54 protein-coding genes and 1 pseudogene (2 of these 55 running past the window's edge) are annotated in these 57,338 nt (G+C 59.4%); 17 read left to right on the forward strand and 38 right to left on the reverse strand.

Annotated features, from left to right (window positions below):
* Together oadA and L6D80_RS20550 are read right to left on the reverse strand one after the other, a co-directional pair.
* Nucleotides 1–351, reverse strand: partial view of a sodium-extruding oxaloacetate decarboxylase subunit alpha gene (oadA, locus tag L6D80_RS20545; protein WP_054901266.1) — the 5' portion only. 1,458 nt of this gene lie to the left of the window's left edge; only the first 351 of its 1,809 coding nucleotides appear in the window; the start codon lies at nt 349–351; the stop codon falls past the left edge of the window.
* 11 nt (nt 352–362) lie between these two features.
* Nucleotides 363–1,778 carry an acetyl-CoA carboxylase biotin carboxylase subunit gene (locus L6D80_RS20550; RefSeq protein WP_054901265.1) on the reverse strand — a complete coding sequence of 472 codons (1,416 nt, stop codon included), beginning with the start codon at nt 1,776–1,778 and terminating at the stop codon, nt 363–365.
* A gap of 188 nt (nt 1,779–1,966) precedes the next feature.
* Between L6D80_RS20550 and L6D80_RS20555 the strand changes: the two genes are divergently transcribed.
* Nucleotides 1,967–2,929 carry a LysR family transcriptional regulator gene (locus L6D80_RS20555; protein ID WP_054901264.1) on the forward strand — a complete coding sequence of 321 codons (963 nt, stop codon included), beginning with the start codon at nt 1,967–1,969 and terminating at the stop codon, nt 2,927–2,929.
* Here L6D80_RS20555 and L6D80_RS20560 read toward each other — a convergent pair.
* Nucleotides 2,871–3,089 (reverse strand): PA3496 family putative envelope integrity protein, encoded by a 219-nt coding sequence (locus L6D80_RS20560; protein WP_054901263.1) that lies wholly within the window; start codon nt 3,087–3,089, stop codon nt 2,871–2,873. The genes L6D80_RS20555 and L6D80_RS20560 overlap by 59 nt on opposite strands.
* 111 nt (nt 3,090–3,200) lie before the next feature.
* Nucleotides 3,201–4,067: a transcriptional regulator HexR gene (hexR, locus tag L6D80_RS20565; RefSeq protein WP_023383081.1), complete on the reverse strand. Its 867-nt coding sequence runs from the start codon at nt 4,065–4,067 to the stop codon at nt 3,201–3,203.
* A gap of 103 nt (nt 4,068–4,170) precedes the next feature.
* Between hexR and zwf the strand changes: the two genes are divergently transcribed.
* The 5 genes from zwf to L6D80_RS20590 all read left to right on the forward strand — a co-directional run bounded on the left by zwf (nt 4,171) and on the right by L6D80_RS20590 (nt 9,828).
* Complete coding sequence (gene zwf, locus L6D80_RS20570) at nt 4,171–5,613, forward strand: glucose-6-phosphate dehydrogenase (RefSeq protein WP_054901262.1); 1,443 nt, start codon at nt 4,171–4,173, stop codon at nt 5,611–5,613.
* Between the two features lie 87 nt (nt 5,614–5,700).
* Nucleotides 5,701–6,018 carry a hypothetical protein gene (locus L6D80_RS20575; protein ID WP_054901261.1) on the forward strand — a complete coding sequence of 106 codons (318 nt, stop codon included), beginning with the start codon at nt 5,701–5,703 and terminating at the stop codon, nt 6,016–6,018.
* A 136-nt stretch (nt 6,019–6,154) separates the two neighbouring features.
* Complete coding sequence (gene uvrD / locus L6D80_RS20580; RefSeq protein ID WP_054901260.1) at nt 6,155–8,344, forward strand: DNA helicase II; 2,190 nt, start codon at nt 6,155–6,157, stop codon at nt 8,342–8,344.
* 107 nt (nt 8,345–8,451) lie between these two features.
* The gene (locus L6D80_RS20585) at nt 8,452–9,306 is read left to right on the forward strand and encodes a Tim44 domain-containing protein (protein WP_054901259.1); all 855 of its coding nucleotides are present in this window, start codon (nt 8,452–8,454) and stop codon (nt 9,304–9,306) included.
* A 114-nt stretch (nt 9,307–9,420) separates the two neighbouring features.
* Entirely contained in the window at nt 9,421–9,828 is a 408-nt protein-coding gene (locus tag L6D80_RS20590; protein ID WP_054901258.1) for an SMI1/KNR4 family protein, read from the forward strand.
* A 135-nt stretch (nt 9,829–9,963) separates the two neighbouring features.
* Here L6D80_RS20590 and L6D80_RS20595 read toward each other — a convergent pair whose 3' ends face one another.
* On the reverse strand, nt 9,964–11,724 hold the full coding sequence (locus L6D80_RS20595; protein WP_176515815.1) for a cation:proton antiporter: 1,761 nt from the start codon (nt 11,722–11,724) through the stop codon (nt 9,964–9,966).
* Between the two features lie 329 nt (nt 11,725–12,053).
* Here L6D80_RS20595 and L6D80_RS20600 point away from each other — a divergent pair, with 329 nt between their 5' ends.
* Nucleotides 12,054–12,539, forward strand: coding sequence for an acyl-CoA thioesterase (locus L6D80_RS20600; protein WP_054901256.1), 486 nt, complete (start codon nt 12,054–12,056; stop codon nt 12,537–12,539).
* Here L6D80_RS20600 and pdxY read toward each other — a convergent pair.
* The gene (gene pdxY / locus L6D80_RS20605) at nt 12,536–13,408 is read right to left on the reverse strand and encodes a pyridoxal kinase PdxY (RefSeq protein WP_054901255.1); all 873 of its coding nucleotides are present in this window, start codon (nt 13,406–13,408) and stop codon (nt 12,536–12,538) included. The genes L6D80_RS20600 and pdxY overlap by 4 nt on opposite strands.
* Before the next feature lie 120 nt (nt 13,409–13,528).
* Here pdxY and L6D80_RS20610 point away from each other — a divergent pair, with 120 nt between their 5' ends.
* A complete protein-coding gene (locus L6D80_RS20610; protein WP_054901254.1) occupies nt 13,529–13,921 on the forward strand; it encodes a DUF3301 domain-containing protein in 393 nt (130 codons plus the stop codon).
* A 42-nt stretch (nt 13,922–13,963) separates the two neighbouring features.
* Here L6D80_RS20610 and L6D80_RS20615 read toward each other — a convergent pair whose 3' ends face one another.
* The 3 genes from L6D80_RS20615 to zigA are packed head-to-tail and all read right to left on the reverse strand — an operon-like array spanning nt 13,964 to nt 16,810.
* Nucleotides 13,964–14,938, reverse strand: a complete 975-nt coding sequence (locus L6D80_RS20615) for a CobW family GTP-binding protein (RefSeq protein WP_176515813.1) — start codon at nt 14,936–14,938, stop codon at nt 13,964–13,966.
* Between the two features lie 40 nt (nt 14,939–14,978).
* On the reverse strand, nt 14,979–15,605 hold the full coding sequence (locus L6D80_RS20620) for a DUF1826 domain-containing protein (protein WP_176515811.1): 627 nt from the start codon (nt 15,603–15,605) through the stop codon (nt 14,979–14,981).
* A complete protein-coding gene (gene zigA, locus L6D80_RS20625; RefSeq protein WP_176515809.1) occupies nt 15,602–16,810 on the reverse strand; it encodes a zinc metallochaperone GTPase ZigA in 1,209 nt (402 codons plus the stop codon). Before zigA ends, L6D80_RS20620 begins: the two co-directional genes overlap by 4 nt.
* 111 nt (nt 16,811–16,921) lie before the next feature.
* Between zigA and L6D80_RS20630 the strand changes: the two genes are divergently transcribed.
* A complete protein-coding gene (locus tag L6D80_RS20630; RefSeq protein ID WP_054901348.1) occupies nt 16,922–17,302 on the forward strand; it encodes a hypothetical protein in 381 nt (126 codons plus the stop codon).
* 21 nt (nt 17,303–17,323) lie between these two features.
* The gene (gene folE2 / locus L6D80_RS20635; protein ID WP_176515807.1) at nt 17,324–18,211 is read left to right on the forward strand and encodes a GTP cyclohydrolase FolE2; all 888 of its coding nucleotides are present in this window, start codon (nt 17,324–17,326) and stop codon (nt 18,209–18,211) included.
* A 3-nt stretch (nt 18,212–18,214) separates the two neighbouring features.
* Here folE2 and L6D80_RS20640 read toward each other — a convergent pair whose 3' ends face one another.
* Complete coding sequence (locus tag L6D80_RS20640; protein WP_176515805.1) at nt 18,215–18,742, reverse strand: DUF3617 domain-containing protein; 528 nt, start codon at nt 18,740–18,742, stop codon at nt 18,215–18,217.
* A 130-nt stretch (nt 18,743–18,872) separates the two neighbouring features.
* Here L6D80_RS20640 and cls point away from each other — a divergent pair, with 130 nt between their 5' ends.
* On the forward strand, nt 18,873–20,312 hold the full coding sequence (cls, locus tag L6D80_RS20645) for a cardiolipin synthase (protein ID WP_054901248.1): 1,440 nt from the start codon (nt 18,873–18,875) through the stop codon (nt 20,310–20,312).
* A gap of 36 nt (nt 20,313–20,348) precedes the next feature.
* On the opposite strand, the gene cfaB is transcribed toward cls, so the two are convergent.
* A complete protein-coding gene (cfaB, locus tag L6D80_RS20650) occupies nt 20,349–21,533 on the reverse strand; it encodes a C17 cyclopropane fatty acid synthase CfaB (RefSeq protein ID WP_176515803.1) in 1,185 nt (394 codons plus the stop codon).
* Nucleotides 21,534–21,738: 205 nt separating this feature from the next.
* Between cfaB and lpdA the strand changes: the two genes are divergently transcribed.
* Nucleotides 21,739–23,139 (forward strand): dihydrolipoyl dehydrogenase, encoded by a 1,401-nt coding sequence (lpdA, locus tag L6D80_RS20655; protein WP_176515801.1) that lies wholly within the window; start codon nt 21,739–21,741, stop codon nt 23,137–23,139.
* Between the two features lie 128 nt (nt 23,140–23,267).
* The gene (locus tag L6D80_RS20660) at nt 23,268–23,660 is read left to right on the forward strand and encodes a RidA family protein (protein WP_176515799.1); all 393 of its coding nucleotides are present in this window, start codon (nt 23,268–23,270) and stop codon (nt 23,658–23,660) included.
* A 34-nt stretch (nt 23,661–23,694) separates the two neighbouring features.
* Here the strand turns inward: L6D80_RS20660 and L6D80_RS20665 are convergent, their stop codons facing one another.
* The 14 genes from L6D80_RS20665 to L6D80_RS20730 form a co-directional block, all read right to left on the reverse strand.
* On the reverse strand, nt 23,695–24,591 hold the full coding sequence (locus tag L6D80_RS20665) for a LysR substrate-binding domain-containing protein (protein ID WP_054901244.1): 897 nt from the start codon (nt 24,589–24,591) through the stop codon (nt 23,695–23,697).
* Between the two features lie 229 nt (nt 24,592–24,820).
* Nucleotides 24,821–26,068 carry an OprD family outer membrane porin gene (locus L6D80_RS20670; RefSeq protein ID WP_176515797.1) on the reverse strand — a complete coding sequence of 416 codons (1,248 nt, stop codon included), beginning with the start codon at nt 26,066–26,068 and terminating at the stop codon, nt 24,821–24,823.
* A gap of 73 nt (nt 26,069–26,141) precedes the next feature.
* The gene (gene hydA / locus L6D80_RS20675) at nt 26,142–27,590 is read right to left on the reverse strand and encodes a dihydropyrimidinase (protein ID WP_176515795.1); all 1,449 of its coding nucleotides are present in this window, start codon (nt 27,588–27,590) and stop codon (nt 26,142–26,144) included.
* Between the two features lie 15 nt (nt 27,591–27,605).
* Nucleotides 27,606–28,385 (reverse strand): SDR family oxidoreductase, encoded by a 780-nt coding sequence (locus tag L6D80_RS20680; RefSeq protein WP_176515793.1) that lies wholly within the window; start codon nt 28,383–28,385, stop codon nt 27,606–27,608.
* A gap of 11 nt (nt 28,386–28,396) precedes the next feature.
* On the reverse strand, nt 28,397–29,308 hold the full coding sequence (locus L6D80_RS20685) for a dihydrodipicolinate synthase family protein (protein ID WP_054901240.1): 912 nt from the start codon (nt 29,306–29,308) through the stop codon (nt 28,397–28,399).
* Nucleotides 29,309–29,416: 108 nt separating this feature from the next.
* Nucleotides 29,417–30,073 carry an aspartate/glutamate racemase family protein gene (locus L6D80_RS20690; protein WP_176515791.1) on the reverse strand — a complete coding sequence of 219 codons (657 nt, stop codon included), beginning with the start codon at nt 30,071–30,073 and terminating at the stop codon, nt 29,417–29,419.
* Between the two features lie 19 nt (nt 30,074–30,092).
* Nucleotides 30,093–31,502 (reverse strand): amidase, encoded by a 1,410-nt coding sequence (locus L6D80_RS20695; RefSeq protein ID WP_082422784.1) that lies wholly within the window; start codon nt 31,500–31,502, stop codon nt 30,093–30,095.
* Between the two features lie 23 nt (nt 31,503–31,525).
* Nucleotides 31,526–32,398, reverse strand: coding sequence for an ABC transporter permease (locus L6D80_RS20700; RefSeq protein WP_054901237.1), 873 nt, complete (start codon nt 32,396–32,398; stop codon nt 31,526–31,528).
* Between the two features lies 1 nt (nt 32,399).
* Nucleotides 32,400–33,317 carry an ABC transporter permease gene (locus tag L6D80_RS20705; protein ID WP_054901236.1) on the reverse strand — a complete coding sequence of 306 codons (918 nt, stop codon included), beginning with the start codon at nt 33,315–33,317 and terminating at the stop codon, nt 32,400–32,402.
* A 9-nt stretch (nt 33,318–33,326) separates the two neighbouring features.
* The gene (locus L6D80_RS20710; protein WP_176515789.1) at nt 33,327–34,847 is read right to left on the reverse strand and encodes an ABC transporter substrate-binding protein; all 1,521 of its coding nucleotides are present in this window, start codon (nt 34,845–34,847) and stop codon (nt 33,327–33,329) included.
* Between the two features lie 17 nt (nt 34,848–34,864).
* Complete coding sequence (locus L6D80_RS20715; protein ID WP_082422782.1) at nt 34,865–35,797, reverse strand: ABC transporter ATP-binding protein; 933 nt, start codon at nt 35,795–35,797, stop codon at nt 34,865–34,867.
* 9 nt (nt 35,798–35,806) lie between these two features.
* Complete coding sequence (locus L6D80_RS20720; protein WP_054901233.1) at nt 35,807–36,784, reverse strand: ABC transporter ATP-binding protein; 978 nt, start codon at nt 36,782–36,784, stop codon at nt 35,807–35,809.
* Between the two features lies 1 nt (nt 36,785).
* Nucleotides 36,786–37,574 (reverse strand): FAD-binding oxidoreductase, encoded by a 789-nt coding sequence (locus L6D80_RS20725; protein ID WP_176515787.1) that lies wholly within the window; start codon nt 37,572–37,574, stop codon nt 36,786–36,788.
* 459 nt (nt 37,575–38,033) lie between these two features.
* The gene (locus tag L6D80_RS20730; protein WP_176515785.1) at nt 38,034–40,241 is read right to left on the reverse strand and encodes a TonB-dependent receptor; all 2,208 of its coding nucleotides are present in this window, start codon (nt 40,239–40,241) and stop codon (nt 38,034–38,036) included.
* 440 nt (nt 40,242–40,681) lie between these two features.
* Between L6D80_RS20730 and L6D80_RS20735 the strand changes: the two genes are divergently transcribed.
* The 4 genes and pseudogenes from L6D80_RS20735 to L6D80_RS20750 all read left to right on the forward strand — a co-directional run.
* Nucleotides 40,682–41,197: a sigma-70 family RNA polymerase sigma factor gene (locus L6D80_RS20735; protein WP_176515782.1), complete on the forward strand. Its 516-nt coding sequence runs from the start codon at nt 40,682–40,684 to the stop codon at nt 41,195–41,197.
* Nucleotides 41,198–42,169 (forward strand): FecR domain-containing protein, encoded by a 972-nt coding sequence (locus L6D80_RS20740; protein ID WP_176515780.1) that lies wholly within the window; start codon nt 41,198–41,200, stop codon nt 42,167–42,169.
* Nucleotides 42,170–42,284: 115 nt separating this feature from the next.
* Nucleotides 42,285–44,705: a TonB-dependent receptor gene (locus L6D80_RS20745; RefSeq protein ID WP_176515778.1), complete on the forward strand. Its 2,421-nt coding sequence runs from the start codon at nt 42,285–42,287 to the stop codon at nt 44,703–44,705.
* A 50-nt stretch (nt 44,706–44,755) separates the two neighbouring features.
* Nucleotides 44,756–45,149, forward strand: a pseudogene (locus tag L6D80_RS20750) (ABC transporter substrate-binding protein); the annotation flags it as partial.
* A 66-nt stretch (nt 45,150–45,215) separates the two neighbouring features.
* Here the strand turns inward: L6D80_RS20750 and glmS are convergent.
* The 13 genes from glmS to L6D80_RS20815 all read right to left on the reverse strand — a co-directional run.
* Nucleotides 45,216–47,051: a glutamine--fructose-6-phosphate transaminase (isomerizing) gene (gene glmS, locus L6D80_RS20755; RefSeq protein WP_176515776.1), complete on the reverse strand. Its 1,836-nt coding sequence runs from the start codon at nt 47,049–47,051 to the stop codon at nt 45,216–45,218.
* Between the two features lie 2 nt (nt 47,052–47,053).
* A complete protein-coding gene (locus tag L6D80_RS20760) occupies nt 47,054–47,830 on the reverse strand; it encodes a DeoR/GlpR family DNA-binding transcription regulator (RefSeq protein ID WP_054901230.1) in 777 nt (258 codons plus the stop codon).
* A 178-nt stretch (nt 47,831–48,008) separates the two neighbouring features.
* Nucleotides 48,009–49,376 (reverse strand): bifunctional UDP-N-acetylglucosamine diphosphorylase/glucosamine-1-phosphate N-acetyltransferase GlmU, encoded by a 1,368-nt coding sequence (gene glmU, locus L6D80_RS20765; protein ID WP_176515774.1) that lies wholly within the window; start codon nt 49,374–49,376, stop codon nt 48,009–48,011.
* Between the two features lie 117 nt (nt 49,377–49,493).
* A complete protein-coding gene (locus L6D80_RS20770; protein ID WP_054901228.1) occupies nt 49,494–49,913 on the reverse strand; it encodes a F0F1 ATP synthase subunit epsilon in 420 nt (139 codons plus the stop codon).
* Nucleotides 49,914–49,957: 44 nt separating this feature from the next.
* The gene (atpD, locus tag L6D80_RS20775) at nt 49,958–51,334 is read right to left on the reverse strand and encodes a F0F1 ATP synthase subunit beta (RefSeq protein ID WP_054901227.1); all 1,377 of its coding nucleotides are present in this window, start codon (nt 51,332–51,334) and stop codon (nt 49,958–49,960) included.
* Between the two features lie 27 nt (nt 51,335–51,361).
* On the reverse strand, nt 51,362–52,222 hold the full coding sequence (gene atpG / locus L6D80_RS20780; protein WP_012316947.1) for a F0F1 ATP synthase subunit gamma: 861 nt from the start codon (nt 52,220–52,222) through the stop codon (nt 51,362–51,364).
* 48 nt (nt 52,223–52,270) lie between these two features.
* Complete coding sequence (gene atpA / locus L6D80_RS20785; protein WP_012316948.1) at nt 52,271–53,815, reverse strand: F0F1 ATP synthase subunit alpha; 1,545 nt, start codon at nt 53,813–53,815, stop codon at nt 52,271–52,273.
* Nucleotides 53,816–53,836: 21 nt separating this feature from the next.
* A complete protein-coding gene (locus L6D80_RS20790; protein WP_054901225.1) occupies nt 53,837–54,373 on the reverse strand; it encodes a F0F1 ATP synthase subunit delta in 537 nt (178 codons plus the stop codon).
* Nucleotides 54,374–54,385: 12 nt separating this feature from the next.
* A complete protein-coding gene (locus tag L6D80_RS20795) occupies nt 54,386–54,856 on the reverse strand; it encodes a F0F1 ATP synthase subunit B (RefSeq protein ID WP_054901224.1) in 471 nt (156 codons plus the stop codon).
* A 57-nt stretch (nt 54,857–54,913) separates the two neighbouring features.
* A complete protein-coding gene (gene atpE, locus L6D80_RS20800; protein ID WP_003097235.1) occupies nt 54,914–55,171 on the reverse strand; it encodes a F0F1 ATP synthase subunit C in 258 nt (85 codons plus the stop codon).
* 143 nt (nt 55,172–55,314) lie between these two features.
* The gene (atpB, locus tag L6D80_RS20805; protein ID WP_054901223.1) at nt 55,315–56,184 is read right to left on the reverse strand and encodes a F0F1 ATP synthase subunit A; all 870 of its coding nucleotides are present in this window, start codon (nt 56,182–56,184) and stop codon (nt 55,315–55,317) included.
* Between the two features lie 16 nt (nt 56,185–56,200).
* Complete coding sequence (locus tag L6D80_RS20810; protein ID WP_012316950.1) at nt 56,201–56,608, reverse strand: F0F1 ATP synthase subunit I; 408 nt, start codon at nt 56,606–56,608, stop codon at nt 56,201–56,203.
* A 149-nt stretch (nt 56,609–56,757) separates the two neighbouring features.
* Nucleotides 56,758–57,338, reverse strand: partial view of a ParB/RepB/Spo0J family partition protein gene (locus L6D80_RS20815; protein ID WP_054901222.1) — the 3' portion only. The gene runs 292 nt beyond the window's last position; 581 of the gene's 873 nt are visible here — the last part of the coding sequence; its start codon lies off the right edge, out of view — the gene reads right to left on this strand; its stop codon occupies nt 56,758–56,760.

Raw genomic sequence — 57,338 nt, forward strand, 5'->3', positions numbered from 1 at the left:
GAAGATGCGGAACACGTCGATGCCGTTGACTGCGGCCTTGGCAACGAAGGCCTTGACCACGTCGTCGCTGTAGTGGCGGTAGCCCAGCAGGTTCTGCCCACGCAGGAGCATCTGCAGGCGGGTGTTGGGCAATGCGTTGCGCAGTTTGCGCAGGCGTTCCCACGGGTCTTCCTTGAGGAAGCGCACGCAGGCATCGAAGGTGGCGCCACCCCAGACTTCCAGCGACCAGTAGCCGACCTTGTCGAGCTTGTCACAGATCGGCAGCATGTCTTCGGTACGCATGCGAGTGGCCAGCAGGGACTGGTGGGCGTCGCGCAGGATCGTGTCGGTTACGTGAATTTTCTTGGACATTATAGGGTTCCTCACAGGCCTGCGTGGGCGGCGATGGCAGCGGCGATGGCCAGGGCCAGCTCTTCGGGTTTGCGCTTGATCGAGTAGTTGGTCAGTTCAGGATGGCTTTCGACGAAGCTGGTATTGAACTGGCCGCTACGGAATTCGGGATTGCGCAAGATTTCCTGGTAATACGCGGCGGTGGTCTTGACCCCTTGCACACGCATGTCGTCCAGGGCACGCAGGCCGCGGTCCATGGCTTCTTCCCAGGTCAACGCCCACACCACCAGCTTCAGGCACATCGAGTCGTAGAACGGCGGAATGGTGTAGCCGGTGTAGATCGCCGTGTCGGTGCGCACACCTGGGCCGCCGGGGGCGTAGTAACGGGTGATCTTGCCGAAGCTTGGCAGGAAGTTGTTCTTCGGGTCTTCGGCGTTGATGCGAAACTGCAACGCGTAACCACGGTGCTGGATGTCTTCCTGCTTGACCGACAGCGGCAGACCCGAGGCAATGCGAATCTGCTCACGAACGATGTCGATACCGGTGATTTCTTCGGTGATGGTGTGTTCCACCTGCACGCGGGTGTTCATCTCCATGAAGTACACCTCGCCATCGGCGAGCAGAAACTCCACGGTACCGGCGTTCTCGTAGTCCACGGCCTTGGCGGCACGCACGGCCAGGTCGCCGATGTAGGCACGCTGTTCGGGGGTGAGCTGCGGGCTTGGGGCAATTTCGATCAATTTCTGGTTGCGACGCTGGATCGAGCAATCGCGCTCGAACAGGTGGACCACGTTGCCGAAGCTGTCACCCAGAATCTGCGCTTCGATGTGCTTGGGATTGACGATGCACTTTTCCAGAAACACTTCCGCCGAACCGAAGGCCTTAGTGGCCTCGGAGATCACCCGGGGGAAGTTCTGCTCCAGCTCTTCGCGACTATTGCAACGGCGAATCCCGCGCCCACCGCCGCCAGAGGTGGCCTTGAGCATTACCGGGTAACCGATGCGGTCACCTTCGCTGAGGGCTTCGTGGATATCGGCAACGTTGCCTTCGGTGCCGGGGGTGACAGGTACCCCTGCCTTGATCATGGTGCGGCGCGCTTCAGTCTTGTCGCCCATGCGGCGAATCACATCGGCGGCCGGGCCGATGAACTTGATCCCGCGCTCGGCGCAGATCTCTGCCAGTTCAGCGTTTTCCGACAGGAAACCGTAGCCCGGGTGCAGGGCATCACAGCCGGTCTCCACAGCAAGGTTGACCAGCTTGCGCGGGTTCAGGTAACCGGCCAGCGGTTCGGCACCAATGCTGTAGGCCTCGTCGGCGCGCTTGACGTGCAAGGCGTGACGGTCGGCGTCGGAATAGATCGCGACAGAGCGAATGCCCATCTCGGCGCAGGCACGCACGATCCGAACTGCGATTTCACCCCGGTTGGCGATCAGGATTTTTTTTATCACTGGAGTCTTCCCAAAGCCGTAGGAACATACGAGCCGGTTCTACCGTCGGCGCGTGACCAGACGTCGCTGGCCAGTCGCATATTCACCCTAGCGCTGAAGGTTGATAAACAAAAATCAATATTTGTTAGGGGCTCTATTAGCAAAAGCTTATAGTTCAGTAACAAGGTTTTGCCGGAGCCTGGGGAAAAATGCGTAAGTCCTTGATGCGTATGACGTTGCGTCAACTGCAAATCTTCAATGAGGTGTGTGATTTACGCTCCTACAGCCGTGCTGCGGAGGAAATGGCGCTAACGCAACCCGCCGTTAGTCTACAGATTCGTCAACTGGAGGAATTGGTGGGCCAACCGTTGTTCGAGTATGTGGGCAAGAAGCTATACCTGACCGAAGCAGCCGAGGCGCTGCAACGCGCCAGCCGGGATATCTTCGGCCGCCTGGAAAGCCTCGACATGCAACTGTCCGACATGCAGGGCTCACTGCAGGGGCAGTTGAAACTGGCGATCGAGTCCAGCGCCAAGTACTTCGTGCCACACCTGTTCGCTGCCTTCAAGCAACGTCACCCGGAGGTCAACCTGACGCTCACGGTAGTCAACCGGGCCCAGGCGATCAGGCGCCTTTCCGACAATCGCGACGACTTGATCATCATGTCCATGGTCCCGCAGGACATGGGCCTGGAGTTTCTGCCGTTTCTCAACAACCCGATCGTCGCCGTGGCGCCGCCGGATCACCCCCTGTGCAAGCTCGAGCAACTGCGCTTGCAAGACCTGGAACCTCATACCCTGCTAGTCCGGGAACAGGGCTCGGGCACGCGCAAGGCCTGCGAAGAGTACTTCAAGGACAAGCGCGTGCATTTCACCCAGACCCTGGAAGTCGCCTCAGCCGATGCACAGCGCGAATGCGTGATCGCGGGCCTGGGTATCGCCCTGCTGACCCGCCATGCATTGAACATGGAACTGGCCACTGGCGTGCTCAAGGAGCTGCCGGTCGAAGAACTGCCCCTGTACCGCAGTTGGTGCGTGGTGCAGTCCAAGGCCAAGCGACAATCGCCAGTGGCGTTGGCGTTCCTGACGTTCATTCGCAGCGAACGCGCGCTGATCAGCGCGATTGTTGAGCGCTTTTCGGGGAAGTTGCCGCCGAAGCCTGCCACACCGTAAGCGCTTGCAGCTCCGGGTAGTCCGCCAGGTCGCGCAGCAGTTGCCGCTGGTCGCAATAGCTTTCGATCGCACGGCGGTATTCCATGCGGCGCTGATCCTTTTCTTGCTGTTTGCGAGCCTTGGCGGTGGGTTGGTAAGAGCCATCGAAGTCACGAGCCATTGCCTGTCTCCCTGATCGAGTGCGGGAGCTTCAGACTGGCTTCAGTGGTTTACCGTTTTGCTGAGGTAAGGTGACAAATCGGTGAAATTTGCAGGCGAAGGCGAGCCGCTATCAGTCATCCATCGCTTTGATCGACTTGGGCGACAGGCGCAGGCTGCGCAAACTGCGCTTCACGCTCTTGAGGTGATTGACCAGGCTCGGCCCACGCGCCATGGCCACACCCATGGCCAGCACGTCGATGACGACCAGGTGGGCAATACGCGAGGTCAACGGCGTGTAGATTTCAGTGTCTTCGTGCACATCGATTGCCAGGTTGACGGTCGAAAGCTCTGCCAATGGCGTCTGGCTCGGGCACAAGGTAATCAGATTGGCACCGCTTTCACGCACCAGGTTGGCGGTGATCAGCAAGTCCTTGGAACGCCCCGACTGCGAAATGCACACCGCCACATCGCCCGGCTTCAACGTCACCGCCGACATCGCCTGCATGTGCGGGTCGGAATACGCCGCTGCGCTGAGCAGCAAACGGAAGAATTTATGCTGGGCATCGGCGGCCACCGCGCCCGAGGCCCCAAACCCATAGAACTCAACACGCTGGGCCTGGGCCATGGCGCTCACCGCCTGCTGCAGCGCCTGCGGGTCGAGGTGCTCACGCACCTCCATCAAGGTGTGCAAGGTGGTGTCGAAGATTTTCAGGCTGTAGTCGGCAACCGAGTCGTCCTCGTGGATGGCGAACTGCCCGAAGCTGGCGCCTGCGGCCAGGCTCTGCGCCAGCTTCAGCTTGAGGTCCTGGAAGCCCGAGCAACCGATCGCCCGGCAGAAGCGCACAATGGTCGGCTCGCTGATGCCTACGCTGTGCGCCAGGTCGGCCATCGAACTGTGCATGACCGCAGCCGGGTCGAGCAGCACATGGTCGGCCACTTTGAGTTCCGATTTGCGCAGCAGGTGGCGCGATTGGGCGATATGTTGCAACAGATTCACGGGCTGGACTCGGTTATGATCGGCTGGCCGGGATGTAGCTTTCTTGTAGTTATACTACATGGACGCCAACCCGCCCAGTTAAACGAACGTGGAGAGTGGTGGTTTGACTATTCCTTGCGACATCATGGTATTCGGCGGCACTGGCGACCTGGCGCTGCACAAGCTCCTGCCGGCGCTCTATCACCTGTATCGCGAGGGGCGTCTGAACATTGCCGTGCGCATCATTGCTTTGGCGCGGCGCAACATATCTCGTAACGACTACGTCAAGCTCGCCGAACGCCATTGCCGGGCGCAAATCGCCCGCAACGACTTCGATGAAGAAGTCTGGCGACGGTTTTCCGCGCGCCTGGACTACTTCCCCATGGATGCCTCGCAAAGCGCCGACTTTGGCCGCCTGGCACGCTACCTGGGCGAATCTGGAGGGCTGACCCGCATCTACTACCTTGCCACCGCCCCCAACCTGTTCGTGCCCATTGCCAACCACTTGCGCGTGGCGGGGCTGGCCGATCACGAAGCGCGTATCGTGCTGGAAAAACCAATCGGCCATTCGCTGGAGTCGGCCACCGCCATCAATGAAGCGATCGGTACGGTGTTCGACGAATCCCAAGTGTTTCGCATCGATCACTACCTGGGCAAGGAAACCGTGCAAAACCTCATGGCCCTGCGCTTTGCCAACGCGCTGCTCGAGCCCGTGTGGCGCAATGGGCAGGTTGACCACGTGCAGATCAGTGTCTGCGAAACCCTCGGTGTCGAGAACCGCGGGGGTTACTACGAGCGCGCCGGCGCAACCCGTGACATGCTGCAGAACCACTTGCTGCAGCTGTTGTGTCTGGTGGCCATGGAGCCGCCTGCACAATTCGAGGCCGAGGCGGTGCGTGACGAAAAGGTGAAGATCTTGCGCGCCCTGAAGCCGATCACTGGCCAGGACGTGCAGGACAAGACCGTGCGCGGCCAGTATGGCGCTGGCCACATTGGCGGCCAGGAAGTGCCTGCCTATTACTTCGAGAAGGACGTGGACAACGACAGCGATACCGAAACCTTCGTCGCCGTCCAGGCCCACATCGACAACTGGCGCTGGGCCGGGGTGCCTTTCTACCTGCGCACCGGCAAACGCATGGCACGGCGCTCGTCGCAGATCGTCATCCAGTTCAAACCCGTACCCCATGAGCTGTTCAGCGGTGGCCAGACCAACCAGCTGTTGATCCAGTTGCAGCCCGACGAGCGCATCAGCCTGCGCATGATGACCAAAAGCCCTGGCAAGGGCATGCGCCTGGAGCCGGTGGACCTCGACCTCAACCTGGCGCAGGTGTTTGGCCAGACCCGCCGCTGGGAGGCCTACGAACGCCTGCTGCTGGACGTGCTGGAGGGTGATTCGACCCTGTTCATGCGACGCGACGAAGTGGAAGCCGCCTGGGCATGGATCGACCCGATCATCAACGGGTGGGAAGAGCATTTCCAGGCCCCGCGCCACTACGCAGCCGGCAGCAATGGCCCGGAGCAGGCCAATAGCCTGCTGGCAAGGCATGGCAGGCATTGGCATAGCTGAAAGCCTGCCCGGTCCCATTGCCCGCTTGCAGCGATGAAAGTAGCACTGCGTCCTTTGGCGCAACGCTCAACTGCAAAGGAATTGGACATGAACACCATCAAGAACGTTTATGCATATAACGACGAAGTACCCGGCGAGCCGACCTGCTTCGAAGTTCAGGGCACTGTGACCGTTGCCCACCCCGGCATCGAACCTGTTCTGGTAGAACCCAAGGTCCGCCACCGCGCAGGCTGGGAAGTGCTCGAGCTGAAACTGCAAGACAACGGTGCCATAGCGCCGCAGGTGGTCACCGAGAAGCCGGTGCTGTTCCGCCGCGAGGGCGCCTGTACGTGGAAACAGCTGGAAATCATTCAGCCTGGGGGTTCGCAGATGGTTGATATCGGGCACCGCGTAGCAGAGGACTGACGCTGCCCCTGCCAGATCGCCACACGGCGATCTGGCTGTGCCCGACGCGTTAAACCCGATCGGTAACAGCACTTGAAGGTGAATATTCATACAGTATGCGTTTGCCCCTTAACCGGCCTGCCCCTAGAATGGCCGGATGCACACAGATGACCTCTCCCTCCTGCTGAATTCCCTCAACGATGCCCAACGCCAGGCCGTCGCGGCCACGCTCGGGCGTCAGCTGGTGCTTGCTGGCGCCGGCTCCGGTAAAACCCGCGTACTGGTACACCGCATCGCCTGGCTGATCCAGGTCGAGCAGGCCTCGCCGCACTCAATCCTGTCGGTGACCTTCACCAACAAGGCGGCGGCCGAGATGCGCCAGCGCATCGAGCAGTTGCTGGGCATCAACCCGGCGGGCATGTGGGTCGGGACCTTCCACGGTCTGGCGCACCGCCTGCTGCGGGCGCACTGGCAGGAAGCGCGTCTGGTACAGAACTTCCAGATTCTCGACAGCGACGACCAGCAGCGACTGGTCAAGCGGGTGATCCGCGAGCTTGGCCTGGACGAGCAACGCTGGCCAGCGCGCCAAGCCCAGTGGTTCATCAACGGGCAAAAGGACGAAGGCCTGCGGCCGCAGCATATCCAGGCCAGTGGCGACCTGTTCCTGGGCACCATGCGCAGCATCTACGAAGCCTACGAACAGGCCTGCGAACGCGCCGGGGTCATCGACTTCTCTGAACTGCTGCTGCGCGCCCTCGACCTGTGGCGCGACCACCCAGGCCTGCTCGAACACTACCAGCGGCGTTTCCGCCACCTGCTGGTGGACGAGTTCCAGGACACCAACGCCGTGCAGTACGCCTGGTTGCGCCTGTTGGCCGGCAAAGGCGGTGGCAGCCTGATGGCAGTGGGCGACGACGACCAGTCGATCTACGGCTGGCGCGGTGCCAAGATCGAAAACATTCACCAGTACACCGCCGACTTCCCCGATGCCGAGATGATCCGCCTGGAGCAGAACTACCGCTCCACCGGCGGCATCCTCAAGGCTGCCAACGCCTTGATCGCCAACAACAGCGGGCGCCTGGGCAAAGAGCTGTGGACCGACCTGGGTGAAGGCGAACCGCTCACGCTGTACGCCGCCTACAACGAGCACGACGAAGCGCGCTATGTGGTCGAAACCATCGAGAGCCTGATCAAGCAAGGCAACTCGCGCAGCGACATCGCCATCCTGTATCGCTCCAACGCCCAGTCCCGGGTACTGGAAGAGGCTTTGCTGCGCGAGCGCATTCCCTACCGTATCTACGGCGGCCAGCGCTTCTTCGAACGTGCCGAAATCAAGAACGCCATGGCTTACCTGCGCCTGCTAGAAGGGCGCGGTAACGACGCGGCCCTCGAGCGAGTGATCAACGTGCCGCCGCGCGGCATCGGTGAAAAGACCGTCGAGGCCATCCGCGAGCATGCCCGTCACAGTCAGCTGTCGATGTGGGGCGCGATGTGCCAGCTGCTGGCCGCCAAGGCCCTTAAAGGCCGTGCTGCCAGCGCCCTGGGTGCCTTCATCGAGCTGATCGAGAACCTGTCGGGCAAAGTCGCCGACATGCCGCTGCACCTGATGACGCAAACCGTTATCGAGCAGTCCGGCCTGATCATCTATCACCAGGAAGAAAAAGGTGAGAAGGGCCAGGCACGGGTAGAAAACCTTGAAGAACTGGTCAGCGCAGCGCGCAACTTCGAGACCAGTGACGATGACGGCGATCTCTCGCCGTTGTCGGCCTTCCTCGGCCACGCCTCGCTGGAAGCCGGCGAAGCGCAGGCCGACGAGCACGAAGACAGCATCCAGCTGATGACGCTGCACAGCGCCAAGGGCCTGGAGTTCCCCTACGTGTTCCTGGTTGGCATGGAAGAAGGCCTGTTCCCGCATAAGATGAGCCTGGAAGAGCCCGGGCGCCTGGAAGAAGAGCGCCGCCTGGCCTACGTGGGCATCACCCGTGCCATGCGCCAGCTGTTCATGACCTATGCCGAAACGCGCCGCCTGTATGGCAGCGAAACCTACAACAAGGTATCCCGTTTCGTACGGGAGATTCCGGCAGGCCTGGTCCAGGAAGTGCGTCTTTCCAACAGCGTCAGCCGCCCGTTCGGCGGTGCGCAGACCACCAGCGCCAGCAGCCTGTTCGCCAATGCCAACATTCCGCAGACCGCCTTCAACCTGGGCCAGCGGGTTCAGCATTCGGTGTTTGGCGAAGGCGTGATCCTCAATTTCGAGGGGTCCGGAGCCCAGGCGCGGGTGCAGGTGAACTTTGCCGAAGGTAGCAAGTGGCTGATGCTGGGGTATGCCAAGCTCGAAGCACTCTGAAACCTGTTACATCAGGCAAAAGCTAGAAACATTATGTCGCTGGTCATGTGCACAGGAACCTGTGCACCATGACGCGCGTGCAATCCACAACAGGGGAAATCCCATTTATGCAACGTTTTCTTAGCATCGCACTGGCGCTCTGCGTCGGCCTGACGCTGAGCCTGGACGCCAACGCCAAGCGTTTCGGCGGCGGCAAGAGCTCGGGCTCCGCGCCTATCCACCAGACCCGCCAGGCCACGCCAACCACGCCTGCCGCCGCGCCGACCGCTCCAGGCAAGGCTCCGGCCGCCGCCAGCGGTGCTTCGCGCTGGCTGGGCCCACTGGCCGGTCTGGCCGCCGGTGGCCTGCTGGCCTCCATGTTCATGGGTGATGGCTTCCAGGGCCTGCAAATCATGGACTTCCTGATCGTCGGCCTGATCGCCTTCCTGGTGTTCCGCTTCATTGCCGCGCGCCGCCGTCAGCAGCAGCCGCAGGTGGCAGCCCCAGGCCATGCGCCGTTCCAGCGTGAAGCGCACGCCCAGCCTGCCCAGCCGTCGATCTTCGGTGGTTCGGCTGCGCCTGGTGCAACCGCCGCACCGGTGATCAACGCCCCGGCCTGGTTCAACGAGCAGAGCTTCCTGGCCGCCGCCCGTAGCCATTTCCAGTCGCTGCAACAGCACTGGGATGCCAACGAGATGGACAAAATCGCCGAGTTCGTCACCCCGCAGATGCTCGAGTTCCTCAAGCGCGAGCGTGCCGACCTGGGTGATGGCTTCCAGTCGACCTACATCGATGACCTGGACGTGCAACTGGACGGTGTCGATGATCGTGCCGACCGTACCGACGCCACCCTGACCTTCCGTGGCGTGTCGAAGACCTCGCGCTTCGACCAGGGCGAAGCGTTCAGCGAAAGCTGGCACATGGTTCGCGCCCAGGGCGAGAACCAGCCTTGGCTGGTCGCCGGTATCCGTCAAAACGGTTAACCGCCGCACGTTGCACAAAAAACCCCGGGCCTGTCCCGGGGTTTTTGCTTTTGCCAGAGCAGGCTACTAGGGTATAACGCGCAACGTTGTCATCAAGGTCAGAGGAAGTGAACCGTGGAAGAAGTGATCGAACAACTCCGTGAAGCCAATGAGCCGGTACCGGTGCCCCTGGAGCTCCCTGACGAAGACCAACTGGTCGAGATCGAGGAACAACTGTTCATCAACATTCCGTTTGTGTTCAAAGAGTTCCTGCTGACCGTCAGCGATGTGGTGTACGGGTCGCTGGAGCCGGTCACTGCTACCGACCCACAGTCCCATACCTACCTGCCCGATGTTGCGGCCAATGCCTGGGACGCGGGCGTACCACGTGATCTGATTCCGCTGTGCCAGGATGGCGATAACTACTATTGCGTCGAGGAAGACGGCACCGTAGTGCTGTGGGATGGCAGCGAAGAAGTCGTGGGCGAAGACAGCTGGGAATCGGTCTGGCACTGGGCCCGGGACGTCTGGCTGGAAAGCTGAGCGAGCATTGCCCACAGAAAGTAATGGCTCATAGCTACTACCTCCCCTTAAAATCGCCAGGCTTTCTGCGCCTGGCGACATCGTTACCGTTCTATCCCCTCGGCCTACGGTGAAGCCTGGCGCAGGGAGCTGTCTTCAGTGCGTATGATCGCGGCTGTTTTCCAGCGTCTCCAGCAAGGCAATCTGCATGCGCGAATGCACGCGGATGAACCAGCGCCACAACACGGCCACTACCACCGCCGCCACCACCGCGATGATCAGCAGCAGTTCGTTGGTCGGCAGGATGCTCGCCGACAACGCCGACAGCAGCAGGAAGATCACCAACAGCGACAGCAGCGGGATCACCTCGGCCACCACCCGACGCACCCGCTGGGTATGTCGCCCGGCCATTTCCGGCTTGACGCTCATTTCGGCCAACAACATCGATAGCGCCTTGAGCTTGCGGTAAGCAGCGATCAGGAACGGAAGCGACAGCAACAGCGCCGCTCCCCAGATCATCGCCTTCTGCTGACTCAGATCGGAGACCCATTCGCTGAGCCAATGGCCGATGCGCGCGGCGAAATAGCCCCCGCTGAAAAAGATCGCGATGACCAACGCAAGGTTTACCCCGACCTGCAGCAGGATGCGCCGGATCATCGCCGCCACCATGGCGCTTTCTCCCTGCGGCTGGATGCTGCGCAACCACTCGCCATACAACGAAAGTACCCGCGTCAAGCGGCTAGGCATTACCTTGCCGAGTTTGAGCGACAGCGGGTCGGCTGCACGGATCAGGTACGGCGTCAGCAGGGTGGTGATGGCTGAAACCGCCACAGCGACGGGGTACAGGAAGTCACTGGTGACCTGCAGGGTCATGCCCAGGGCGGCAATGATGAACGAGAACTCGCCAATCTGGGAAAGCCCCATCCCCACGCGCAGTGACGTGCGACCATCGTTACCTGCAATGAACGCGCCCATGCCGCAGGAAAGCATCTTGCCCAGCACCACGGCGAGGGTGATCACCACGATTGGCCAGGCATAGTCGATAAGCACCTGGGGGTCGATCATCAGGCCGATGGCAACGAAGAAAATGGCGCTGAACAGGTCACGCACGGGCTCGATCAGCTGTTCGATCTTCAGCAATTGCCGCGATTCCGCCATGATCGCACCGATCAGGAAGGCACCCAGTACCATGCTGTATTCGAGCTTGACCACCAGCAGGCAGAAGCCGAAGCACAGGCCAAGCACGGTGATCAGCAGCATCTCGTTGCTTTCGAACTTTGCCACGTAGGCCAGCAGCCGCGGCACCAGCAAGATGCCGATGACCAGCGCCACGATCATGAACAACGACAGCTTGCCCACCGTGGAAAACACCTCGCCGGAGCTGACCGCCCCGCTGACTGCAATCCCTGAAAGCAGGGCAATGATACCGATCCCCAGGATGTCCTCGACGATCAGCACACCGAATATCAGCTGGGCAAACCGCTCGTTCTTCATCTTCAGGTCGTTGAGCGCCTTGACGATGATGGTGGTCGAGGAAATCGCCAGGATGGCACCGAGGAACAGCGAGTCCATGGTGTTCCAGCCGAACCAGCGGCCAATCTCGAACCCGATCCAGATCATCAGGACGATTTCCAGGAACGCTGCGATGAAGGCTGTAGCTCCCACCTTGAACAATTTACGCAGGCTGAACTCCAGCCCCAGGCAGAACATCAGGAAAATGACCCCGAGCTCTGCCAGGGTCTTGATCGTGTCTTCGTCGTGAATCAGGCCGAACGGCGGGGTGTGTGGGCCGATGATGAAGCCGGCGACGATGTAGCCCAGCACAACGGGCTGCTTGAGGCGATGAAAGAGAATCGTCACCACCCCTGCGACCAGCATGATGACTGCCAGATCCTGGATGAAGCTTATGGCATGCATGGCGCGATACTCCTTTCTCGATGCCCGGGCAGACCGCTCCTCTGCCAAGGCAAACCCGAGCGAGCAGCAAGTACATACTGTATTGAATGCAGGAAAGCCCATGTTGCATGGGCGTACTCAGGTTAACATCGCACCCCGCCGCAAAAAGCCGGTGCAATATGTAGAAACAGATCGGCTGATTAACAGCCTCTGATGGCAAGATCAGCGTGACGATGGCGTCTCGGCCAACGTCCCGTATCAGGAAGGCAACCTTAAAGAGGGGAACAGAAGTGTCAGCAGATAACCGCCCCGAACGCCCTGATTCAGCGCAACCTCACCGTGAGCACACTATGGAACCTGGAAACGCCCAGCTGAGCATGACCGTCCTGATGACCCCGGACATGGCCAACTTTTCTGGCAACGTACATGGCGGCACCCTGCTCAAGTACCTCGACGAAGTGGCGTACGCTTGCGCCAGCCGCTATGCCGGCAGCTATGTGGTAACCCTGTCAGTCGACCAGGTGATCTTCCGCGAGCCGGTGCACGTCGGCGAGCTGGTGACTTTCCTCGCCTCGGTCAACTACACCGGCAATACCTCCATGGAGGTTGGCATCAAGGTGGTCACCGAGAACATCCGCGAGCGCTCGGTGCGCCATTCCAACAGTTGCTTCTTCACCATGGTGGCGGTCGATGACAACCGCCGCCCGGTCCCAGTACCGCCGCGCCAGCCGCAGTCCAGCGAGGAAAAACGCCGTTTCCTGCAGGGCCAGCAGCGCCGCCAGATCCGCCAGGAACTGGAAACGCGCTATCAGAACCTGAAGACCGACGCCATTTAAACCGCCAGGCGCTGCGCCTCGAAGCGTACACGCGGGTGAGCGATGCGATCCTGGGCACGCACCAGTTGCAGTTCGTAGCTGGCGCAAGCCTGGGTTTCCAGCAACACCTCATGCACCGCTGCTGCGGTGTACTCGAACGCCTGCAACCAGCTATCGCCCAGCAGCACGCGGGCCAGGAACAGCCCTGACGTCAAATCACCCACCCCAACGGGCTGGCGTGGAAAGGCCAGTAGCGGGCGGCGCAGGTGCCAGCTTGCGTCACGGGTCACCAGCAGCATTTCGAACATCTCTTCGGCGCGCCCCGGGTAGGCCAGGTGCTTGACCAGCACCACTTCTGGCCCACGCTCCAACAGCCCACGGGCCATGCTGACGCAATCTGCCAGCGACTGCGCCCGGCGGCCACAGAAGCTGTCCAGCTCAAGCTGGTTCGGACAGAGGATGTCAGCCTTGGCCGCTGCCTCCTCGAGCAGAAATTCGCTCACCTCCTGCGGGACGATACAACCCTTCTCTGCATGCCCCATGACCGGGTCACACAGGTACAGCGCCTTGGGATTCACGGCCTTGATCCGCTCGACCCCGGCCAGGATCGCACGGCCCTGCTCGGCACTGCCCAGGTAGCCTGAAAGCACGGCATCGCAATGGCCCAGTTCGCCAATGTTGGAAATGCCTTCCACCAGCGCAGGAATTTGCGCCGGAGCAAGCACTTCTCCCGCCCACTGGCCATACTGAGTGTGATTGGAGAACTGCACGGTATTGAGCGGCCAGACATTGACCCCTATACGTTGCATCGGGAACACCGCAGCGCTGTTTCCGGCGTGGCCGAACACCACGTGGGACTGGATGGCGAGCAAGTGCGGGGTACGTTTCATGCGGGCGTTTTCCAAAGCTGTTTCAAGGATTGTGCGTCGCGCAGTATGAACTCGATTGCCACCTGTACGACAGACCAGGGACGCAGTTAAGCTGGATCGACCTGTTTGGAGCATAAGCAAATGTTGACCCTGGAGAATCTCTTCGTCCTGATGCTGCTGGCCACGGCAGGCGCTTGGGTATGGCACAACCATGGTCTGCGCGAAAAGGCCCTGGAGCGGGTCAAGCAGCACTGCGCCAAGCTGGACCTGGAACTGCTCGACGATGCGGTGGCGCTCAAGCGCATAGCGTTCATTCGTGATGCCAACGGCAGGAAGCGCCTGGCCCGGGTGTATGCGTTCGAATTCACCGTCACCGGCGAACAGCGCCATCCAGGTACCGTGACCCAATTTGGCGCCCACAGCGTGCAAATTGAACTGGCACCGTACCCGTTCGAGATCAAGACACCGCCACGGGCCGACAATGTGATCGAGATGCAGCAGTGGCGCCAGGAGCACAATCGCTGGCGTAACTGATCAAGGGGTTTCCTAAACGGCACCGGGGGCTCTGAGGCAGCTTCAGTGCCCGATGACACATTCTGCCAATGCGGCCTGGAGCACCTGCTGCGGCTGGGCCTTGTCGAAAATAAGTTCAAGCCGCGAATCCTTGCGCCAAGCGCTCGGCTGCCAAGCAGGCATGTCCCGCTCCAATGCATTGAAAGACTGCCACCCCTGGGCGCTGTGGATAACTGCCTTGGCTCGCCGCCATGGCCACTGCGCAAGGAAACGCCGCAGGCGCTGCGGATCGAATTGCTGGCTTGGGTGCCAACGCCAGCCGATGCTCCAACCGCCCTCACCTTCCTGAGCCTGGCAGATCGGCTCACGAGGATTTGTCCACAGGCTGCCAGATGCCACCGGCTGAGTCTGCAGAACTGGGTTATCCACAGAAAAATGGCCTTCCACCGCTGTGGATGAAACGGGAAGCTCGCCAAGGGCAAGTCGGCCCTGCGTGGTCCAGAGCCTGTGGACTAATGAAAAGTCTTTATTTATCAACAACCTATGATTTTCATCAACAGCCTCGCTCTTGTTTAGGACCACCAGCGCAGCGGCTTGCATGGCTTCTTGTTGGGCAGCGGGCAAAACCTCGCCGCGCGCCAGCGCTAACGCGTCCACAACCATCACCAATGGCTGTACCGACAGCACTCCAAGCCAGGGCGCCTGGCCCAACTGATTCAACAATTGCAACGGGTGCCCGAGGCCTGACGGCTCGATCAACAGGCGATCAGGGCGTGCCTTGCGAAGCAGGCGGCCCAACCCGACCTGAAACGGCGTGCCATTGACGCAGCACAGACAACCCCCTGCCACCTCGGCAATGGCAATACCGTCTTCGTCCCGGCTCAGCAAGGCTGCATCGATACCCACCTGGCCAAATTCGTTGACCAATACCGCCCATCGCTCGTCAGCGGGGCGCTGAGCCATCAGCTGACGAATCAGGCTGGTCTTGCCGGCGCCCAAGGGGCCGGCGATGACGTGGGTGGGGATGTTTTGCAGCATGGGATCACTTGAACGGTGTGTTGCCTCCCACTATGCCCCGTCACGCCAACCAGTCAAGGCTAAGCAACAGGCGCCGCTGCTCACTGCCTGGCGAGCGGTGGATCAACCCCGCGCCTTCGTTGCCCAACCATTTCTCCCCTTTGAGCACGGCCACCTCCCCAGCCTGGAGGCTACGGATGTTATCCACAGGGGCTTGCGCCCGTTGCAAGCCGTCACGTTCGATCGCGCCCTCTTCCAGCCACTCGCTGCCGGGCCCGATGTAGGTCGTGAGTAGCCGCAAGGGCACGTTATCCACATGGAACCGTGGGCACATCGCGCCCTGCAGCACGCGCAGACGCAGCCCAACCCGGCGTGCGCCCAACAGACAGGTAAACGCCGACACCAACCAGGCCACATCGGCAATGAACCCCTCGTAACCGTGCAAGTCGGCTGCCTCGCGCAGCAACCCGGGCAACACCACGGGTTCATGCTCATTCACATCGACGACCCGCTGATCCGTCAGGGCCTGACCCAGGCTGACCACCAAGGCCGCGAAGTCTTCCAGCTGCGCCGGCAAACGGCGCTGCCAGACAGCCAGATTGACACCATCCTGAAAGACTTCAGTCAGTACCTTGGGAGATTCGCCGAATACCTGGCGGATATCCACAGGTGGACACGCAAGCTTCATGCGGCCTCCTCGCTGTACCACGGGCCGAATGGGTCCTCCATGCGCAGCCACCCCATAGGGCCTAGTGCCATCTCTTCGTCATTCAACAAGCAGGCCTCCAGCTCTGTGGATAACCTGGCAAAGTCGATGTTCTGCCCAATGAACACCAACTCCTGACGGCAGTCGCCGCTCTCGACCGTCCAATGCTTTAGGATGTCCGCCATGCTTTGCTCATCCTGCGGCCACTGCTCGCGCGGTACAAAACGCCACCAGCGCCCGGCCAGGCCGTGGCGCATCATGCCGCCGGCCTGCGACCAGCTGCCGGCCTCCTGGTATTTGCTGGCCAGCCAGAAGAACCCCTTCGAGCGCAGCAAGCGGCCATTGCTCCATTGCTTGTGGATAAAGTCGAAAAAGCGCTGGGGATGCAACGGCCTGCGGGCTTCCCAACTGGTTGCGGCAATGCCGTATTCCTGCGTTTCCGGCACATGCTCACCGCGCATTTCCTGCAACCAGCCAGGTGCCTGTGCCGCCAGATCGAAGTCGAACAGGCCGGTATCGAGGATCCGCTCCAGCGGCACTTGGCCCATCACCATGGGCACGATCTGCGCCCGCGGGTTGAGGCTGCGCAAAATAGCCATGAGCTCTTCGCGCTCGTGCTGGCTGATCAGGTCGATCTTGCTCAGCAGCAGTACGTCAGCGAATTCGACTTGTTCGATCAGCAGGTCCGTGATCGACCGCTCGTCGTCTTCCCCCAAGGTCTCGCCCCGACTCGCCAGGCTATCGGCCGCCTGATAGTCACGCAGGAAGTTCAGGCCATCGACCACCGTGACCATGGTGTCCAACCGCGCCATGTCTGACAGGCTACGGCCTTGCTCGTCGCGGAACGTGAAAGTTTCTGCCACCGGCAGCGGCTCGGAGATCCCCGTGGACTCGATGAGTAAATAATCGAAGCGGCCCTCTTCGGCCAATCGGGCGACTTCTTCCAGCAAGTCCTCACGCAGGGTGCAGCAGATGCAACCGTTGCTCATCTCCACCAGTTTTTCCTCGGCGCGGTTCAAGCTGACGTTGCGCTGTACCTCACTGGCATCGATGTTGATTTCACTCATGTCGTTGACGATCACGGCAACCCGCAGGTTGTCGCGATTACGCAGCACATGGTTGAGCAAGGTGCTTTTGCCGGCCCCCAGGAAGCCGGAAAGCACGGTGACGGGAAGGCGATGGGGCATGGCGAATCCTCTACAGGCGGACGCATTCGAAACGATGCATTGCACAATGTTATAAAGTAACAATACAATTTCGCCAAGTCGTACTCGTCGCAAGAGTACCCGGAGATGGAAATGAACCTGTCACGCGTCATCGTGCTGTTACTGCTTGTCGCACCAGCACCGTTGGTTGCCATGCCGCATGGCGAGAAGTTGCCACTGTGTACGCGCAGCGCAACGCTGGTGGCGTGTGAGGATGGCAACGGCAGCTACTACAGCGTGCGCACAGAAGGTACTCATTTTTACCTGCGTGGTTACGACAGTGCGACACGTCGCCTTTGGGCGCAAACCAATAGCCGTTATGGTTCGCTGACCTTTTTCACCGGCCTGGCCAGTGATGGTGAGGCGTGGGTTGGCTACAGCCGCCGCGTGGGGTGGACAACCTTGAACCGTGTGTCCAGTTCCAGCGGCCAACGTTTCAACCTGCATTGCAGCCTGGTCGGCGGTTGCCGCTGATTTCCCTGCCTGGTATCCAGAATGACAAACCTGACGCTCCCTGACATCGCTGCGCAAACACACCTGGACACGACCCCGCTCGACTGGGTAGGCATGTGCGGTATTGCCGTCCCCATACAGGTCGATGGCCAAAGGGTGGCTGCCAAGGCCGACGCCGGGGTGAGCCTGGTGGATGGCACATCCCGCGGTATTCATATGTCGCGTCTGTATTTGGCGCTTGAGATGCTGGAACAGCAAACGCTGACGCCCTTGGCGATTCGCCGTTTGCTGGCAAGCTTTCTTGCTAGCCATGAGGGCCTCTCCGACGCCGCCTACTTGCGTTTGCGCTTCGAGCACATGTTGAAACGGCCGGCACTTATCAGCCGCTTGTCGGGCTGGAAAAGCTACGCGATAACCATTGATTCGAAGATCGAAAATGAAATGTTCCACGTGGAACTATCGGTGCAGGTGCCTTATTCCTCCACTTGCCCCTGTTCGGCCGCCCTGGCCAGGCAACTGATTCAGGAGCAGTTCCAGAGAGAATTTGCCGAGCGGCCGTTGGATCACTCGGCCGTCTTGGCTTGGCTGGGCAGCAGCGAAGGCATCGTCGCCACCCCACACAGCCAACGCAGCCTAGCCACTGTTCACATACGGTTGAACAGCAATCTGGACTCGCTACCTGTCACCGAACTGATCGATACGGCGGAGGCCAGCCTGGGCACTGCCGTGCAAACCGCCGTTAAACGTGCCGACGAACAAGCATTCGCTTTGGCAAATGGACAGAACCTGATGTTCTGTGAAGACGCCGCACGGCGGTTGCATCAATCGCTGCGTCAGGCTGAGGGGGTGTCGGCCTTCAAGCTTCGCGTGGAACATGCAGAAAGCCTGCATGCCCACGACGCAGTAGCCAGCAGCCAGTGGCGGTGGTGATCATCAAGTACGGGGTTTGACGGTTCCACAGTCACTGCCCAACCAGACAGCGCGGGTGTTCATGCTGCCTTGTTGCTGCACACCCGAAGCATTGAAGGTACCGTTCACCTGGGTTGTGAACTCCTTGTCACTCAGGAAGGTTGCCTGGCCAGTGCCCTGGGCTTTGGGGCAACTGAATTGAAACTTCCAAACATTCCCGGTGCGGTCGGTAATCTTCTGGGTGCACCCTGATTTGGGGTCTTGAAGGGGAATGTCGTTGGTCTGTACCTGCTCCGGCGTCAGGCAGGACCGCACACCATTACCACCCACGGTGATGCCCTGTTTCGCCAGCGTGCCTTCCACCATTGCGCGTTGCTCCGGCGGCAGGTTCTTCAACTGGCCAAGCATGAACTGCATATCGGGCAACGGCTTGCCATCGACCTGCATGTTACTGGTGGTCAGTTCCCACAGGCCGGGTTGCAACATCTGCGCATGCACCAGTGGGCTGCTTAAACCAAAAGCCAGAGCCAACAGTGGCAGACGAATCTTCATGGACCAACGCTCCTCGAAAAGCCGGCCAACGGGCCGGTCTGAGCCTTAGACGCCAAATCCGCTTTCAGGTTGCAAGGCGAGCCTTGAACGTGTTCTGTTATCCGCTGTGTATTCGCCAAGCAGGATGCGTATGGATTACCACAGCCCCTACTTCTTCGGTTATGTGCTCGGCCTCGTTCACTTGCTAGGCATCATTGCTGCGCTGCACGCGGTGTTCACCGTGCGTACCGCCCAAGGCGCAATCGCCTGGGCAATGTCACTGTTCTTCATTCCCTATTTCACCCTGATCCCGTACCTGATCTTCGGCGCCCGCTCCTTCTATGCCTACATCCAGGCAAGGCGCCAGGCCAACCAGGAAATGCACGTGGCCATGGCCAACCTGAACTGGCGGCCTTGGGTCGAAGAGGCATTGACCGCCCGCGAGTCGGAGAGCTACGCCGCCCTGCGCGCCATGCCGAAACTAGGGCGGATGCCCTGCCTGGCCAACAACCAGGTGAAATTGCTGATCGATGGCACAGCCACATTCGACGCCATCTTCGCTGCCATCGACCAGGCTCGCGAGGTGGTGTTGGTACAGTTCTTCATCATTCACAACGACACCATTGGCAAGGCGCTGCAGCAACTCCTGCTGCGCAAAGCGGCCGAGGGTGTGAAGGTGTTCGTGCTGTATGACCGGGTAGGCAGCCATGCTCTGTCCGCCAGCTATAGCCGGGTACTGCGCGAAGGCGGGGTAGAAATCCATGCCTTTGCCACTCGCCGGGGATGGTTCAATCGCTTCCAGGTGAACTTTCGCAACCATCGCAAGATTGTCGTGGTCGATGGCCTGACCGGGTTCATTGGCGGGCATAACGTGGGTGATGAGTACTTGGGCGGCAACCCTCGCCTTTCGCCTTGGCGCGATACCCATGTGCAGATCAGCGGGCCTGTACTGGCTTGCCTGCAAGAGTCGTTCGCCGAGGACTGGTACTGGGCCACGCGCCAGCTCCCGCCGCTGATCCTGCCCGACACCTACCCGGACAACGGTGTGCTGTGCCAAGCGTTGGCCAGCGGCCCTGCAGACCCGCAGGAAACCTGCTCACTGTTCTTCCTCGAAGCGATCCACTCTGCGACCCGGCGAGTATGGATCACCAGCCCGTATTTCATCCCCGACGAAGCCGTGTTCGCCGCGTTACGCCTGGCCGTGCTGCGGGGCGTGGATGTGCGGATCCTGATCCCTTCCCGCCCCGATCACCGTATCGTCTACGCAGCCTCCAGCCTATTCGCGTTCGAAGCGGTACGGGCAGGCGTGCGCATGTTCCGCTACCAGCCAGGTTTTCTGCATCAGAAGGTGGTGTTGGTGGACGATGACGTCAGCGCGATCGGCAGTGCCAACCTGGACAACCGGTCTTTCCGACTCAACTTCGAAATCACCTTGCTGACCGTCGACCGCGCCTTTGCCGATCAGGTCGAGGCGATGTTGATCGAAGACTTCGAGCAGGCGGTGGAAATTACTGCCGAAGACAGCCGCGATACCCACCGCATTCAGCAACTGGGCATGCGCATCGCACGTTTGATTTCACCGATTCTGTAAAGAAACCGGGGCCGCTTGCGGCCCCGTTTCAGGGTGTCAGCGATACAGGTCTTCGCGCGTCCAGGGCAGGTCATGGTGCCCATCGGCGTAGGGTTTCACCGCAAGGATCTGGTGCAGGTTGATCCAGCCCTTCTGGAAGGCATAGGCACAGCCGGCCAGGTACAGACGCCAGATGCGCAAGGTTTTCTCCGGCACCAACGCGGCGGCCTTGTGTAGCTGGTTTTCCAGGTTCTCGCTCCAATGATGCAGCGTCTTGGCGTAATGCAGGCGCAAGCTCTCGACATCCACTACCTCAAGCCCTGCTTCACAAATGTTCGCGCTGATCATCGACAGGTGGGGAAGCTCCCCATGGGGGAACACGTAACGATCGATGAAGTCACCCGCACCACGCCCGACTGGCCGCCCATCGACGTGCTTGGCGGTGATGCCGTGGTTCATCACCAGGCCACCTTCTCGAACGGCGCCGAACAGCTTCTGGCAGTACAGCGCCAGGTTGGCATGCCCCACGTGTTCGAACATGCCGACACTCACCACCTTGTCGAAGCGGCCATCCTGGGGCAAGTCGCGGTAATCAAGAATCTGCAGGTCGACCTTGCCACTCAACCCCTCCTTCTTGACGCGCTCACGCCCAAGCTTGAGTTGCTCTTTGCTCAACGTGATGCCGAACACTTTGGCGCCGTATTCGCGTGCGGCAAAGCGTGACAGCCCACCCCAACCGCAACCGACATCGAGCAGATAGTCCCCTTCCTGCAGGCGCAGCTTGCGACACAGGTGGTCGAACTTGTCCTGTTGCGCCTGATCCAGTGTGTTGTCCTGCTCACGGAAGTAAGCACAGGAGTAAGCCATGTCCTGGTCGAGCCACAGCTTGTAGAACTCGTTGGACACGTCGTAGTGGTAGGAGATGGCCTCGGCATCGGTGGTCTTGTCGTGCGCCATACGCTGGGGAGGTGCTTCATCCTCATCGGTCAGCAGGGCTTCGCTCAACTCGTCGCAGACGCGAATGGCTTCGCCGATATCGCCTTCCAGCTCCAGCTTGCCTTCAACGAAAGCGGTGCCTAGTTGATCCATGCTTGGATGGGTCAGCTGAGTAATCAGCTGCGGCTCCTTCACCAGAATCGTGACCTGAGGGCTGGGCCCCAGATCGAACTCATTACCGTCCCACAGTTTAAGGCGCAGAGGCAGGTGAAGACTCTGCAACGCCGGTGGAAGTTGCGCAAGCATGAACGACCCTCCTTTCCATTTTGGGTACGACGCATGATGTTTCGAACGCCACCGAAATAGAGTAGTTCATTCAGCCAAGGTTTCCGCTAACCAAGACCAAGGTCTAGAGCGGCCGGCGCTCATCCACACTCTAGATTGTATACAATTCCCCGCGCTCAGCTTAACCTTGTGCCCCTCTCGCACTTCTTCATCTGGAGTACAACCCATGAAATCCTTTGACGTGGTGATCATCGGTGGCGGCCCTGGCGGCTACAACGCGGCGATTCGCGCCGGCCAGCTCGGCCTGAGCGTGGCTTGTGTGGAAGGCCGCTCGACCCTCGGCGGCACCTGCCTGAATGTTGGCTGCATGCCATCCAAGGCCTTGCTGCACGCCTCGGAGCTTTACGAAGCCGCCAGCGGCGACGAGTTCGCTCACCTGGGCATCGAGGTGAAACCCACCTTGAACCTCGCCCAAATGATGAAACAGAAGGACGAGAGCGTGACCGGCCTGACCAAGGGCATCGAGTACCTGTTCCGCAAGAACAAGGTCGAATGGATCAAGGGCTGGGGGCGCCTGGATGGTGTTGGCAAGGTCATCGTCAAAGCCGAAGACGGCAGCGAAACCCCGTTGCAGGCCAAGGACATCGTTATCGCCACCGGCTCCGAGCCCACGCCCCTGCCGGGGGTGACCATCGATAACCAGCGCATCATCGACTCCACCGGCGCCCTCGCCCTGCCCCAGGTGCCCAAGCACCTGGTGGTCATCGGTGCAGGCGTCATCGGCCTGGAACTGGGGTCGGTGTGGCGTCGCCTGGGCAGCGAGGTCACCGTCATCGAGTACCTTGACCGCATCTGCCCGGGTACTGACGAGGAAACCGCCAAGACCCTGCACAAAGCCTTGGCCAAACAAGGCATGGCCTTCAAGCTGGGTAGCAAGGTGACCCAGGCCAACGCAACGGCTGATGGCGTAAGCCTGACCGTCGAACCTGCTGCTGGTGGTACGGCACAGACCCTGGAAGCCGACTATGTATTGGTCGCCATTGGCCGCCGCCCCTATACCAAGGGCCTGAACCTGCAAAGTGTCGGCCTGGAAACCGACAAACGCGGCATGCTTGGCAACGAGCACCATCGCACCACGGTCCCAGGCATCTGGGTAATCGGTGATGTCACCTCCGGCCCGATGTTGGCCCACAAAGCAGAAGACGAAGCAGTGGCGTGCATCGAACGCATTGCCGGCAAGCCGCACGAGGTCAACTACAACCTGATCCCCGGCGTGATCTACACCCGCCCGGAACTCGCCACTGTCGGCAAGACCGAAGAGCAGCTCAAGGCCGAGGGCCGCGCCTACAAGGTGGGCAAGTTCCCGTTCACCGCCAACAGCCGGGCCAAGATCAACCACGAGACCGAAGGCTTCGCCAAGGTGATCGCCGATGCCAACACTGATGAGGTGCTGGGCGTGCACCTGGTCGGCCCAAGCGTCAGCGAGATGATCGGCGAGTTCTGCGTGGCCATGGAGTTCTCGGCTTCGGCCGAGGATATCGCCCTCACCTGCCACCCACACCCGACCCGTTCCGAGGCATTGCGCCAGGCGGCGATGAATGTGGACGGGATGGCGATGCAGATCTGATCTGAGTTCAGGCCGCCAGACAACAAAATCCCGGCCAGGGGCATTGTTGTCTGGCCGGCACAGGCTAGACAGCTTTCCAGCGCCTGGGCTAGGTTGCAGCTCCGACTGAAGACTGGGCTTTCGCAATCATGAATGATCGGCAACTCATCGTTCCAGATGACATGCAACTACTGGCCGAAAAGGCCGGATACGCCCCAGCTGTAAAGGTGGGAAAAACCCTCTACTGCGCAGGCCAGGTTGGGCGTACAGCGGACCTGACGGTTATCGAAGATCCTGAACAGCAATTTCTGGCCGCGTGGGAAAACCTTCGTCTCGTCCTGGCGGCCGGCGGCTGCCGGTTCGAGGACGTCGTGGAAATGACCACGTACCACGTGGACATGTCGCACTTCATGCCGCTGTTCAGAGAGGTGAAGGACAGGGTGTTTCCCAGAGGCACCTGTGCATGGACCTGCGTAGGCGTCAGCGAGCTCGCCAGGCCAGGCCTGTTGGTGGAGATCAAGTGCGTCGCTGTAGAGCGATGAGCTGAGCGTTGGCGAGTTGATAGCGATCATCGCGCTACTGTCTGGGGAGGGTTTCAGCCAGCAGCAAACGTATCTCTTCGGCAAATAGCGAGGCATTGGAGGATAACGGTGAGGTGCTCAGGTGGAGCAGGCAAATATCGATAGTGGGCGCATTGATCACCTGGCGCACGACCACCGATGGGCTTTGCGTACTGATCGCAGAAAACTCGTCCACCAGCGCAACGCCTACACCTTCCTGAACCAGTGAGCAGGCGTTTTGAGGTGAGCCCACTTCAAGGTAGCTGGTGGGTGTTAGCCCGGCCTGCTGGAACGTGGTGTCGATGATCTTGCCCAGCGGACTTTCCACTCTGTAGCTGATCAGGTTTTCGTGGGTCAGGTCCGTCAGGGTGATAAAAGGTTTTTGCGAGAGTGGATTGACGTTAGGCAGCACGCACACCAGCTTTCGCGAGCCAATTGTATCGCAGGCAATATTGGGGTGGTCCGTGGGCAGAATGGTGACGGCCAGATCGCCATCGCCCGAGGTAATCCGATCAAGGATGTTGGCGAAGGGCAGCACGTGAAATGACACCGTTGCCTGCTGGTACTTCTTGGTGAAAGACGCAATCACTTTCGGGATAAACATCTGCCCAATGCTGGGACTGGACAGAATATTGATCATACCGTCATGACTGTTCGAAAGCTTGGCGGCCAGTGCATTGACCCGCTGAATATTGTCGTAGATTTTCTCTACTTCTTTAAACAGGCTTCGTGCCTCAGGTGTCGAATACAAGCGCCCCTTGACGCGCTCGAACAGCTTCAAACCCATTCTCAATTCAGTGTGGGAGAGCAGCCTGCTCACTGCCGGCTGAGAAACAAAGAGCAGCTTGGAGGCGCCGCTGATTGAACCCGTAATCATGACCGCGCGAAAAATCTCTATTTGTCTCAGGTTCATGATAGCCACATGCAAGCAACCGAATGTACCTGGCGCAGCAATTATTGTTCCAGCCCTCAAGAATTCGAGCGCAGTGGCTCAATGAACCAGTGTTGAGCGTCTGGGCATAAAAGTCTGCACCAAAGGCGTGCCCTGTCACGTAGGAAGTCCATAAAGGGCACAACACTGGTGCTCGCTCAAAACGCCAATGGGCCAGTCCTTGGCACAACCTGATCCGAACAGGTAGTCCTTAGAGCAGCGAGATCGGATAATTGATAATCACTCGGGTTTCATTGAAGCTCGGATTGAAGCTCTTGTGGATCGTTCCGTGGCGCAACCCGATGGACAGATTTTTCGCAGAGCCCGACTGGAATACATAGTCGATGCCTTCGTCGTGGGACCACTCGCTGCCGTTATCGGTCGTCGCCGTTTTCACATTGGTGCCACTGATGTAGCGCGCCATCGCCGTCAGCCCCGGCACACCCAATGCTGCAAAGTTATAGTCATAGCGTACTTGCCAAGACTTTTCCTTGGCGTTGGTAGACGCGTTGGTAAGGCTGTCGTTGGCGACAATGCCACACGGGCAGGCATCGGATAGCCGGAACCAAGCGTTATCACCGCTGATTTTCTGCAGGCCAAGGCGTAATGTATGTGGACCGTAGAGGAAGTCGAACATCCCCGATGCTGTCTGGTTGCTCAGGCTTCCTGCCTTGGCCGCCCCCGCATCCTCCCCCCACCAGTAACGCAAGGTAGAGCGAATTGCCAGTGCCTCAGAGAGACGATGCAAGTTGATCAGCTCAATGTTCTTCTGATCATAGATGTCGGTAAGTTTGCCGTACCAGGCTGCCACGGACGTTTCGGTACCGGGAATCGCATATTCTGCCCCCCCGAAGGTGAAGTTGTTCGACGTCGCCGAAAAGCCATTGAGCTTCAGACGGTTCATGCTTGAGTCGTTCTTTGCAGCACTGCCGTAAATCTGCCCCGCGGTCAGCGTAAGGTTGGGAATCTCTCGCGACGACAGCAGTACGCCCTGATAGGTTTGCGGCATCGCACGGCCATCGTCTGCGATGATCAACGGGGTGCGCAGCATGAACTCCCCGCCCTTGAGTTCGGTAGCGGACACTTTCACTTTCGCAGCCAGGCCGATCCGGCCCAGATCTCGAGGCGGACCGTCCCCACGGTCCGCAGCGATGACATCGCCCACCGTACCAGCGCCACCGTCAAGTTTCAGAATACCCTTGGCGAGTACATCCAGGCCAAAGCCAACCGTGCCTTCGGTAAACCCCGAGTCAAACTTGAAGATCAAGCCCTGGGCCCACTGTTTAGACCGATTCTGTGCAGTGGAGCCGAAGTAGTCCCTTTCCATGTACAGGTTACGAAAGTTGATGGAGGACGATGCGCCCTCCATAAAGCCTTCGTTGTTTTCTGCTGCATGGGACTGGAGAGAAGGTAAGGAAAGCACGCAAAGAGATGCCGTAGAAACCAGTAATTGTTTCATTGTGAATCCCGAAATAATTTAAGTACTGGCAGCGCGAATCAGTGGGTTCTTATTATTTTAACAACCGGTAATTTCAAACGAGCTTCTTGATTAAGCGAGTGCGAGGTGAGTCCGCGGCCAAGGTCATGTCTCGCAGATCAGGAGTGGCCCTTTTAATGAAGCACCCGGACCCTCTGCCTACGTGCAACGAACCCGCATCCACCACAAGGCGGCCGCGGCTGATCACCACCTCAGGCCAACCGATTATTTCCTTACCTTCGTACGGTGTATAACCCGCCTGATCATGCAACTGAGCATGAGTGATGGTGGTTTTGCGGTGCGGATTCCACACCACAATGTCGGCATCGGCGCCCACCACCAAATCCCCTTTTTGCGGATACAGGCCATACATTTTTGCGGGGTTGGTGGATGACAGCTGAATAAACCGCTCTATCGACATCCGCCCTTTCAATACACCCTCGGAAAACAGCAAAGGCAGGCGCAGTTCGATGCCAGGAACACCATTGGCCATTTGCTTGAAGGTGGTTTTTTCGCCGTAAGGCAACTTCCCTGTCTGATCGAACCGGTAAGGTGCGTGGTCCGATGAGTAGATAGACAACGTGTCATCGAGTAAGCCTTGCCAGATCGCCTCCTGCGAAGCGATGTCACGCGGCGGTGGACTGCAGCAGTATTTCGCCCCCTCGACACCCTCGATATCGATATCGTCGCCAGTGAGAAACAGGTACTGGGGGCAGCTTTCGGCATACACCGCGATGCCCTTGAGCCGGGCGTTCCGAAGCAGCTCGACGGTCTGAGCGCCCGAGACATGGACAATCAGCACGGGGACATTGAGCACGCTGGCAAGCATCAAGGCGCGATGAGTCGCCTCGGTTTCGGCGATAGGGTCATGTGCCACAGCATGAAATCTGGGTGCAACGTGCCCGTTATCGATCAGCCGATGGGCAAGCCAGTTGATGATGTCGTTGTTCTCCGCGTGCAACATGATCAACGCGTTGTTCTGCTGCGCCACATACAACACATCAAGGATCTGGTAATCGGTGAGTTTCATGGCCTCGTAGGTCATGAATACCTTGAACGAGGTGATCCCCCGGGCGATGACCTCGCGCAAATGGGCGCCCAACGTTGCCTCATCCGGGTTGGTGAGGATCACGTGGAACCCGAAATCGATCACCGATTTGCTGGCCGCGCGCTGATAGTAGTCATCCACCACCTCGAGCAGGCTCTGCCCCCGGTGCTGCGCGGCAAACGGGATGATGGTCGTGGTGCCACCAAACGCGGCAGACACCGAAGCGCTGTAAAAGTCGTCCGCCGTCATCACTCCCATTCCGGAGAGTTGTTCGACATGGCAATGGCTGTCGACGCCGCCAGGCAACACCCACTGGCCTTGGGCGTCGATATCCTGGGTACCCCTTGGAAGCGCCGCAGCGATGGCGGCAATCTTTCCGTCTTTGACCCCGATGTCTGCATAGAACGTTTCCACCGAGGTCGATACCCGGCCATTGCGAATCGTCAAATCAAACATACCGACACCTCGACTTCAGAAAATGCCTGGATAAACCCCACCGTCGATAACGATGTTTTGTCCGGTGATGTAACTTGCCTGTTCACTGCACAAGAACGCACACAAGCTACCAAACTCGCTTGGTCTGCCGAAACGCAACGAAGGGTTGGCGACACGGCGAAGCTGCATGGCCGAGTCCAGTGAGATGTTCTTTTGAACCGCTAGCGCCGCCACTGTTTTCTGCAGTCGTTCCGTCTCGAATGGGCCAGGCAGCAGGTTATTGATGGTCACATTGTGCTGCGCCACGCTACGGGCCAACCCCGCCATGAAGCCCGTGAGGCCGGCACGCGCGCCATTGGACAACCCGAGGACATCAACGGGAGCCTTGAGGGCTGCGGAGGTAATGTTGATGATCCTGCCGAACTTCCGTTCGCACATGCCATCGACGATGTTTCGCACCAGTTCTATGGGCGAAAGCATGTTGGCATCGAGTGCTGCCATCCACTGCTCACGTCGCCACTCTCTGAAACTCCCCGTAGGCGGGCCACCTGCGTTGGTCACCAGGATATCCGGGGCATCACACGCAGCCATGACCGCATCGATGCCACGCTCGGTTGCGATATCGGCACACACAGGCGTAACGGTCACGCCTGTAGTGCTTCTGATCTCTTCTGCGGTCGACATCAGCGCCTGTTCACCCCGGGCTACGATCACAACGTCGACGCCCTCGCCTGCCAGCGCCAACGCACAGGCTTTACCCAGGCCCTTGCTTGACGCGCACACCAAGGCCGTTTTGCCACTAATTCCCAGCTGCATGACGCGCCCCCTTAATCGATGTGAAAAACACCCGGTTGATTGAGATCCAATCCGACACGAGCAATCACACTTTCCAGTTCCTGGATCGAATACGGGTCTATTTGCATCCCCGGAGCCCGGACAAACGCGGAAGACAACAGGCCTCGTTTGAAGTAGGTGTACTTGCGCAGCGCCAGCCCCAACTTCGGCTGAAACTCATAACGTATCAATGGGCAATAGCGATCGAACACACGCTCCGCGGCGGCAATGTCGCCGGCGGTATAGTGCTGGTAGATACTCACGAGGATTTCCGGAAACGCGAAACCGGTCATCGTACCGACAGCACCGCGCTTGAGCTCTTCCAGGAAATAAACGCCACCCAGCCCACCAAACACATCGCATTGATGACCCGAACGTTGCAGAATTTCGGTGATCTTGGGGCCGACCGGCGGCTCTTCCATCTTGATCAATTTAACGATCTTTTCGAGCGCCAGCCGCGCAACCACCGCCGGGGAAATTTCGGTACCGAACGAGTCCGGAAAGTCATGGATCACCACGGGAATGGTGATTGATTCGGCCACTGACTTATAGAACGAAAACTGCCCTTGATCGTTCACACCATCCAGCGGTGCCACAAACACCGCCGACGCACCCAGCGCTTCAGCTTCGCGGGCCTGCTCGATGGCGCCACGGATACCTAATGCCCTGACACCCACCCAGACCGGTACGCGCTGATCGGCACGTTGAACGAATCGTTCGATGATGAGGTGCCGTTCCACACTGGATAACTTGTGTTGTTCGCCCAGAAAACCTAATACCGCCAAACCGCTGATCTTCGCCTTGATCTGGAAATCGACTAACCGATCAATACTTTCGACATCAACTTCACCGTCTTCAAAAAACGGTGTCGGGCAGATAGTCAAAACACCCCGCATCGGTTTCATTAATTATTTCCCTGTCCATTGAAGTGTCATTCAATATTAAAAGAGGCGTTTAGAGCCGTCGAATAGAGAAACGATGTACGCCCTTAACACAATGTTAACGGCTGACAATTACATGCCTGGCTGCAGTAGCCCCTGCAACTTTTCTATCGCACAGGGCAAGGGCTGTACGATGTGACAATCAACGTCCAGCACCAAGTTGTCCGCAATACTGGCCAACGGGCCGCCAGCAATAATGAGGGTACTGACGTTGCCGCCGCTCAAGGCACGGTTTGCAGCGATGGCTATATCTTCTGATAACGGACGGACACCGGGTGTATGGGGGATGGGGTTATCAGCGGTGTAATAAATCCCGGCAAACAAAGACCGTCCCCCCTCGCGGACTACCTGCTCCGCTGTACTGCGTGACAGTTGCGGTGTGATCGACACAACCGCGAACGGTCTGCCCTGTGCGGTAGCCGCCTGAATCGCCGACTCTCCGATTCCAACGACAGGTACCGCCAGGGATGACCGCAACGCATCCAACCCAGGGTCGCCAAAGGCGGCAACGATCACCGCATCGAACCCCTCGAACTCGCGCTCTGCAGCGCGCATCAGGATCTCCTGGCGCGCGTCCTCCAGCAGTTCGGGCGTGTTGATTACGGCCGCACTGTTACTGAGGGTGATCCCCGTAATGTACCAGTGCGCAGGGGCGTACTTGCCAGCGATCGACAGCATCATCCGAGTGGTCTCTTCGCTGGTGTTCGGGTTAATCAGCAAAATCTTCATCGTGCCAACGCCCCTGCGTTCACTCGCCCAGCTCTGGCCACTGGCGGGTGTAAGGCACTGCGGCCTCGTACTGATGCGCAAGATCGAGCAACACATCATCAGCACCGAAATCGGCGACCAACTGGAAACCGACAGGCATCCCTTCCTTGGTAAAGCCCGCAGGCAAAGCGACGGCAGGATGACTGCAGGCGTTTACCCAGTTGGTAAACACTGCATGGCCACGCGGCCCCACAGGCTGGTTATCGATGGTTTCGGGGAAACCCTTGTCCTTGGCCCAGGGATTGGCAGCCGAGGTGGGTGTCATGATGATGTCGTAGTCCTCAAAACGCTCACCCACCGTGCTGCGGAACGTGTAGAGCAGTTCGATCACTTCCTGATAATCGGCCCCCGTCAACCTGAACCCGTCTGCGGCACGAGCCACATAGTCAGCGGTCACCCACTCATCGAACTTCGGCGCCTGTTTGGCGATCAGTGACATGCACACGTTGCCGATCTTGGCCCAATTGTCAGTCACCGGCGTGATATCGAAAGGCAGATCGCCGATCACCACCTCATGGCCAAGCTTCGCCAGTTGATCAGCCGCCTGCTGGCATAGGTCGACGATCTGCGGATCGACAGGGGCGCCTTTCAAACGCTCGACAAACAGGATTCTCAATGGCGAAGGGGCTAACGAAGTGGCCGACATCTTCTGGAATCCGCGGGAGCGTTGATCCCGGCGATGCGCGCCAGCGATCACCGACATCATGATACGTACGTCATCGACGGTCCTGCCGATCGGCCCGACCACTTCGCAGTCATACAGCACAGAGGTGAACCCATCCGCGCGCGGGATACGTGACAAGGTGGGCTTGAGCCCTACCAGATTGGTGTAACCGGCCGGACGGCGAATGGAGCCACCGCCATCGGTGCCCAGGGACAATGGCACCATCCCCGAGGCAACCGCAGCAACCGAGCCCCCACTGGAGCCACCAGTGGTCAAGGCGGGGTTCCATGGGTTTGCGGTAGCCCCGTACACCGGGTTGTAGGTCGAGCCACGGCTGGCAAACTCCGGCAAATTGGTCTTGCCCATGATGACCGCACCGCCCGCCTTGAGCAGAGCAATCGGCAGTTCGTCATTTTCGGCAATACGGTCTTTGAACAATGGCGAACCGAACACGAAGGGCATGCCTTCCACGTAAATATTGTCTTTGATCGCTACCGGAATGCCTTCTAGCAAACTGCGTGGCGTGCCCGCCTTGAATAGCGCGTCAGACTGGCGAGCCGCCTCCAGTGCGCTGGCGCGCGCAATGTGAGTAAAGGCATTCAAGGTCGGTTGCAGGCGATCGATACGGTCGAGCAGATACTCGGTCACTGCCACTGCGCTCAACGCGCCATCGCGCATGCGTTGCCCCAATTCCCGAACGGACATCTGGTGTATGGGTGTGCTCATTTCAGCCTCGGCGGTTAGTCGTTTCAAAATTTGGTGGCAAGCGCGTTCTTCAAGTGCTCGCCCATGATGGTGATGCTCATGATCAATAGAAAAATGGCGGTACCGGGAATGGTCACCAGCCACGGCTGAAAGAAGATCAGGTCTTTCGCCTCAGCGATCATCAGGCCCCAGGAAGCATCGGGCGGTTTGATGCCCATGCCGAGGAAGCTGAACGCCGCTTCCAGCATGATCGCGTGGGCCATCTCCAGCGTGCCGACCACCAGCAATGGGCCAACCAGGTTCGGCAGGATTTCGGAGCACATGATCCGCAGGTGTGAGTAGCCGGTGGCCTTGGCCGCCAGCACGAATTCGGCACTTTGCAGACGCAACGTCATGGCGCGGGTGACCACCAGAAAATGGTCCCAGAGGAACAGCGACATGATCGTGATGATCAGCGCCAGTGAGTTGCCTACCAGGCCCACGATAGCCATGGTGGCAAGCATGATGGGCATGCTCAGACGCACATTGAGCAGGTACATCACCACCAAGTCGATCTTGCCGCCGAAATACCCGCCGACAAGGCCCAAGGCGATCCCAATGGCACCGGACAGCAAGACCGTAATGAAGCCGATGATCAGCGAGTAGCGAGCGCCGTAGATCAACCGACTCAGGAAATCGCGCCCCAGGTGATCGGTGCCCAAGGGGTGGGTCCAGGTCGCGAACGGTTGAATCAGCCGCTCGGACATGGATTGCTCATAAGGCGAATGACTGACGATCCAGGGTGCAAACACCGCGCATAGCACCACCGTCAACATGATCAGCAGCGCAATCTTGATTGCCAGGCCATTGGGTTTGAATGGCAAATTGAATCGCAGGCCTTTTCCAGGCGCACGGGGCTCGGTCAATACTGGCGTCATCTCAGGCCACCCGGATACGTGGGTCTATCAGCATGTTCAACATGTCTGATAGAAAAGTAAGAAGGACGTAGAACGCGGAGACTGTCAGGACAGCGGCCTGCACAACGGGGTAGTCACTCTGGTTAATGGCTTCCCAGGTCAGATACCCAACGCCATGAAGTGCAAAGATCGTCTCGACCACCACGGAGCCCCCGAGCAGGAAACCAAACTGCACCGAAGCTACCGCCACCACCGGTACCAAGGTATTGCGTAGCGCATGCTTGATAATGATCTGGGCAGGGCTCAACCCTTTGGCAGTCGCCGTCCGTATGTAGTCTGCCTCCAGCACTTCTATCATTCCCGTGCGCACGATGCGGATTACCGCCGGCATGGCGTAGAACGCCAGCGCAATCGACGGCATGATGAAGTGAAGAAAGGTTGCCGAGCCTGAGATGGGCAGTACATGAAGCTTCAGCCCCAGCACAATGATCAACAGGTAGGCGAACCAGAAAATGGGCGTCGCTTGACCAAATAAGGCAACGGTCTGGGCGAATCGGTCCACCGCTTTGTCGCGGTACACCCCAGCGAGTACACCCAGCGGAATGGCGATGGCCAACGCGACAGTGATTGCGATACCGCCCAATTGCAACGTGACGGGTACGCGTTCAAACAGCAGCTCCGTGACCGGCGAGCCGTAGTAGAACGAGGTACCGAAGTCCCCTTGGAAAATGTTCATCAACCAGTGGAAGTACTGGGTAATCACAGGCTTGTCCCAGCCGTAATACTGGCGCAGGAAGTTTATGTACTCTTGCGTTCCCCCCTCGCCCGCCAGGCTGATAGCCAGGTCGCCGGATGCCTTGAGCAAATAAAAAGTCATGACCGAAATGGTCAACAGCACGCTCAGCGACATCAGGAGCCGTTTAACGATGTAGGCTTGCATGGCGCCCCCTTACTTCCACTTGGCTTTCCAGAACTCGACGTTTTCATCGCCCGGAATAGGAATGTCCAATGACGACGAGAAGACATAGTTGATCGGCATGGTGAACAGTGGCGCCCAATACGCCTGATCGGCGATCCGTTTAAGTGCGGTGCTGTAGAGCTGCGTACGCTGCGTGCTGTCATACAGCGCATTGGCTTTCAGAATACTGTCGGTGACCAGCGGGTCTCGGGATTGATCATCCGGTGATTCAGCAAAGAAGAAGGGCAGAATGCCGCTGACATCGTTCACGCCTGAAGAGCCGTAGTCATCGATCACCATCGCGGCGTTGTGCTCACGGCGATCCTTGATAACAGAGGTGTACTGTTGCCATTTCAGGCTGGCGCGAATACCAATGGCTGCCAGATTACCGACAATGGCTTCGGCCACAGGGCGACTGCGATAGCCGTACACATCAATATCAAAGCCATTGGCGTAACCGGCCTCAGCCATCAGCGCCTTGGCTGCCTGCGGGTCGTAACTGTAGGACTGAACATCTTGAGCGCAGCCGAATTGCCCAGGTTTGCAGGCTGAGGCGATGGGCTTGGCCAAGTCCCCAATCAAGGAGCGCGCGATGCCCTCCTTGTCGATCGCCAGGTTGATAGCCTTACGGACTTTCAAATTCTTCAACGGCGTGTTGGGGTCGGTAATACCCGCGGCGTCCAGGGTGATGAAGCCGATGCGGAACGTGTTAGCGTTGGTGACGGTAAGGTGCGGCATCATTTTCAGTTGCTGAGCCTGGTCCACCGGGATATACCAAGCCCAATCGATCCCCCCGCTCATCAACTCGGCCACTTGGGTGTTCACATCCGGAATGTTGCGGTACACCAAGGTCTTGATAAACGGTTTGTTCTTCGCGCCTCCGTCAAAATAGTTGTCGTTACGGGTAAAGATGATCTCGTTGCGCTTACCGCGTTTGACGCTGTAGGGGCCCGTACCGACGGGTTTTTCGCTGAACGCGTCTTTGCCCACCGCCGTAAAATAAGCCTGCGGCAGAATTGGCATTTGAGTAATGTTTTCCAGCGCGATCGGCGTGGGACGCTTGGCGTGGATCAGAATCTTGTAAGGGTCGACAATTTCAATGCTCGCTACCCATTCGGACGGGTAGCGGCTGAATACCTGACTCTGAGGATTGGCCACATAGTCGTAGGTAAATTTGACGTCATTGGCGGTGAACTCATCGCCGTTGTGAAACTTCACACCTTTTCTGAGGGTGAACTCCCAGGTGAGGTCGTCCAATCGTTTCCAGCTTTCGGCCAGCAGCGGTTTTATTTCCAGGGTATTCGGGTCTCGGTAGACCAGCGTGTCGTAGGCCATCAACCCCAACAGATAACCTTCCCGTCCGCCGGCGAAGTAGCTGACCAAGCTCGGCAACTGTGCCTGAAACGCTGTGACCAACGTGTCATCCTGTTCCGATGCGCTGGCACCCTGAACGCCGCCTGCCAAGACCGTAGCAAGCACCACAGCCACCAACGGTTTTATTTTGAAATTCATACTCAGCACTCCATAAACTAAATAGGCGAATGGCACGCTATGGATCGGTTGTTCGAGTGGGTGATGGGGTCAGTCACCAAGCACTCTGGCTTGGCGCGTGGGCATCGGCTTTGATAGGCACAGCCTTGGAAATGAACCTGGCTTGACTGCCCCATCGGGGCCTGCTGGGGGAACAGGTAGCCTGGCTTGAGCGGCAATACGGCGCTCATCAGCTCCTGTGTATAGGGGTGCCGAGGGGCTTTCAGTAATTCTCGAACAGGGCCCTCTTCGACGATCTTGCCGAAGTACATGACCGCAACGCGATCAGCCAGGTGCGCCACTACGCCCATGTTGTGCGTGACGATCAGATAGGACACGCTGAGACTTTTGCGAAGATCATTGAGCAAATTGATGATCTGCGCCTGAACCGAAACGTCCAGCGCCGACGTAGGCTCATCACACACCAGCAATTTAGGATTGGAAATCAGGGCCCGGGCAATCGCGACACGTTGCCGTTGGCCGCCGGACAATTCTTTCGGTGAGCGCTGTGCATACACGCTGGGGAGGCCGACCTTTTCCAGCGTTTCATGTACCAGCGGCTCGTAGGCTTTTTTCGAGTACTGGCGAGCAATCAACGCCATGGCGACAATCTCACCGATGGTTTTTTTGGGGTTCAATGACGCGAACGGGTCTTGAAAAACCGGCTGCACCAGCGCCGCACGTTCTTTGACAGGAATGCTTTGGATTGGCCGGTCATACAGGTAAAGGTCGCCGGAAGTCGCAGGGGTCAAACCCAGCATCATCTTTGCCAGCGTTGACTTGCCTGATCCAGACTCCCCTACCAGGGCCAGCGACTCCCCTTCATAAATTCTCAAGCTGATCTCACGCACCGCTTTGAGGGTGGTCGCCTTTTCCTTCAGCTGGAACTCTTTGGAGACGCACGCTGCCTCCAGCACCATGGTTCTGCTCATGCTTGCTCCTCAGGTACCGGGTTTGTATTCAACGCAGCGAGTCTTGCCGGTTGCGCCAGTTGCCAGCAGCTCGATCCGCCCGACCGTGCAAGTTTCTTTTTTCAATGCGCAGCGCGCGTAGAAGGCACAGCCATGAAGGACTTGATCCAACACCGGCACACGCCCCGGAATCGTTTCCAGACGTCTACCCGTTTCAAGGTCATCCAAGGTTGGAATGCATTGAAACAAGGCCCGGGTGTAAGGGTGTTTGGGCTGCTCGAATAGCTCTGCAGCAGTACCTGTCTCGACCACCTCGCCCGCATACATCACGGTCACTTCGTCGGCGATTGCCGCCACGACACCCAGGTCATGAGTCACCAGCACGATGGATAAGCCCAACTCATCCTTCAACTGCTTGAGCAGGTGCAGAACATGGGATTGGACCGTGACATCCAACGCCGTGGTGGGCTCGTCTGCAAGCAGCAAATCGGGCTCGCACATCAACGCCATGGCGATCATTGCCCGCTGCCTCAGGCCGCCGGAAAGCTCATGCGGGTACTGACCCAGCCGGCTCTCGGCGGACGATATTCCAACTTTCTCAAGCAATGCGATTGCCCGATCGCGAGCCGCTTTTCGGCCTTGCTTCTTATGTTTTCTGTGGATTTCTTCCAGCTGCTCGCCGATGGTCAACGTGGGGTTGAACGCCGTCATCGGGTCTTGAAAAATCATGCCGATCCGATCACCCCGAACGGCTTCGAGTTGACGCCGATCCTTGATATCCAGTGCACGACCACCAAGGTCGACACCGTCGGCCGCTGTACGGATATTCGCCCCATGCAGGCCAACGATAGACAGCAACGTCAGGGACTTTCCGCAGCCAGACTCGCCCACCAGGCAATGAACCGTGCCTTTTTTCACTGTCAGGTCGACCCCCCTGACGGCATGCAAAATGCCGCTCGGCCGTTCGATCCGTACATGCAAATTTCGCAGTTCGAGCATCGCCGTCATCTCACAACGCTCCCGAAACGTCATTGCCCTGGGCAACCCGCGTGGTGCCGTTCAAAATCCGATTCGGGTCCAAGGCTTCTTTGAGCCTGGAGATAACCTGCCGCGCAGCAGAACCTGTGCCCATGGGTGATGCATCTGCGCCGCCGAACAGCGGACCGTTGATGAGCCATTGATCGGGAGTTAATTCAAGCTCCAAGGCGAGCAACACGCTCAACGCCGCATTGGACTCGGTCAAGAACAGAGCATTGAGCAGCCGTTCGCTCGCGCACTGTTGCTCCTCATTTCGGCTGGTCCAGAGCTGGCCATCCGGCAGAACGGCTATCAGCCCAACGACGCGTTGTTCTACACCTTGAGTGTGCAGTGGCAGCTGCTGCAGCAACAGTTGCCCCAAGCACTGGCCGGGATAGCGTTGCGCGATGTCATCGGACACAAGCTCGTGCAATGGCGTTTGCTTGAGTTGCGCAACCGTGGCACCCAAACCCACCCAGTAACGGGTGGCTGACACCGGTGTGATCGTATCCAGCCGTTGCAGATTCAAATACACCCGGGGTTCGGGGTTCGCAGCACCTTCCGTGCCGTAGCAGATACTGATCGGGGTATGAGTCCGGCTGCATAACTTAATGACCTCGACCACTTCGCTGGCGCTTTTCGGGCTCATATACAGCGTGTTGGCGTGCTGGCGATCTCGTCCGACGGCTATTGATCTTTGCTCTAATGCACCCAGTAATTCAGAGAACATCGTCTCGGTCGGCGGGGCTATCCTTTGACCTTGGCTGTCGGAGGCATGCATAAGAAAAGGCCTGTAAGAGAACATGCCCGGAGTCTATTAAATGCGTGTATATCACGCACTTACCAATATGTAGGTCACCCTTAACAAAATATTAAGGGCTTGGCGAGGCAACTCGATCAGGCCTCTGAATTCACGCCACTATGTTATCCCTGGTGTCACAGTACAATGTGAAAAAGAAGGATTTATAATCTACGCTTAAAAACAGTTTATATAAGCCACTGTCTTTTAAGAATGGTAGCGACTATCGGTGGACGGGAGATTTTCAAGCCCCATACCATTTAACATTTTCCAGACGCAGGCCATCTGCAATGTTATGTCGCACTGATTTTAGGAGATTGGAAGATCTCCTCGGCTCGCCAATCAACATGGAATTCACGTGCGGGGATGATCAGCGCCAAATAGGCCCTTTTCAATGGTAGAGATGGGTAGCAACTACCAGATTGCTACCCTTTGCATCCCTCAGAAATCGATCGTTGCTGATAACTGCAAGGTTCGCGGATACCCCGGCGAGAACGCGCCATAGGACGCAACACCGGACCAGTACTCACGATCGAAGACGTTCTGCACGGTCGCGCGGAACGTGGTCGGCCGACCGTCAATCTTGGTCGCGTATCGCGCACCGGCATCGACGCGGGTCCAAGCATCCAGCTGCTGGGTATTGGCCTGATTGACGTACTGTTTGTCTGTATAGATGACACCGCTGGTCAGAGTGAACCCGTCAAGCCACGGGGTATCCCATTCGCCCCAGAGATTGGCCTGCACATCCGGCACGCCGACAGGCTTGTTGCCGCGGTTGGCGGTGGTGGCAGAGTCAGTCAGTTCGCCATCGAGCAGCGTGACGCCACCCATCAAGCGGGTACCCGGTGCCACTTCACCGAACATGCTCAGCTCGACACCCCGGTTACGCTGTTCCGCCTGCACGGAAAACACATTATCGGCGCCGACTTCCCCGCTAGGCTTTTCAATCTGGAACACCGCCAGGGTGGTCATGAACGTGCCGTGCTCATACTTGACGCCCACCTCGTGCTGCTTCGACTTGTATGGTGCGAAGGTCTGCCCCGCGTTGGCCGCAGTGCCGGGGGCGATGTCACCTTTGCTCAGGCCTTCGACATAATTGTAGTACAGCGACACGTCCTGCCAGGGCTTGACCACGACCCCGACCAGCGGGGTAGTCGCGCTGTCGTCGTACTTGCTGGTGACCGCCCCCGTCGCGCTGTAGTTGCGCGACTCGATGTTCTGGCGTCGGACACCCAGGGTCAGCTGGAAGCGGTCATCGAGCATGGACAAGGTGTCGCTCAGCGCCACCCCGGACAGGTCCGTCTCGGAGATGCGCAGCACCTTGGGTGCATTGATGTACTGCTTGGGCACATCCACCGGGTGATAGATGTTGGAAAGAATCGCGGTGCCGTTGTTGATCCCGCGGGACAACTCGTCGCTGTATTGAGTCGCCATCACCGTCGTGGTGTGGTTGATCGGCCCGGTCGCGAAAGCACCACGGATGCCGATATCGGCAGTGGAGCGATCAACGTTGAACTTGTAGTACCCGGGGATATTGCTGGTATCGCCGGCATCGTTGAGGATTCTCGGCACCTGGTCGGACATGCGCTTGACGTCCGACCGGCCGCCACCGGCGTGGGCGAACACGGTGACCGCATCGCTCAGGTCGTACTCGCCACCCAGCAAGGCCGACTGCTCCCTGGTATCGGACCATCCCCAGTCCTGCGGCAGGTTGGTCCGGCCGTTGGGGGCCGAGGGCACCTCGACACCGGGGGCGATGGTGAACGGACGCGAGGCCGCATCCCAGCTTTCTTTCTGACTGAGGAAGTCCAGGTTCAGGCGCAGGCGCTCGCCCCGGTAGTCCAGCGCGATGGCTGCGATACCCAGATCGCGATGCTGATTGTCGACGGCGGTGTCACCCCCTTGCAGGTTGCCGTTGAAGCGCACGCCAAACTGCTTTTCGGCACCAAAGCGCCGGCTCACATCGAGGTGGCCGCCGACCTGGGAATCCATGGCATAGCTGGCGGTGATACGGGTCAGGTCTTCTTCCAGCGGGCGCTTGGGCACGATGTTGATCACGCCCCCCACGCCACTGTTCGGTGAAATGCCGTAGGCCAGGGCACCCGGGCCCTTGAGCACCTCGACACGCTCGGCATACTCGGTGAACACCCGGTAGTTGGGCGCTACACCGTAGACGCCATCGAAGGCCAGCTCGCCCAGGTTACCTTCACCAACCGGGAAGCCACGGATAAAGAACGAATCGACAATGCCCCCTGCCTGCCCGGTGGAGCGTACGGACGGGTCACGCTCCAGGGCATCGGCGACGGTGACCGTCTGCAGGTCAGTCAGGGTCTTGGCCGTGTAGCTGGTGACACTGAACGGGGTGTCCATGACGTCCTTGTTGCCCATCATCCCCAGGCGAGCACCGCGCGCCACTTGCCCACCGGCGAACACCTCCGGTAACGCCGGGCCGTTGTACGCGGCATCGACGTTGGTGGTGTCGAGTACCAGCGCATCCGGGCTGGTGGCGTTGTCCGCCACGGTTTCTGGCTGCTCCGGGTTCGCCGCCCAGGCCGTGGTGGCTCCTGCGACCAGAACAAGGTTCAGCATGGTGCTATGCAAGGTGAGCGTAAAAGCGCTCCGACCGCAGGTACGACTGACAACGGGCATGGCGTGAGGATCCTTTTCGATAGGAGAAAATGCTAATCACTCCTATTGCCAGCCGAGCTGCGGAAAAGTATCACCCTCCCCTGGATTTTTTCTTCTCCTGGCTGTGCGCGCGAGGCAAACAGCTGCGCCAAGGGGATCGAAACCACCGGTAAGGCGGGGTCGAACGCGTGGCGTGTGGTCTTGTACGGACAACCAGCCAAGACGCATCAACGTCAGCACTTCAGGGCGCCAGTCGCCCTGCTGGACATGGACCATCGCGGCTTGCAGGCGGTCGCCCGGGCCTCTGTCCACGCCTACAACACTGAGGCGGAAATTGCCGCACTGGCAGATGCACTCAGGCGCCTGCTGAGGACGTGAACAACGGGTGTGATCGCGCTTGCCTGGCACGCGCGATCACACTACCATTGTTAATACTTCTCAATTACAACAAAGCGGCAGCCATGAGCGAAACTCTCTCCGCGGACAGTCCTACTCACCTGCGCGTAATCGAAGCGTTGTACAGCGGCCATCACGGCTGGCTTTACGAAACGCTGAAGAAGAAACTCGGCAATGCCATGGATGCGGCGGACCTGACCCAGGACACCTTCACCCGTGTGCTTGTCTCGAAAGTGACCCACATCGAGCAGCCTCGGGCCTACCTCAGTTGCGTGGCCAAGGGCATCCTCATCAACTGGTACCAGCGCAAGGCACTGGAACGCGCCTATCTCGATGCACTGACCCGCCTGCCTGTCCAGGAAGTCCCTTCGCCTGAGCTGCGCTTCGTGGTGCTGGAAACCCTGCACCAGATCGACGCCATGCTCGACGCCCTGCCCCCCTTGGTCAAGCGCGCCTTCCTGCTGTCGCAGATCGGCGGGCTGAAGTACGACGACATTGCCGAGCAACTGGGCGTCTCGCTGATCACGGTAAAGCGCTACATGAAGCAGGCCTTCATGCAGTGCCTGCTGCTGGTGGAGTAAGTGTCGGTCTTGGGCAAAGGCGCCGCACTGGAACCAGAGGCACTTGAAGAAGCCGCTGAATGGCTGGTGCGCTGGAGCGAACGCGAGCTTGGCGAGAGTGAGCGCGCCGAATGGGAGCGCTGGAAGGCCAGCAGCCCCGCACGGAGCCAGGCCTGGGCGCGCGCGCAGATGCTGCAAAGCCGCATGGGTGGCTTGCCCCAGGCATTGGCCATGTCTGTCCTGGACCGCCCGAGCAACCCTGATCGGCGCGCCGCAATCGTCAAACTGGCCCTGTTGCTGGCGGTGCTGCCTACCGGCTGGGGCGGCTGGGAACTGAGTCGCAGGCAGCAATGGACAGCCGACTACCGCAGCACGGTGGGCGAGCGGCGTGAGCTGACCCTGGCCGACGGTTCGAACGTCACCCTGAATACCGATACCGCCATCGACGTGCTGTTCGATGCCGAGCAGCGCCTGATACGCTTGCGCGCCGGCGAAATCATGGTGCAAACAGCCGTCGACCCCGCCGCTCGCCCGTTTCTGGTTGCCACGGCCCAAGGCAGCATGCAGGCCTTGGGCACGCGATTCTCTGTGCGTGAACACCAATCGCGCACCCACCTCGCCGTCCTGGAGGGCGCGGTGAAAGTCGTGCTTGCCGACAACCGCCAGACACAGCCAATGGTGATCAATGCCGGCCAGCGCACGGACTTCTCGGCGCAGACCTTTGGCTCGGTGGCTGTCGCCGACCGTAATGTCGGCGCCTGGACCCAGGGCATGCTGATGGCTGACAAGATGCGCCTGGCGGACTTCGCTGCAGAACTGGCGCGCTATCGCCGGGGCTTTGTCCGCTGTGATCCGGCCATCGCAGCGCTGCCCGTTTCCGGCGCGTACCCCATCAGCGAAACCTCGCGAACCCTGAACATGCTCACGCAGACCTACGGAATCAAAGTCTCCGGCCATCTGGGCGGCCTCTGGATCACCCTGTCTCCAGGCTGATGAACATAAACCTGTGCGCGGGTGATACTTTTTTCGCGCTCGGCTGGCTATCAGGGGACAGCACCTGCAATACCCCCTACAACACCCCCATCGTCGTCAGCGAGGCCCCTCATACATGCTCGTCGCGCGCATCCTGCGTCCGGCCCGTCCACTGCAACCGGTTTTGCGCAGCTCGCTGCTAAGCCTGATCCTGCTGGCATCCTGCTGCCCGTTAGCGTCAGCCGATGCGCCAGCGCTGCTGGATAACGAGGTGGTTCGCGCCTACGACATTCCGCCTGGCCCGCTAGGCGCCACGCTGTCGAGCTTCGCCATGGATAGCGGCATCGCCCTGTCGTTCCAGCCGGCGCTCACCGAAGGCCTTTTCAGCCCCGGCCTGGTCGCGTCGTGCACCTCACAGGAAGCAGCGAAACGCCTGCTGGCTGACAGCAGTCTGGACATGCTGCTGCGCGGCGATGGCAGCTACACCCTGGCCTTGCGCCAGGTGACCTTGTCGGAGACCGACATCAAAGGCCTCGCCGCCGTCGCCGGCAACGAGCAATTGCCATCCCCTTACTCGGGAGGCCAGGCGGCAGTGGGCGGACGGCTCGGTCTGCTCGGCAACCGCGATGTGATAGATGCGCCGTTGAGTATCAGCACCTACACCTCCTCGATGATCCGGGACCAGCAAGCCACCACGGTCGGTGACCTGCTCGAACGGGATTCGTCCGTGCGCTCCACCGGGCAGACCGGCGGTATCGTCGACTCGTTCTTCATCCGTGGCTTTCCGCTTGGCGAGGGCAACCTGGGCGAACTCGCCTTCGATGGCGTCTACGGGGTGGCGTCGAACTACCGGGTCTTTACCGATTACGCAGAGCGCATCGAAGTGGTCAAAGGCCCCGCCACCCTGCTCTACGGCATGTCACCCAACAGCACAGTGGGCGGCGTGATCAACGTCGTGCCCAAACGCTCGCTGGATGAAGACCTGACCCGCCTCACCACACGCTATGCGCTGGATTCGCAGTTTGGCAGCCACCTCGACATGAGCCGTCGCTTCGGGGAAGAACGGCGCTTTGGGGTGCGCTTGAACGGCACCCTGCAGCAGGGCGACACGGCGATTGACGACCAGCAACGTGAGTTCGGCATCGGCGCCGTTTCCTTCGACTACCAGGGCGACCGCCTGCGAACCAGCCTCGACCTGATCGACCAGAAAGAAACCTTCGACGCGGCCTCGCGGCCTTTCCTGATTGCCGAGGGCGTGCCAATTCCCTCGGCTGCGAATGGACGCACCAACGTCAGCCAGGAGTGGGGCCAGTCGAAAACCCATGACCGTGCGGCGCTGCTCAGTGGCGACTACGCGGTCAACGACCACCTCACCCTCTTCGCCCACGCGGGCGGCGGCAAGTCCAGGGTCACCCGCCTGTCCGACCAGACCCCGACCATCATCAACAGCGCTGGCGATACCTCGTCGACCCCTGGCTACTACAAGTTCGACGTGCAGCGCTACACGGTGGATGCCGGTGCGCGCCTGCACTTCGACACCGGGCCGGTCGCACACAGCACGGCGCTGCAGGTCAATCGCTACCGGGATGAGCTGAGGCGCGGGATCCTTTCTGGGGCGCCCATCCTGTCGAATATCTACCACCCGGTTGATCGCCCCAAGCCGTCGATTGCCCACCCGGACGCCAACAAGGTCTCCGCGAGCGAGCTCTCCGGGGTGGCGTTCGCCGATACCTTGTCACTGTTCGCAGAACGCCTGCAGATCACCCTGGGGCTGCGTCAGCAGCGCATCCAGTCCACCAACTACAGCCCTGGCGGCAGCGTCACTAGTACCTATGACCAGGGCCGGACCACACCGCTGTTCGGCGTGCTGTTCAAGCCCTTGAAAAACCTCTCGCTCTACTACCACTACCTCGAAGGGCTGAGCAAGGGCGATGTCGCGCCGGGGAATGCCAGCAACTCAGGTGAGGTCTTCGCGCCCTACGTATCCCGTCAACATGAAGTCGGGCTGAAAGTCGATTACGGAACCGTCATGGCGACCCTCGCGCTGTTCCAGATCACCAAGCCCTCTGGCGAGCTGGCTGGCGGGGCCTTTTCCGTACAAGGCGAACAGCGCAACCGTGGCGTGGAGCTGAGTCTGCTGGGCGAGATCACTCCGCAGACCCGCCTGCTGGGTGGCGTGACACTGCTCGATGCCAAACTGACCCGTACCAGCGTCGCCGCCAACCAGGGCCACACCGCGGTAGGCGTGCCCAAGGTCCAGGCCAACCTGTGGGGCGAATGGGACACGCCGTGGATCGAGGGGCTGACCCTGACCAGCGGACTGATCTACACCGGCGAGCAATACGTCAACCAGAGCAACGCGCAGCAGATCGACAGCTGGCTGCGTGTGGATGCCGGCGCGCGCTACACCACGCGGATCGGCGATCACCCGACCACGTTCCGCGCCACGGTGCAGAACGTCTTCGATACCGCCTACTGGTCAGGTGTCGCGTCCTACGGGGCGTTCTCCCAAGGCGCACCGCGCTCGCTGCTGCTTTCCGCCACCATAGATTTCTGAAGCGCCCTGGCCGCAGCGATGCCAGGCATTGATCGATAGAAGCCTGTTGCATGTTCGGATTGTTGCGACGCCACCGCACCGCCAGGGCAACACTGATTGGCCTTCTGTCGGCCCTGTCATCGGTGCTCCCGAACTGCGCCAGTGCGCAGGCCGCCGAAGCGGCCTCCAGCATGCGCACCGTCACCGACCTGCTGGGGCGCAAGGTCAATGTCCGTGTTCCGGTTCGACGGGTGATCCTTGGCGAAGGGCGTCAACCGTACCTGGTCGCAGCGCTCGACAAGGAAAACCCCTTGCAGCACATCGTCGGTTGGCGCAAGGACCTGATCCAGGCTGACCCGGAACCTACAGCGCCTACCTGCGGGCATTTCCCGCGATCGCCAGCATTCCGACCTTGGCGGTTTCGAGGACGACACATTCGACATCGAACAAGCCGTCTCGCAACAGATAACCCGCTTCGCTTTTTCGCGAGAGTAGTCGTTCAAAGCCAATTTAGAGAGTGCTCAGCGCGCCCTACTCCACGGTAACCGACTTCGCCAGATTACGCGGCTGATCCACATCGGTACCCTTGAGCACTGCCACGTAGTACGACAGCAGCTGCAGTGGGATGGTGTAAAGAATCGGCGCCAGCTCATCGGCAATGTGCGGCACCTTGATGACGTGAGTGCCTTCGCCATTGCTCATGCCGGCATGCTCATCGGCAAACACCACCAATTCGCCCCCGCGTGCACGGACTTCCTGCAGGTTCGACTTGAGCTTTTCCAGCAGTTCGTTGTTCGGCGCCACGGTGACGACCGGCATATCGTTATCCACAAGCGCCAGTGGGCCGTGCTTGAGCTCGCCGGCCGGGTAGGCTTCGGCGTGGATGTACGAAATTTCCTTGAGTTTCAGGGCACCTTCCATAGCGACCGGGTATTGCGCACCGCGTCCGAGGAACAGGGTGTGGTGCTTGTCGGCAAACAGTTCGGCAATCTTCTCGACAGTACCGTCCATGGCCAGCGCTTCACCCAGGCGCGCTGGCAGGCGGCGCAGCTCTTCCACCAGTGCGGCCTCGACGCCCGCTTCCAGGGAGCCACGCACCTGGCCTAGCGCCAGGGTCAACAGCATCAGCGATACCAACTGCGTGGTGAACGCCTTGGTCGAGGCCACGCCGATTTCCGGGCCGGCCAGTGTCAGCAGGGTGAGGTCAGACTCACGCACCAACGAGCTGATACCGACGTTGCAAATCGCCAGGCTGCCGAGGAAGCCCAGTTCCTTGGCATTGCGCAGTGCTGCCAGGGTATCGGCGGTCTCACCGGACTGGGAAATCGAGACGAACAGAGTGTCCGGCTGTACCACTACCTTGCGATAGCGGAACTCGCTGGCCACTTCGACCTGGCAAGGGATACCTGCCAGGCTTTCCAGCCAGTAACGGGCGACCATGCCAGCGTGGTAGCTGGTGCCGCAGGCAACGATCTGTACGTTGCGCACCTTGGCGAACAGCTCGGCAGCCTGTGGGCCAAAGGCCTGAACCATGACATGGTCCTTGCCCAGGCGACTTTCCAGGGTGCGCTGCACCACGGTTGGCTGCTCGTGGATTTCCTTGAGCATGAAATGGCGGTACGCGCCCTTGTCAGCCGCTTCAGCGCCTTCGTGGTACTGCACGGTTTCACGTTGAACAAGGTGGCCGGCCTGGTCCCAGATCTTCACCTGGTCACGGCAGATCTCGGCGATATCGCCCTCTTCCAGGTACATGAAGCGATCAGTGACCTGACGCAGTGCCAACTGGTCGGACGCCAGGAAGTTTTCGCCATGGCCCAAGCCGATCACCAGCGGGCTGCCGCTGCGTGCGGCCACCAGGCGATCAGGCTGTTTCACGCTGATCAACGCCAAGCCGTAGGCGCCGTGCAGGCGCTTGACCGCTGCCTTCAGGGCCTCGGCCAGGTCGGGGATGGTCTTGAGGGTGTGATGAATCAGATGAACGATAACTTCGGTGTCGGTCTGCGAGACGAATACGTAACCCAGGCCTTTGAGCTCTTCACGCAGCGCCTCGTGGTTTTCGATGATGCCGTTGTGGACAACCGCCACTTCGTTGCCAGAGAAATGCGGGTGGGCATTGCCCTCGGTCGGCGCGCCATGGGTTGCCCAGCGGGTGTGAGCGATGCCCAGTTGGCCGATCAGCGGCTCGGCGGCATTGGCCGCTTCCAGCTCGGCGACCTTGCCAATACGACGGCGGCGTTGCAGTTCACCCTGCTGGGTGTAGACCGCCAGGCCAGCGCTGTCGTACCCGCGGTACTCAAGACGCTTGAGGCCTTCGATCAGGATGGCGGTGATGTTGCGCTCGGCGACTGCACCAACGATTCCACACATGGTTATTGCTCCTGGCTGATCGCGGCGCAAATCAGGTTGATGCCGCGGGCTTGAATGTGTTCGCGTGCCGCTGCGGGCAGGCGTTCGTCTGTAATCAGGGTGTGCACGCTGCCCCAGGGCAGCTCGAGGTTGGGGATCTTGCGTCCGACCTTATCGGACTCGACCATCACGATCACCTCGCGGGCCACCTCAGCCATCACCCGGCTCAGGCCGAGCAACTCATTGAAGGTGGTGGTGCCGCGGCTGAGGTCGATGCCATCGGCGCCAATGAACAGCTGATCGAAATCGTAAGAGCGTAGTACCTGCTCGGCGACCTGGCCCTGGAAGGACTCGGAGTGCGGGTCCCAGGTACCCCCCGTCATCAGCAGTACCGGTTCATGTTCGAGTTCGCTGATGGCGCGGGCTACGTTCAATGAGTTGGTCATCACTACCAGGCCCGGTTGACGGCCCAGTTCAGGAATCATGGCGGCGGTGGTACTGCCACTGTCGATGATGATTCGCGCATGTTCGCGGATCCGGCCGACGGCGGCGCGGGCGATGGCTTTCTTGTAGGAAGACACCGGTTGCACGGTTTCACCCAGCATCTCTTGTGGCACCGGTACTGCGCCGCCGTAGCGACGCAGTAGCAGACCGTTGGCCTCCAGTGCAGCGAGGTCCTTGCGGATGGTCACTTCCGATGTTTCGAAGCGCCGGGCCAACGCGTCCACGCTGACCTCGCCCTGCTCGTTGAGCAAGGCCAGGATGTTGTGGCGACGTTGAGGCGTGTTTCGTTTCGACATGAGCGCTTAAGTTTCGATTCGAAAGATAATGGTTGCAATCAAAACCTAAGACTGAGGTCTCGTCAAGGGATTATTGCACTGTGGATAAGCGCTTGAAGCTGCAGCAGCCTGCTCGGCCATAAAAAAAAGCCGACTTATTCACATAAGTCGGCTTTCAACCGGAAAGGGCTGTGGATAATCAGCTCTTCTTGATTTTCTCTGGCCGCTTCCAGCCGTCGATATTACGCTGGCGCGCTCGGGCTACTGCCAGTTGCCCTGGTTCAACCGTCTGGTTGATGGTGGAACCTGCCGCCGTAGTGGCGCCGGCCTTGATATCCACAGGCGCTACCAAGGAGTTGTTGGAGCCGATGAACACATCTTCGCCCAACACGGTCATGAACTTGTTGGCGCCGTCATAGTTGCAGGTGATGGTGCCGGCACCGATGTTGGTACGGGCGCCAACCTCGGCGTCGCCCAGGTAGGTCAGGTGCCCAACCTTGGCGCCCTCGCCCAGGTGTGCATTCTTGAGCTCGACGAAGTTACCCACATGGGCCTTGGCCTCGAGCACGCTGCCCGGGCGTAGACGGGCGAAGGGGCCGGCATCACTGCCCTCTCCCATGATCGCGCCTTCGATGTGGCTGTTGGCCTTGACGATTACACCCTTGCGCAGGGTGCTGTTTTTGATCACGCAGTTAGGGCCGATCTGCACGTCGTCTTCGATGACCACCTTGCCTTCGAGGATCACGTTGATGTCGATGAGCACATCGCGACCCACCGTCACCTCGCCACGCACGTCGAAGCGCGCCGGATCACGCAAGGTGACCCCCTGGGCCATCAAGCGGCGGCCTTCACGCAGCTGATAATGACGCTCGAGTTCGGACAGCTGGCGACGGTCGTTGGCGCCCTGCACTTCCATCGGATCGTCAGGTTGTTCGGTGGCGACCGCCAAGCCATCCGCCACTGCCATGGCAATGACGTCGGTCAGGTAGTACTCGCCCTGGGCGTTATTGTTCGACAAGCGCCCCATCCAGTCGCCCAAGCGTGCTGCGGGGAGCGCCAGGATGCCGGTGTTGCCTTCCTTGATCGCCTTCTGCGCTTCGCTGGCATCCTTGTGCTCGACGATGGCGGTCACCCGCCCCTCGGCGTCACGCACGATGCGCCCGTAGCCGGTGGGGTCTTGCAGGTTGACGGTGAGCAACCCAAGCTGCTGGTCGCCGACCTGCGCCAATAGGCGCTGCAACGTCTCGACCTCAATCAACGGGACATCCCCGTAAAGCACCAGAACCGTATCGGCAGTGATCGCAGGCAGTGCTTGCGCCACGGCATGGCCAGTACCCAGTTGTTTGTCCTGCATGACGAAATTCAGGTCGTCCGCCGCCAGCCGCTCACGTACCTGCTCGGCCCCATGGCCAATGACCACATGGATACCTTGCGGCTGGAGTTGGCGCGCACTGTGGATAACATGGCCAAGCATGGAATTGCCGGCTACCGGGTGCAGCACCTTGGGCAGCGCCGAACGCATGCGGGTACCTTGGCCGGCGGCGAGAATAACGATATCGAGTGACATTGACTGGCTACCAATCCTGGGTGGTCAGTGAAACGACCGTGAAAATCGGAAAAAGAAAAAGGGTAGCCGAGGCTACCCTTTTACTCAATCGCAACAGAAGTGCTCAGCCTGGGCCGATTACTTCCCCTTGCGCATTTGCTGGACGGTACGCAGCTGCGCTGCGGCCTCGGCCAGACGTGCGGCGGCGGCGCCGTAATCGAAGTCCGCGCCTTTCAGACTCAGGGCATTTTCGGCAGCCTTGAGGGCTTCCTGAGCCTGAGCTTCATCCAGGTCTGCAGCACGTTGCACGGTATCGGCAAGCACCTTGACCATGTTCGGCTGGACCTCGAGGAAACCACCAGAGATGTAGAACACCTCTTGGGCGCCACCCTGCTTGGTCAGCGTGATCGGACCGGGCTTCAGATTAGTGATCAGCGGCGCGTGGCCTGGAGCGATACCAAGATCACCCAGGTTACCGTGCGCAACCACCATCTCGACCAGACCGGAGAAAATTTCCCCTTCCGCGCTGACGATATCGCAATGGACTGTCATAGCCATCTGCTTGCCTCAACCTGATTAGCGCCCCTTGCGGGGCGCCGGGATTACAGTTTCTTGGCTTTCTCGACGGCTTCTTCGATGCTGCCGACCATGTAGAACGCTTGTTCTGGCAGGTGGTCGTAGTCACCTTTGAGGATGCCGCTGAAGCCAGCAATGGTGTCTTTCAGGGAAACGTATTTACCTGGGGAACCAGTGAAGACTTCGGCCACGAAGAACGGCTGGGACAGGAAGCGCTGAATCTTACGAGCGCGGGATACCAGCTGCTTGTCGGATTCGGACAGTTCGTCCATACCCAGGATCGCAATGATGTCCTTCAGCTCTTTGTAACGCTGCAGCACGTACTGGACGCCGCGGGCGGTGTCGTAGTGCTCGTTGCCGATGACGTTCGGGTCCAGCTGGCGCGAAGTCGAGTCCAGTGGGTCGACCGCTGGGTAGATACCCAGGGAGGCGATGTCACGGGACAGAACGACGGTGGCGTCCAAGTGGGCGAAGGTGGTCGCTGGCGACGGGTCGGTCAGGTCGTCCGCAGGTACGTATACGGCCTGGATCGAGGTGATCGAACCTTCCTTGGTGGAGGTGATGCGCTCTTGCAGAACGCCCATCTCTTCAGCCAGGGTCGGCTGGTAACCTACTGCCGAAGGCATACGGCCCAGCAGTGCGGATACTTCGGTACCGGCCAGGGTGTAACGGTAGATGTTGTCGACGAACAGCAGAACGTCGTTACCTTCGTCACGGAACTTCTCAGCCATGGTCAGGCCGGTCAGCGCTACGCGCAGACGGTTTCCTGGTGGCTCGTTCATCTGACCGTAGACCAGCGCTACTTTGTCGAGAACGTTGGAGTCCTTCATCTCGTGGTAGAAGTCGTTACCCTCACGAGTACGCTCACCCACACCGGCGAACACGGAGTAACCGCTGTGCTCGATGGCGATGTTACGGATCAGTTCCATCATGTTTACGGTCTTGCCGACGCCGGCACCACCGAACAGACCAACCTTACCACCCTTGGCGAACGGGCAAACCAGGTCGATAACCTTGATGCCGGTTTCCAGCAGGTCGTTGCCGCCTGCCTGGTCAGCGAAGGAAGGTGCGTCGCGGTGAATACCCCAGCGCTCTTCTTCACCGATCGGGCCAGCTTCGTCGATCGGGTTGCCCAGGACGTCCATGATACGGCCCAGGGTCGCTTTACCGACCGGGACGGAAATGGCTGCGCCGCTGTCGATGACGTTCAGACCGCGCTTCAAGCCTTCGGTCGAGCCCATCGCAATAGTACGAACCACGCCGTCGCCCAACTGCTGCTGAACTTCCAGGGTGGTTTCCGCGCCTTCTACTTTCAGCGCGTTGTAAACACTCGGTACGACGTCACGTGGGAATTCCACGTCGATGACGGCGCCGATGATTTGAACGATACGTCCGCTACTCATAGCTGGATCCTCTGAATTTTTGAACCGTTAAACCGCGGCAGCGCCGCCGACGATTTCCGAGATCTCCTGGGTGATCGCAGCCTGACGCGCCTTGTTGTAGATCAGCTGGAGTTCGCTGATCAGGTCACCGGCGTTGTCTGTGGCGTTCTTCATGGCGATCATCCGGGCCGCTTGTTCAGCAGCGTTGTTCTCGACCACCGCCTGGTACACCTGCGACTCCACGTAACGCACCATCAAGCCGTCCAGCAGCTCTTTTGCGTCGGGTTCGTACAGGTAATCCCAGTGGTGCTTGAGTTCCTGATCCGGGGTTGCCACCAACGGTACCAACTGCTCGACCGTCGGAGTTTGGGTCATGGTATTGACGAACTTGTTCGACACCACGGAGAGGCGATCGATACGGCCGTCCAGGTAGGCGTCCAGCATCACTTTGACGGAGCCGATCAGATCATTGATCGATGGCTCTTCGCCCAGGTGGCTGATCGCGGCTACGACGTTGCCGCCAAAGATGCGGAAGAAAGTCGCACCCTTGCTGCCGATCACGCACAGGTCGATTTCGACGCCCTGCTCGCGGTTGACGTTCATGTCCTTGACCAGGGCCTTGAACAGGTTGGTGTTCAAGCCACCGCACAGACCACGGTCACTGCTCACCACGATATAACCGGCGCGCTTTACAGGGCGCTCGATCATGAACGGGTGGCGGTATTCCGGGTTGGCGTTGGCCAGATGACCGATCACCTGGCGGATACGCTCCGCATAAGGACGGCTAGCAGCCATGCGCATTTGAGCCTTGCGCATCTTGCTGACCGCCACTTTTTCCATGGCGCTGGTAATCTTTTGCGTGCTTTTGATGCTCGCAATCTTACTGCGAATCTCTTTTGCGCCTGCCATGTATCACCTATCAGGTTAGCAAGCGGGGGCCGAAGCCCCCGCCGCGGCTTACCAGGTTTGGGTGGCCTTGAACTTCTCGATACCGGCTTTGATACCAGCGTCGATTTCGTCGTTGAAGTCACCCTTCACGTTGATCTTGGCCATCAGTTCGGCGTGATCACGGTTGAAGTAGGCAATCAGCGCTTGTTCGAAGCTGCCGATCTTGGCGATTTCAACGTCGGTCAGGAACCCACGCTCAGCGGCATACAGCGACAGCGCCATGTCCGCGATGGACATCGGAGCGTATTGCTTCTGCTTCATCAGCTCAGTCACACGTTGACCGTGTTCCAGCTGCTTACGGGTGGCTTCGTCCAGGTCAGAAGCGAACTGGGCGAATGCCGCCAGTTCACGGTACTGAGCCAGAGCGGTACGGATACCACCGGAGAGCTTCTTGATGATCTTGGTCTGAGCGGCACCACCTACGCGGGATACCGAAACACCGGCGTTCACTGCAGGGCGGATGCCCGAGTTGAACATGGCCGATTCCAGGAAGATCTGACCGTCGGTGATGGAAATCACGTTGGTCGGAACGAACGCGGAAACGTCGCCAGCCTGGGTTTCGATGATCGGCAGCGCGGTCAGGGAACCGGTTTTGCCAGTGACTGCACCGTTGGTGAACTTCTCGACGTACTCTTCCGAAACGCGCGATGCACGCTCCAGCAGACGGGAGTGGAGATAGAACACGTCGCCTGGGTACGCTTCACGTCCTGGTGGACGGCGCAGCAGCAGGGAGATCTGACGGTAGGCAACGGCCTGCTTGGACAGGTCATCGTAAACGATCAGCGCGTCTTCACCGCGGTCACGGAAGAACTCGCCCATGGTGCAACCGGCGTATGGCGCCAGGAATTGCAGTGCGGCGGATTCCGAAGCACTGGCAACCACCACGATGGTGTTGGCCAGGGCGCCGTTTTCTTCCAGCTTGCGAACGATGTTGGCAACGGTGGAACGCTTCTGGCCGACAGCGACATAAACACAGAAAATACCGGAGTCTTTCTGGTTGATGATGGCGTCGATGGCCATGGCGGTCTTGCCGATCTGACGGTCACCGATGATCAGCTCACGCTGGCCACGGCCGACAGGGATCATGGCGTCGACGGACTTGTAGCCAGTCTGTACAGGCTGGTCTACCGACTTACGCCAGATCACGCCTGGAGCAACTTTCTCGACCGCATCGGTCTCGGTGTTGCCCAGAGGACCTTTGCCGTCGATCGGGTTGCCCAGTGCGTCGACGACGCGGCCCAGCAGTTCCTTACCAACCGGAACTTCCAGGATGCGGCCGGTGCACTTGGCGCTCATGCCTTCGGCCAGGGTGTCGTATGCACCCAGGACCACTGCACCTACGGAGTCTTGCTCCAGGTTCAGGGCCATGCCGTAGACGCCGCCAGGGAACTCGATCATTTCGCCGTACATGACGTCGGCCAGACCGTGGATCCGCACGATACCGTCGGAAACCGAAACGACGGTACCTTCGTTACGGGCTTGGGAGCTCACATCGAGGTTGTCGATGCGGCCCTTGATGATTTCACTAATTTCGGAAGGATTGAGTTGCTGCATTGCTCTGCTGCCCCTTCAAACTCAAGATTTCAATGCTTCGGCCAGTTTCGCGATTTTGCCGCGAACAGAGCCATCGATTACCAGGTCACCAGCGCGGATGACGACGCCGCCAATCAGGCTGGCATCCTCCGACGCGTGCAGGCGCACTTCCTGGCCTAACCGTGCACTGAGAACCTTGGCGAGTTTGTCTTGCTGTTCTTGGTTCAACGCAAAAGCACTGGTGACTTCCACGTCCACGGATTTCTCTTGCTCGGCCTTGAACAGGTCGAATAGAGCGGCAATCTCCGGCAGAAGCAGGAGACGGTCGTTTTCCGCGGCAACACGAATGAAATTCTGTGCCTGTGCATTGAACTTGTCACCGCACACGTCAATGAACGTGGCGGCCTTTTCTGCGCTCGTCAGTCGCGGGGCCTTGAGCAGGCGCTGCATGGTGTCGTCTTGCGACACCGCAGCAGCCAGGCCGAGCATGGCTGACCAATTGGCCAGTTGCTGATGGGCCTGGGCATGCTCAAAGGCAGCCTTAGCGTAAGGTCGGGCCAACGTGGTCAGTTCTGCCATGATCGCCCTCGCTTAAATTTCAGCGGCCAGTTTGTTAACCAGCTCCGCATGCGCGTTTTGATCGATTGTGGCGCCAAGGATCTTTTCAGCACCGTCAACGGCCAGGGCACCCACTTGGGCACGCAGGGCGTCTTTAGCGCTGTTCAGTTCCTGTTCGATCTCGGCCAGAGCCTGAGCCTTCACACGGTCAGCTTCGACGCGGGCCTGGTCACGGGCTTCCTCGACAAGCTGAGCAGCGCGTTTCTTGCTTTGCTCAATGATTTCGGCTGCCTGTGCTTTAGCTTCACGCAGTTGCTGACCCGCTTTCTCTTGGGCCAGTTCCAGGTCGCGAGCTGCGCGGTTGGCAGCGTCCAAGCCGTCGGCAATCTTCTTTTGGCGCTCTTGCAGAGCAGTGATGACCGGAGGCCATACGTACTTCATGCAGAAGAGTACAAAAATCAGGAAGGCAACGGATTGGCCAATCAGGGTTGCATTAATGTTCACGCCAACACCTCGCTCGGTCTTAATTCATCACAGCCATCAACTCGTGAGTACGAGTGATTAGCCGGCGATCTGACCAACGAACGGATTCGCGAAGGTGAAGAACAGAGCGATACCAACACCGATCATGGTTACGGCGTCGAGCAGACCGGCAACGATGAACATTTTGACCTGCAGCATCGGAACCATCTCAGGCTGACGAGCAGCACCTTCCAGGAATTTGCCGCCCAGCAGGCCGAAACCAATGGCGGTACCCAGAGCACCCAGGCCGATCAGCAGAGCAACAGCGATAGCGGTCAGACCAACTACAGTTTCCATCTTTCCTCCCGACTTTTACGTCGTATTGGTTAGGTTTTTAGTTTGAAGCGGTAAAACAAATCGTTTGGTACAGCTGCCCTTGCGGACTTTTAAAGCCCTCCCCCCAAACGAGCGGGGAAGGCTATCAGACACGCCAGGCGGTCTTAATGGTTATCTTCGTGAGCCATCGACAGGTAGACGATGGTGAGCATCATGAAGATGAAAGCTTGCAGGGTGATGATCAGGATGTGGAACACAGCCCACGCCCACTGCAGCACCACACCCAGGCCGCTGAGCCAGAGGATACCGGCGCCGAACATCACGGCGATCAGGATGAACACCAGCTCGCCGGCATACATGTTGCCGAACAGACGCAGTGCCAGCGAGATCGGCTTGGCGATCAGGGTGACAAATTCCAGCAGGAAGTTGACCGGAATCAGCAGGATCTGCACGAAGATGTTCTTGCTGCCGAACGGGTGCAGGGTCAGCTCACCGATGAAGCCGCCCAGGCCCTTGACCTTGATGCTGTAGAAAATGATCAGGGCGAATACGCTGAAGGCCATGGCCAGGGTAGCGTTCGGGTCGGTGGTCGACACGGCGCGGAACGGAATGTGCGGATCACCCGAGATCAGGATGGCCAGCTGAGGAATCCAGTCGACCGGTACCAGGTCGATGGCGTTCATCAGGAACACCCAGACGAAGATGGTCAGCGCCAGCGGCGCAATTACCGGGCTACGGCCGTGGAAGGAATCCTTCACGCTGCCGTTGACGAAGTCCACCAGCACTTCAACGAAGTTCTGCAGACCGCCAGGCTGGCCGGAAGTCGCCTTCTTGGCCGCCATGCGGAAAATGAACAGGAAGATCAGACCCAGCGCGACGGACCAACCCAGGGTGTCCAGGTGGAACGCCCAGAAGCCCATTGCCTTGGCTTCTGCAGCCGAATGGGCGAAGCCCCAGCTGCCGTCTGGTAGTTGACCGTAGGTCAGGTTCTGCAAGTGGTGCTGGATATAGCCCGAAGCGGTTTCTGCTGCCATGGTTGCCTCAAACGCCCTAAGGTCTCGAAAGTCTTTTATTCATCAGCAGGGGCGCAAACCAGCTGACCAAAAGGGTCAACACGAAGACGCCGAAGACTGCTAACGGCGCCAGTGGCTTCACTCCTGCGAAGGTCAGTGCGAACAGCACTGCCGTCAAAATCATCTTGCCTGCCTCGCCTGCGTAGAACGACTTGACGATGGCCTGCGCCGCCCGGGCTCCGCTAAAGCGAAAAGCCTTCCAGGCGAAATACATGTTGGGTAGCCAGGCAATCAAACCTCCGCAGAGACCTGAATATCCACTGACTGCCCCTTTCCACTGCCACAACACCAGCGTTGCCAGCAGCAGCACGACAAATTGAGCCAGCAGTACCGGAAAAACCGCCCAGCGATGGAAAGGCAGGCGGTTTGGCGTGCGGATTTCCATCACAACTGCTCCTCAGAAGTCGACCAACAAGTCAGTAACGACTTGGCATAATTTGTGCCGACAAAATGCGCGCAGAGTATAGGGGTGGATTAACCCCTATTCAACTCTTCGGTAGTGATTTCCGACTGCGCGCTACAACGGGAATTGTTTCAGCGGATGTGAGCAAGCACGCCCTGCAACTCGTCAAGTGAGTTGTAACGAATAACCAGCTGGCCTTTTCCCTTGTTGCCGTGACGAATCTGCACAGGGGAGCCCAGGCGCTCTGCGAGCCGCTGTTCAAGGCGCTCGATATCCGGATCAGGTTTGCTCGGTTCGACCGGATCAGGCTTGCCGTTGAGCCACTGGCGCACCAGCGCCTCGGTTTGGCGCACAGTCAGGCCACGTGCGACAACATGACGCGCCCCCTCTTCCTGACGATCTTCTTCCAGGCCGAGCAATGCGCGTGCGTGGCCCATTTCCAGGTCGCCATGGGCGAGCATGGTCTTGATCGCCTCGGGCAGCGAAATCAGACGCAGCAGGTTAGCCACAGTGACCCGCGACTTGCCCACGGCATCGGCCACCTGTTGCTGGGTCAGCTCGAACTCTTGCTGCAGGCGCTGAAGGGCCAGAGCCTCCTCCAGCGGGTTGAGGTCTTCGCGCTGAATGTTCTCGATGAGCGCCATGGCAATGGCGGCTTCATCCGGCACCTCGCGTACCATCGCCGGGATGGTGTCCAGGCCGGCTTGCTGGG

The sequence above is a fragment of the Pseudomonas ceruminis genome (assembly GCF_021602025.1).
Lineage (GTDB): Bacteria > Pseudomonadota > Gammaproteobacteria > Pseudomonadales > Pseudomonadaceae > Aquipseudomonas > Aquipseudomonas ceruminis.

Excerpts from the sequence above, each read along its gene's own strand:
- L6D80_RS20555 (WP_054901264.1), top strand. The coding sequence starts at position 1,967 with ATGCGTAAGTCCTTGATGCGTATGACGTTGCGTCAACTGCAAATCTTC.
- L6D80_RS20560 (WP_054901263.1), bottom strand. The coding sequence starts at position 3,089 with ATGGCTCGTGACTTCGATGGCTCTTACCAACCCACCGCCAAGGCTCGC.
- L6D80_RS20575 (WP_054901261.1), top strand. The coding sequence starts at position 5,701 with ATGAACACCATCAAGAACGTTTATGCATATAACGACGAAGTACCCGGC.
- uvrD (WP_054901260.1), top strand. The coding sequence starts at position 6,155 with ATGCACACAGATGACCTCTCCCTCCTGCTGAATTCCCTCAACGATGCC.
- L6D80_RS20585 (WP_054901259.1), top strand. The coding sequence starts at position 8,452 with ATGCAACGTTTTCTTAGCATCGCACTGGCGCTCTGCGTCGGCCTGACG.
- L6D80_RS20595 (WP_176515815.1), bottom strand. The coding sequence starts at position 11,724 with ATGCATGCCATAAGCTTCATCCAGGATCTGGCAGTCATCATGCTGGTC.
- L6D80_RS20600 (WP_054901256.1), top strand. The coding sequence starts at position 12,054 with ATGGAACCTGGAAACGCCCAGCTGAGCATGACCGTCCTGATGACCCCG.
- pdxY (WP_054901255.1), bottom strand. The coding sequence starts at position 13,408 with ATGAAACGTACCCCGCACTTGCTCGCCATCCAGTCCCACGTGGTGTTC.
- L6D80_RS20610 (WP_054901254.1), top strand. The coding sequence starts at position 13,529 with ATGTTGACCCTGGAGAATCTCTTCGTCCTGATGCTGCTGGCCACGGCA.
- L6D80_RS20615 (WP_176515813.1), bottom strand. The coding sequence starts at position 14,938 with ATGCTGCAAAACATCCCCACCCACGTCATCGCCGGCCCCTTGGGCGCC.
- L6D80_RS20620 (WP_176515811.1), bottom strand. The coding sequence starts at position 15,605 with ATGAAGCTTGCGTGTCCACCTGTGGATATCCGCCAGGTATTCGGCGAA.
- zigA (WP_176515809.1), bottom strand. The coding sequence starts at position 16,810 with ATGCCCCATCGCCTTCCCGTCACCGTGCTTTCCGGCTTCCTGGGGGCC.
- L6D80_RS20630 (WP_054901348.1), top strand. The coding sequence starts at position 16,922 with ATGAACCTGTCACGCGTCATCGTGCTGTTACTGCTTGTCGCACCAGCA.
- folE2 (WP_176515807.1), top strand. The coding sequence starts at position 17,324 with ATGACAAACCTGACGCTCCCTGACATCGCTGCGCAAACACACCTGGAC.
- L6D80_RS20640 (WP_176515805.1), bottom strand. The coding sequence starts at position 18,742 with ATGAAGATTCGTCTGCCACTGTTGGCTCTGGCTTTTGGTTTAAGCAGC.
- cls (WP_054901248.1), top strand. The coding sequence starts at position 18,873 with ATGGATTACCACAGCCCCTACTTCTTCGGTTATGTGCTCGGCCTCGTT.
- cfaB (WP_176515803.1), bottom strand. The coding sequence starts at position 21,533 with ATGCTTGCGCAACTTCCACCGGCGTTGCAGAGTCTTCACCTGCCTCTG.
- lpdA (WP_176515801.1), top strand. The coding sequence starts at position 21,739 with ATGAAATCCTTTGACGTGGTGATCATCGGTGGCGGCCCTGGCGGCTAC.
- L6D80_RS20660 (WP_176515799.1), top strand. The coding sequence starts at position 23,268 with ATGAATGATCGGCAACTCATCGTTCCAGATGACATGCAACTACTGGCC.
- L6D80_RS20665 (WP_054901244.1), bottom strand. The coding sequence starts at position 24,591 with ATGAACCTGAGACAAATAGAGATTTTTCGCGCGGTCATGATTACGGGT.
- L6D80_RS20670 (WP_176515797.1), bottom strand. The coding sequence starts at position 26,068 with ATGAAACAATTACTGGTTTCTACGGCATCTCTTTGCGTGCTTTCCTTA.
- hydA (WP_176515795.1), bottom strand. The coding sequence starts at position 27,590 with ATGTTTGATTTGACGATTCGCAATGGCCGGGTATCGACCTCGGTGGAA.
- L6D80_RS20680 (WP_176515793.1), bottom strand. The coding sequence starts at position 28,385 with ATGCAGCTGGGAATTAGTGGCAAAACGGCCTTGGTGTGCGCGTCAAGC.
- L6D80_RS20685 (WP_054901240.1), bottom strand. The coding sequence starts at position 29,308 with ATGAAACCGATGCGGGGTGTTTTGACTATCTGCCCGACACCGTTTTTT.
- L6D80_RS20690 (WP_176515791.1), bottom strand. The coding sequence starts at position 30,073 with ATGAAGATTTTGCTGATTAACCCGAACACCAGCGAAGAGACCACTCGG.
- L6D80_RS20695 (WP_082422784.1), bottom strand. The coding sequence starts at position 31,502 with ATGAGCACACCCATACACCAGATGTCCGTTCGGGAATTGGGGCAACGC.
- L6D80_RS20700 (WP_054901237.1), bottom strand. The coding sequence starts at position 32,398 with ATGACGCCAGTATTGACCGAGCCCCGTGCGCCTGGAAAAGGCCTGCGA.
- L6D80_RS20705 (WP_054901236.1), bottom strand. The coding sequence starts at position 33,317 with ATGCAAGCCTACATCGTTAAACGGCTCCTGATGTCGCTGAGCGTGCTG.
- L6D80_RS20710 (WP_176515789.1), bottom strand. The coding sequence starts at position 34,847 with ATGAATTTCAAAATAAAACCGTTGGTGGCTGTGGTGCTTGCTACGGTC.
- L6D80_RS20715 (WP_082422782.1), bottom strand. The coding sequence starts at position 35,797 with ATGAGCAGAACCATGGTGCTGGAGGCAGCGTGCGTCTCCAAAGAGTTC.
- L6D80_RS20720 (WP_054901233.1), bottom strand. The coding sequence starts at position 36,784 with ATGACGGCGATGCTCGAACTGCGAAATTTGCATGTACGGATCGAACGG.
- L6D80_RS20725 (WP_176515787.1), bottom strand. The coding sequence starts at position 37,574 with ATGCATGCCTCCGACAGCCAAGGTCAAAGGATAGCCCCGCCGACCGAG.
- L6D80_RS20730 (WP_176515785.1), bottom strand. The coding sequence starts at position 40,241 with ATGCCCGTTGTCAGTCGTACCTGCGGTCGGAGCGCTTTTACGCTCACC.
- L6D80_RS20735 (WP_176515782.1), top strand. The coding sequence starts at position 40,682 with ATGAGCGAAACTCTCTCCGCGGACAGTCCTACTCACCTGCGCGTAATC.
- L6D80_RS20745 (WP_176515778.1), top strand. The coding sequence starts at position 42,285 with ATGCTCGTCGCGCGCATCCTGCGTCCGGCCCGTCCACTGCAACCGGTT.
- glmS (WP_176515776.1), bottom strand. The coding sequence starts at position 47,051 with ATGTGTGGAATCGTTGGTGCAGTCGCCGAGCGCAACATCACCGCCATC.
- L6D80_RS20760 (WP_054901230.1), bottom strand. The coding sequence starts at position 47,830 with ATGTCGAAACGAAACACGCCTCAACGTCGCCACAACATCCTGGCCTTG.
- glmU (WP_176515774.1), bottom strand. The coding sequence starts at position 49,376 with ATGTCACTCGATATCGTTATTCTCGCCGCCGGCCAAGGTACCCGCATG.
- L6D80_RS20770 (WP_054901228.1), bottom strand. The coding sequence starts at position 49,913 with ATGGCTATGACAGTCCATTGCGATATCGTCAGCGCGGAAGGGGAAATT.
- atpD (WP_054901227.1), bottom strand. The coding sequence starts at position 51,334 with ATGAGTAGCGGACGTATCGTTCAAATCATCGGCGCCGTCATCGACGTG.
- atpG (WP_012316947.1), bottom strand. The coding sequence starts at position 52,222 with ATGGCAGGCGCAAAAGAGATTCGCAGTAAGATTGCGAGCATCAAAAGC.
- atpA (WP_012316948.1), bottom strand. The coding sequence starts at position 53,815 with ATGCAGCAACTCAATCCTTCCGAAATTAGTGAAATCATCAAGGGCCGC.
- L6D80_RS20790 (WP_054901225.1), bottom strand. The coding sequence starts at position 54,373 with ATGGCAGAACTGACCACGTTGGCCCGACCTTACGCTAAGGCTGCCTTT.
- atpE (WP_003097235.1), bottom strand. The coding sequence starts at position 55,171 with ATGGAAACTGTAGTTGGTCTGACCGCTATCGCTGTTGCTCTGCTGATC.
- atpB (WP_054901223.1), bottom strand. The coding sequence starts at position 56,184 with ATGGCAGCAGAAACCGCTTCGGGCTATATCCAGCACCACTTGCAGAAC.
- L6D80_RS20810 (WP_012316950.1), bottom strand. The coding sequence starts at position 56,608 with ATGGAAATCCGCACGCCAAACCGCCTGCCTTTCCATCGCTGGGCGGTT.